Below are 53422 nucleotides of genomic sequence, written 5' to 3'. Positions count from 1 at the left end.
CTGTTCCAGTGCGTGGATGCGGCCGTTCCAGAACTGACCCAGGCTGACTTCGCCGGAGGCGAGCAGTTGCTGCGACTGGGCGCCGCCACCCCACCAGACAATGTCCTTCTTGATGCTGTCGAGCTTCTTGAAGGCGCGGTCGAGGTCGAGCGGGTAGAGCTTGTCGGGCGTTACGCCATCGGCCAGCAAGGCCAGTTCCAGTACGCCGGGGCTCGGCCACTTGTACAGGGCGCGCTTGCCGGGGTAGGTGGCGGTGTCGAACAGCGCTGACCAATCCTGCGGCTGCTTGTCACCCAGGCGATGTGCGTTGTAACCGAGCACGAAGGAGAAGAAGAAGGAGCCGACGCCGTGGTCGGAGACGAAGCGCGGGTCTATGCGGTCGCGCTGGATCACGCTGAAGTCGAGGGGTTCGAGCAGACCTTCGCGTGCGGCGCGCAGGGCGAAGTCGGCCTCGACGTCGACCACGTCCCACTGCACGTTGCCGCTGTCGACCATGGCCTTGAGCTTGCCGTAGTCGGTGGGGCCGTCCTGCAGCACCTTGATCCCGGTTTCCTGGGTGAAGGGTTCGGCCCAGGCGCTCTTCTGCGCGTCTTGAGTGGTACCGCCCCAACTGACGAAGCTGAGGCTATCGCTGGCCGTGGCGGCCGTGGCGGCCAGGCCCATGATCGTGGCGCCGATGACCGTGGTTAACGTCTTCTTGAACACCATCTTGCTTGCCCTCGTTTGTTGTGTTTTTACGCAAGCGGGCGATTGTTCACGCCCGCCTTCAGGGAGCAGTGACCCCATCTCGGGGTGTGTTAAGTCTGGCCGTGGCAGGGGCTTTCTTGGCGTTGTGCGGGTACGTCTGCCAGGTTATCGGCCTATGGAATATCATATTATGGTATTCCAAAAAATATGCAAGCGGCCTTCCGCTTGATCACGCCATGCACCGTGCGCAATAACAGTCCTCGGAAGCCCTTAAGTTATTGGTTTTCAGGCCGATTTATATACGTGAGCATTCGCTCGCGCGTCCTTTCCCGACCTTTCTGCCTAGGAGCTCATAATGAGCTGGCTCGACAACGCCAAACTGGCGACCAAACTGATTTCTGCTTTCGTTCTTTCTGCCTTGATCACGTTGATCATCGGCGCCTTGGGTAGCAATGGCATCGGCCAGCTATCGAACGCACTGCAGCTGGTGTTCTCCAACAATTTGGTATCCGTGGCCAAGGTCAACAACGTCAACTCGTCGCTCGTGGCGCAGCAGCGCGATCTCTATCGCCTGCTCAGTCTGACGGTAGCCCAGGAGCCGCAGTCTGCTCGTGATCAGGTCATCGACAGCCTGCGAGTAAGCGGCCAGGAAGCGGCCAAGGATTTTGCCGACTATCGCGCCACGCTTCTGGCGGATGACGAGCGTGTTGCCGGCGACAAGATGGAGCGCGACTGGCCCACCTACAACGCGACGGTGGCCCGCGTTCTGCAACTGCTGGATCAAGGGCAGACCAACGAAGCCAGCGGGCTCATCAATGGTGATCTGCGTCAGCAGTTCACTGCGCTGAGCGAGAATCTGGCGATCATCATCGACTCCAACAACCGGCAGGCATCGGAAGGGGCACAGGCCGCCAAGGCACTGGAAAGCTCGGCCAACATGATGCTTTACGCTGGTGTGATCATTGCCTTCGTGCTGGCCCTCGGCCTGGGCTTGCTGATCACCCGCAATGTCGCCGCGCCCATCGCCGCTGCGGTGGTCAGCGCGCAGCGTGTGGCCGAGGGTGACCTGACCGTGCAGATCGACAGCGCTCGCCAGGACGAAGCGGGTCAGCTGCTGCGTGCCCTGGGCAGCATGCAGGGCAGCCTGCGTCGTACCCTGCAGGAGATTGCCGGGGCGGCCGACCAGCTGGCCTCGGCTGCCGAGGAACTGAGTGCGGTGACCGATGAGAGCACCCGCGGTCTGGTACGGCAGAACGACGAGATCCAGCAGGCTGCCACAGCGGTCAACGAGATGACAGTGGCCGTTGAAGAGGTGGCGCGCAACGCCGTCTCCACTTCCGAAGCTTCGCGCGGTGCCAATCAGGAGGCCGAGGGTGGGCGTGATCGCGCCCGCGAAGCGGCGCAGGCCGTCAATGGCATGGTGCGTGAGCTGGGTGCTTCCAGCTCGACCGTGCAGACCCTGGCCGAGCAGGTGCGCAACATCGGCAACGTGGTCGACGTGATTCGTGGTATCGCCGAGCAGACCAACCTGCTGGCGCTCAACGCGGCCATCGAGGCCGCGCGTGCAGGTGAGCAGGGCCGTGGCTTCGCCGTGGTAGCCGACGAAGTGCGTGCTCTGGCGGCGCGTACGCAGACGTCCACTGGCGAGATCGAGTCGATCATCGGCACCGTGCAGAGCACGGCCGAGCAGGCCGTTCGTTCCATGGGGCAGAGTCAGGAACTGGCGCAGAATACCCAGAGCCTGGCACAGCAGGCCGGCGAAGCGCTGGAGCGCATCACTCAGGCCGTCGCCGGGATCAACGAGCGCAACCTGGTGATCGCCAGCGCCGCTGAAGAGCAGGCCCAGGTGGCACGGGAGGTGGATCGCAATCTGGTGAACATCCAGGAACTGTCGACCCAGACAGCCGCCGGTGCCAATCAGACCAGTGCCTCCAGTCAGGACCTGTCGCGCCTGGCCGTGTCCTTCAATCAGATGGTGGCACGCTTCAGGCTGTAATCGGCTCGAAGGGGAGGCTTTCCACGACCTCCAGGTCATAGCCGGTCAGGCCCGCGTACTTCAGTGGCGGGCCCAGATGGCGCAGTTTGCCGACGCCCAGATCCTGCAGGATCTGGGCACCGGTACCGACTTCGGAATAGATGCGTGACTGCGAGCGGCTGAACTGCTTGCGTGGTTGCGTCAGCTGCGGCACGCGCTCGAGCAGCGCCTGCGAGGATTCGTTGTTGGCCAGCACCACCACCACGCCGTGGCCGGTTTCGGCGACTTTCTGCAGGGCCGCCCACAGCGTCCAGTTCTGCGGGCCGTTGTACTCGGCACCGACCAGATCGCGCAGCGGGTCGATCACATGGACGCGTACCAGAGTAGACTGATCGCGCTGAATATCGCCCATGACCATGGCCATGTGCACGCCGCCTTCGATGCGATCCTCAAAGGTGACCAGGCGGAAGGTGCCATGCACCGTCGGCAGCTCGCGCTCGCCAATGCGCTCGACCGTGTGTTCGGTGCTCAGCCGGTAATGGATGAGGTCGGCGATGGTGCCGATCTTGATGCCATGCTTGGCCGCAAAGGCTTCCAGCTCCGGCCGACGGGCCATGCTGCCGTCATCGTTCATCACCTCTACGATCACCGAGGCCGGGCTGAAACCGGCCAGGCGTGCCAGATCACAACCCGCCTCGGTGTGCCCGGCGCGGGTCAGCACGCCACCTTCACGGGCGCGCAAGGGGAAGATGTGCCCCGGTTGCACCAGGTCATCGGCTACGGCGCCGGGGGCGACGGCGGTGAGCACCGTATGGCAGCGGTCGGCCGCCGAGATACCGGTGGTCACGCCTTGCGCCGCTTCGATGGAGATGGTGAACGCCGTGCTGTAGGCGCTGCCGTTGGCAGGCACCATCTGTTCGAGGCCGAGGCGCTGGCAGTGTTCTTCCGTCAGGGTCAGGCAGATCAGACCGCGGGCTTCGCGGGCCATGAAATTGATCGCGGCGGGCGTGCACCGTTCGGCGGCCAGCAGCAGGTCGCCTTCGTTCTCGCGATCTTCGTCATCGACCAGCAGCACCATCTTGCCCTGGCGGTAATCTTCGATGATCTCTTCGATGGAATTGAACGGCATGGCAGGCACCTGATGGAGTAGGGTATTGTGTTTATTGGTATACCATAATACGCATTGCTCGCAAATTACGGAGGTGAAGATGAAGGGGTACTGGATCGCGCATGTGGATGTGACGGATGCGCAGCAATACGCTGAATACACCCGCCGCGCGCCGGCTGCGTTCGCCTTGTATGGCGGGCGCTTCCTGGCCCGTGGCGGGCGTTCGCAGGCGCTGGAAGGGCGCGAGACGCCGCAGCGCAGTGTGGTCATCGAGTTCGATTCCTACGAACAGGCGCTGGTCTGCTACCGCTCGGCCGAATACCAGGACGCCTGCGTGCATCGTCAGGGCGTGGCGAACGCAGAGGTGATCATCGTCGAGGGGATCGAGGCGTAGTCCGGAATGCATCCAGGCTGCGTGGTGAGACGGTGCGCATGGCGCACCCTACGGTGAACGGGTGATCAGCCGTAGCCCGGATGCAATCCGGGGTGCGCCGTCCATGAGTATTCCCGGATTTCATCCGGGCTACAGGGCGCGGTCAGCGGATGAAGTGCACCTTGCCGGTGTCGTCGTTGCCCATGTAGATGCCATAGACACCGGCCTGGCGTTCCTCGATGTAGCGTTCGAGAATCTGCCGGATGGCCGGGTAATAGATGGCATCCCAGGGGATTTCCTCGGGGGCGAAGAAACGGTAGTCCAGGGTCTCCGGCCCATGCTGGCCGGTGATCTCCAGCGCGCAGGCGCGGAAGATGATGTACACCTCGCTGATGCGCGGGACGCTGAAGATGGAGTAGGGCGAGAGGATCTCGGCGCGCACGCCGGCTTCTTCCCAGACCTCGCGCAGGGCTGCCTGTTCGGTGGTTTCGCCGTTTTCCATGAAGCCGGCCGGCAGCGTCCAGGTGCCCGGGCGCGGTGGAATGGCGCGTTGGCACAGCAGGTACTTGCCGTCGCGCTCGATGATGCAGCCGGCGATGATCTTGGGGTTCTCGTAGTGGATGTAGCTACAGCCACCACAGATCAGTCGTGCATGCGTGTCCCCGTCGGGTTGCCGGCGGCTCAGATCGGCTGAGCCGCACTGCGGGCAGAAGCGCGGGGCAGGCATGGCATCAGCGTCCGATGCGCGGCTCTTGCAGGGCGATGGGGGTGACGAAGTCGCGCACTTCACCCGGCTCGGCCTGCTTGGAGCGTAGGTAATCCAGCGCGACCTTGGCGGCGGCGCGCACGTGATCAACCGATGCCTGGTGCGCGGCCAGCGGATCGCCGCTCTTGATCGCCTCGACGATGTGCTCCATTTCCTTGTTGCTGCTGCCGCGACGGTTGACCTGAGACACCGAGGTGGCACGCAGGTAGCTGATACGTGCCTGCAACTGGCGCAACTGAGTGGCGGCGATCTGGTTGCCGGAGCCTTCCAGCAGCACGTCGTAGAAACCCTGCACGGAATCGAGTACCTGCTGCAGGTCGCCGCTTTCGAGGGTCTTGCGGTTGTCTTCCAGGGCCTTCTCCAGGGCACGAATGTCCTTGGGTTTGGCGTTGAGGGTGAAGAGCTGGACGATCAGGCCCTCGAGCACGCAGCGCAGTTCGTAGAGATCGCGGGCGTCTTCCAGGGTGATGATGGCCACGCGTGGGCCCTTGCTTCCGGCGAATTCCACCAGGCCTTCGGACTCCAGGTGGCGAAGGGCTTCGCGTACCGAGGTGCGACTGACGCCCAGGCGCTCGCAGAGGTCGCGTTCCACCAGGCGATCACCCGGCAGCAGTTGGAAGTTCATGATGGCGCCACGCAACTTGTCGAGCACGATTTCGCGCAGGGTGATGGGGTTGCGATTGACCTTGAAGCTGTCGTCGAGTGGCAGGCGTTTCATGGGGTCCGCTCTTGTGTGGCTATCCGTAAGAAAACAACGAAGGAGCACTCACGGGTGCTCCTTCGTCAGTTCTGCTGGCCCTGTTCTTGCGCCTCCGCTTCTGCGAAGGCTTCCCGAGCGATGCGGAAGCTGTCCACTGCGGCAGGAACACCGCAATAGATGCCGACCTGCAGCAGGATCTCGCGGATCTGCTCACGGCTCAGGCCGTTACGCAGGGCACCGCGAATGTGCAGTTTCAGCTCGTGCGGGCGATTGAGGGCCGAAATCATTGCCAAGTTTATCATGCTGCGTTCTTTCAGCGATAAACCGTCGCGCCCCCATACATGACCCCAACAGTACTCGGTCACCAGCTCCTGCAGCGGCCGGTTGAAGTCGTCTGCGTTCTGCAGCGATTGGTTGACGTAGGCCTCGCCCAGCACCTGGGTGCGAATGGCCAGGCCTTTCTCGTACTTCTCGTTGCTCATGTTCTCGTCCTCAATGTGGGTCACAGCCCGCCCATCAGGGTGTATTTGATTTCCAGGTAGTCTTCGATGCCGTACTTCGAGCCTTCACGGCCCAGGCCGGAGGACTTTATCCCACCGAACGGCGCCACCTCGGTGGAGATCAGCCCTTCGTTGATGCCGACCATGCCGTACTCCAGCGCCTCGCTCATGCGCCAGGCTCGGCCCAGGTCGCGGGTATAGCAGTAGGCGGCCAGGCCATATTCGGTGTCGTTGGCCAGGTGAACCGCTTCGGCCTCGTCGTGGAAGCGGAACACGGCAGCCAGGGGGCCGAAGGTTTCCTCGCGGGCGACCTTCATCTCGACCGTGGCACCGGCCAGCACCGTCGGTAGGTAGAAGCCGTGGCCCAGTGGGTGGCGCTCGCCGCCGCACACCAGTCGGGCACCTTTGCTCAGGGCATCGTGCACGTGATCCTCGACCTTCTGCACGGCGCGCTCGTTGATCAGCGGGCCAAGCTTGACGCCGCTTTCGAAGCCATCGCCAATCGCGAGTTCGCCGACTCGCTCGGCCAGGTGGGCGACGAAGGCGTCGTGTATGCCGTCCTGTACCAGGAAGCGGTTGACGCAGACGCAGGTCTGGCCGTTGTTGCGGTACTTGGCGATCAGCGCACCCTCGACCGCCTTCTCCAGGTCGGCGTCATCGAAGACGATGAACGGCGCGTTGCCGCCCAGCTCCAGCGAGACCTTTTTCAAGGTGTTGGCCGACTGCGCCATCAGCAGCTTGCCGATGGGCGTCGAGCCGGTGAAGGAGAGCTTGCGCACGTCGGCGCTGGCGGTCAGCTCGCCACCGATGGCCACGGCGTCGCCGGTGACGACATTGAGAAGGCCGGCGGGGATACCGGCCTGTTCGGCGAGGGCCACGAGGGCGAGGGCGGTGAAGGGGGTTTCCGGCGCCGGCTTGACGATGCACGGACAACCGGCGGCCAGCGCCGGGCCGACCTTGCGGGTGATCATCGCCGCCGGGAAGTTCCACGGTGTGATCGCCGCGACCACGCCGATCGGCTCCTTGCTCACGACGATGCGCGCATCGCCCTTGTGGCTGGGAATGGTGTCGCCGTAGATACGCTTGGCTTCCTCGGCGAACCACTCGATGAAGCTGGCGGCATAGAGAATCTCGCCTTTGGCTTCAGCCAATGGCTTGCCCTGTTCCTGGGTGAGAATTTCGGCCAGGGCGTCGCTGTGCTCGATGATCAATCCGTACCAGCGCTTGAGCAGCTCGCTGCGCTGCTTGGCGGTCAATGCGCGCCAGGCCGGCCATGCGCGGTTGGCGGCCGCGATGGCCTGGCGGGTTTCGGCGGCGCCCATGTTCGGCACGGTACCGATCTGCTGACCATTGGCGGGGTTGAATATGGCGCAGGTCGAGCCGTCCCGGGCATCGAGCCACTGGCCGTCGATGAAAGCCTGCTGGCGAAACAATGAGGTCATGGCAGCTCCGTGAAAGTGGCGCATGAACGAAAGGGCTATGGCACGAGTAGGGTGGGCCGTGCGCACCAGAAGTCCACATGGCCATGGCGCGCATGGCGCACCCTGCAGTGCACAAGCCATCGAATAAAAAAGGCCGCTACCGAGGGGGCTGGCGCGGCCAAGGAATCAGGCAATGTGCGGCAAGGCGCCGAGTTTGCCGCGGTGATAGAGCATCGGCGTCACCTCCTGCTCGGGCAGGATCAGGTTCTTCACGGCGCCGACGATGATGGCGTGGTCGCCACCGTCGTACTCGCGCCACAGCTCGCATTCGATGATGGCGGTGGCCTTGGAAAGCAGCGGGTTGCCCAGCTCGCTCAGGTGCCACTCGATGCCTTTGGTCTTGTCCTTGCCCTTCTTGGCGAAGGCATAGGCCTCGGCCTGCTGGTCGGCGCACAGCAGGTGGATGGCGAAACGCTTGCTGTCGCGCAGGATCGGGTAGGTGTCCGAGGCGTAGTTGGGGCAGAACAGCACCAGCGCCGGGTCGATGGACAGGGCGCTGAAGGCGCTGGCGGTGATGCCGACGATGTCGCCTTCGCTGTCCAGGGTGGTCACCACGGTGACACCGGACGGGAAGGAGCCCATCACTTCTTTATAGATACCGGGTTCGATCATGATGCTGGTCTCTCAACGCATGACGAAGGGATCAGGCATGGGCGCCTGCGAGAGGTTGATCCACACCGTTTTCAGCTCGGTATAGGCCAGCACCGAATCGATGCCGCTCTCGCGGCCGTAGCCGCTGTTGTTGAAGCCGCCGATGGGCGCCATGGCCGAGACCGCGCGGTAGGTGTTGACCCAGATGATGCCCGAGCGCACGCCCTTGGCCATGCGATGAGCACGGCCCAGGTCGCGTGTCCAGATGCCGGCGGCCAGACCGAACTGCGAGTCGTTGGCCATGGCCAATGCTTCGGCCTCGTCCTTGAAGCGGATCACCGAGGCCACGGGGCCGAAGACCTCTTCCTGCATGATCTTCATCGAGTGGTCGTTGCACTCGAACAGGGTCGGCTCGTAGTACCAGCCCTTGCCGTCGATTGCCGGGCGCTTGCCACCCAGGCGCAGGCGCGCGCCTTCGGCGATGGCATCGGCCACCAGGCTTTCGACCACGGCCAGTTGCTGCGCGGTGGCCATCGGGCCCATTTCGCTGGCGTCGTCCTGCGGGCTGCCGATGCGGATGCGCTTGGCGCGTTCGATCAGGCGTTCGACGAATTCGTCGTAAATCGCGTCCTGCACCAGCAGGCGCGAGCCGGCCACACAGCTTTGCCCGGAGGCGGCATAGATGCCGGCCACGGCGCCGTTGATGGCGCTGTCCAGGTCGGCGTCGGCGAAGATGATGTTCGGCGACTTGCCGCCCAGTTCCAGGCTCAGCTTGGCGAAGTTCTCGGCACTGGCGCGCACCACGTGGCGCGCGGTGGCGGCGCCGCCGGTGAAGGCGATCTTGCGCACCAGCGGGTGACGGGTGAGCGCGGCGCCGGTACTTGGGCCGTAACCGGTGACCACGTTGACCACGCCGGCCGGGAAGCCCGCTTCGAGGGCCAGACGGGCCAGTTCGAGAATGGTCGCCGAGGCGTGTTCCGAGGGCTTGAGCACGATGGTGTTGCCAGCGGCCAGGGCCGGGGCGAGCTTGATGGCGGTCAGGTACAGCGGGCTGTTCCAGGGAATGATGCCGGCCACCACGCCAATCGGTTCGTGGGTGGTGTAGGCGAACATATCCGGCTTGTCGAGGGGCAGGGTACCGCCTTCGAGTTTGTCGGCCAGGCCGGCTGTGTAGTGGAAGAACTCCGGCAGGTAGCCAACCTGGCCGCGGGTTTCGCGGATCAGCTTGCCGTTGTCGCGGCTTTCCAGCTGTGCCAGGTGTTCCTTGTTCTCGGCGATCAAGTCGCCCAGGCGGCGCAACAGCTTGCCCCGAGCTGTGGCGGTGATGCCGCGCCACACCGGGCTTTCGAAAGCTTTCTGGGCGGCCTGCACGGCACGCTCGACATCGTCTTCGCCGGCGTCGGGCAGCTCTGCCCAGGCCTCGGCCAGCGCCGGATTGAGGCTCTGGAAGGTCTTGCCGGACAGGGCGTCGACCCACTGTCCGTCTATGCACATCTGGAAGCGTGCGAGTGTCATGCGACGATCCCTTTTGTCTGGTTCTTGAAGGCCTGGGCCCGCTGCAGGAAATCCAGCAGCACCTGGTTGACCAGGCGGGGCGATTCCACCGGCATCATGTGCCGTTGTTCATCGAGTATGGCGACCTGGGCGCCCGGAATGTGACTGGCCAGCTGGCGCGCCATCTCCGGCGTCGAGCCGGGATCCAGCTCGCCAGTGGCGACCAGGGTCGGCGCCTGGATGCTGCCCAGATCCTCGACGCGGTACATGTCCTGGGTGGCGAATAGTTCGTAGGTGGTCAGGTAGCCCAGTGGATCATTGCCGGCCAGGGTCTGGCGAATGGCGGCGATCTGCGCCGGGTTGGCCGCCTGGTACTCGCGACTGAACCAGCGCGACAGCGCCGCTTCGGCATTGGCGTCCGGTCCGTGTTCGGCGGCCTGACGGGTGCGCTCGATCACGCCGGCGCGCTGCTCGGCGCTGCGATTGAACACGCTGTTGAGAATTACCAGGCTCTCCAGCAACTGCGGATGGTGCAGGGCGAACGCGCGCGCCACCAGGCCACCCATGGAGAAGCCGATGACGCTCACGCACGGCAATGCGAGGTGTTCGAGCAGTTCGCGCAGTTGTTCGGCATAGCCTTCCAGGCCGGTGCCCGGCGCCGGGCGCGGGCTGTTGCCGTGGCCGAGCATATCGTAGGCGATGACCTGGAAGTGTGGAGCCAGGCCGACGATCTGACCGCCCCACATTTCCTTGTTGAGGCCGACCCCGTGGATCAGCACCACGGGATGGCCCTGACCGGTCTCCAGGTAACTGGTGCCGGCTGGCGTGCGTTCAGCGGTGAGCCGAATCATTGCGTGCTCCTGCCCAAGGTTGGCATTACTGGGCCTTCTCGGCGGCCAGTTCTTCCAGGTCGATATAGCGGTTGCCGATGCGCGGATGCAGGCGACCGCCGTCGGAGGCGCCCAGCACCACGATGATCTCGTCGGCACGCGGTGCATCCTCGATCTGCATTTCCAGGGTGATGTAGTGCGAGCGCAGACCTTCATCGTCCTTGTGCATCATCGGGATCTGGATCGAGGTGCCCGGGCCGCCGCGCTTGTTGGTGAAGGAGAGGTAGCTCTTGGCCTTGACCGCTTCACGGTAGTGATTGCCGAAGCGCAGGGTGTGGATCACGGCGGAAGCATGCTCGATCTCACCTTCGGCACCCACCACGGCAGCTTTGCCGTAGGCCTCGATCTTATCGGCACCGCCGATGGCGGCGGTCAGACGCTCGACCATCAACGCGCCCAGCTCGGAGCAGTTGGCCTTGATCTCGGGCTTGAGATCCTCGACGAAACCGCGCCCTAGCCAGGGGTTTTTGATGACCACGGCCAGGCCCACCATGGTCACCGGCTTGTCGGTGGCCTTGCCACCCTCGATGCGAGTTTCTTCGAGGTAGGTGACGATCTTGCGGATTTCGAAACTCATGTGCGATGCGCTCCTGGGGCGATGGGTCATTGTTCTTGTATCATGGTATACCATAATACCGATTGCGCAAGTCAAGCACTCGCAGAAGCTTTCTGCCGGCTGGTTGAGCGGTGATGACTGGCATCCTGCGAGCGTTGAATCTTAATTATGGTTTATGGTATGCCGTGATATGTTGCGGGGCTGGCCATCCTCCAGAAGCGTCTTCGCGGATTGCCTCGGTGTGTCAGGTGGTTGTGGAGTCGTGCCTGGTTCGGCATCCACGCCTGCCTGCGTCGCCCCCTTGGTTGCACAACAAGAATAAGGAGGCTCCTGTGAGCGTACGCCCTGACTCGCTCCTCGAACGCTGGTTCGCGGGAGCCAGCCCGATCATGGCGATGGCTGCGTTGGCGACCTTGATGATCGCCAGCTGGTTCGTCACCTCGCCGATTCGGCGACCCTGGTGATCTGTCCCCCTCTGTCCATGGGCAACCCGAACTCGTCGCGCAGATGGGGTATCGGTCTGGGGGGGGGCGACGGTGTTGCTGCTGGCCGGTGGGCTCCAGGCTGCCACCATCGCTGCTAGTGCTAGTGCTAGTGCTGATCTGCTATCGCATGGTCAAGGCACTGCATCAGCAAGAGCAGGCCGTGGCGACTTCACGTGAGGCCCTGGCTAATCTGTCTGTGCGTGGTTCGCAGTCAGTAGATTTTCTTGGCCAATAAAAAGCCCGCGCATGGGGCGCGGGCTTTTCGTGTCGCTGCGAACTCAGGCGATGCGGTAATTCAACACGCTGTCCTGTTCCTTGAGCGTCTTGCGCAGGTCGGCCGGAATGTTGCCGGCGCGTACGGCCAGCTCCAGGCGAATCTCTTCCAGGCTCTGGGCAAAGGCATTCTGGTCGGCGATCTGTGGTTTGGCCAGGACGCGGCTGTAGACGGTGCTGTCGCTCTCGTCGAGCAGGGCGAGGATGATGCTGCCATCCGGGCGCGGCGAGCTGAAGCTGGCACGCAGCGGATTGAACAGGTGATCGACGAGCTGTTGGTTGGTGAGTTCCATGTCCTACTCCATCCTGAGGTTGGTCACGTTCGACCTCGGGATGGTCGATTGGTTCAAGCGACGAGCGACTGGCGGGTGCGCTCGATCACCTGTTGCAGCGACTCGTCGTTGTACTGGCCGGGGTAGAGGCGTTGGCTGTACTGGGCGATGCCGGTCTTGTCGACCAGGGTAAAGCTGAAGCTGCCCTTGCGCGTTGCCTGGATACGGCAGTCGAACGGGGCGAAGGCGTGAGTCAGCGTGCTGATGGCTTTCTGAATTTGATGTTGAGCATTCATTTTTCTAGGTATTTCCTTTAAAGCATGTGCGCTTCGTTGCGCGTGGTGTAGCTCCATGTGGTTGGCCGAAAAACGGCCATGGCATGTCAACCGATCGGAGCTTGATTAGCACGATAAAGTTCCATTGTTACGGTTCTTCGGCGTGGTCGGTACGTCGGAGGCAGGCAAAGGAACCGCGCCGATAAACGGCGAGTCGGCCTGATCAGTCAGCAGATGGGATCGGGGAGGGCGGCAGCGCGGGGATGCGCTAGACGTTGAACCTGGAAACCAGCGAGGGGGCGCAAAGGCCTTAATGACTTACAGCGTGGTACGAACGGCGCGGATGATAATCCTTTGTTCAAGAAATAACCAGCGCTATTTCTCAGGCCAGAGCAATGCCGTTTCATACATGTGGGTGGCGGATGCAATTTGCTGGTTGCTCCGCTAGGATTAGCCCACTTTTGCTTTCCTCATATGACGGTTTTCCATGAGTTATCAGGTTCTTGCACGTAAATGGCGTCCACGCTCGTTCCGCGAAATGGTCGGCCAGACGCATGTGCTCAAAGCCCTGATCAATGCCCTGGACAGCCAGCGGCTGCACCACGCCTACCTGTTCACCGGTACGCGCGGGGTGGGCAAGACCACCATTGCGCGGATCATCGCCAAGTGCCTGAACTGCGAAACCGGTATCAGCTCAACCCCCTGTGGCACCTGTTCGGTGTGCCGGGAGATCGATGAGGGGCGCTTCGTCGACCTGATCGAAGTGGACGCTGCCAGCCGCACCAAGGTCGAAGATACCCGTGAACTGCTCGACAACGTGCAGTACTCGCCGAGCCGTGGGCGCTTCAAGGTCTACCTGATCGACGAAGTGCACATGCTCTCCACCAGCTCCTTCAACGCCCTGTTGAAGACGCTGGAAGAGCCGCCGCCCCACGTCAAATTCCTCCTCGCCACCACCGACCCGCAGAAATTGCCGGTCACCGTGCTGTCGCGCTGTTTGCAGTTCTCGCTGAAGAACATGCCGCCAGAGCGCGTGGTCGAGCACTTGACCCACGTGCTGACCGCCGAGAACGTGCCATTCGAGGACGACGCCCTGTGGCTGCTGGGCCGCGCTGCCGATGGTTCTATGCGCGACGCCATGAGCCTGACCGACCAGGCCATCGCTTTCGGCGAAGGCAAGGTGCTGGCGGCCGACGTGCGCGCCATGCTCGGTACGCTCGATCATGGCCAGGTCTATGGCGTACTGCACGCGCTGATAGAAGGTGATGCTCGGGCACTGATCGAGGCGGTGCGTCACCTGGCCGAGCAGGGGCCGGACTGGAATGGCGTGCTGTCGGAAATGCTCAACGTCCTGCACCGCGTGGCCATAGCCCAGGCGCTGCCGGAGGCCGTCGACAACGGCCAGGGCGACCGCGAGCGCGTACTGCAACTGGCCCAGGCGCTGCCGGCCGAAGATGTGCAGTTCTACTATCAGATGGGCTTGATTGGCCGTCGTGATCTACCGCTGGCGCCTGAACCGCGCGGCGGCTTCGAGATGGTGCTGCTGCGCATGTTGGCTTTCCGCCCGGCAGGAGGCGACGATGCGCCCAAGGTCACGCTAAAGCCCTTGGGGATCAGCCAGGCCACTGCTGATTCCCAACAAGGCCCAGTGGCCGGCACCGCTATGCCGGCTCCCGTGGTTTCTGCTCCAGCTCCCGTCGTCGCTGCGGCGGCTGCAATCGCTCCTGTTGCTCCTGCTGCGGTTGAGCCCAGCCCTGTGGTGCCGGCCCCGAGTGTTACACCTGTTGTAAGTGAGCCGGTTCGGCCTGTTGACGTGCCTGTAGCGCCGGCCGCTAACCTGCCCGCCGAGCCCGAGCCCGAGCCCGAGCCCGAGCCCGAGCCCGAGCCCGCTGCTCCAGTGGTGGATGTGCCTTGGGAAACCGCCAGGGCTGCTGAGCCTGTCGCCGAGCCCGTTCAGCCTGTTGCCCCGGCTGAGCCGGAGATCAAAGCCGTAGAGCCTCGCGTCGAGCAGGTTGCACCGGTTGAAATGTCGGTTCCGAGCGAGATCGCACAGCCATTAGCCGATGCGGAGGCGGGTGATGACGAGCCACCGCCCGGTGACTACGACTACGTCGAAATGGACGCCGAAACCCTCGATTACGATTTTGGCCATGCCGAAACTGCGGCGCCCGTAGTCGAAGAACCGCTGCCGGCCGCCAAACCGGCTACCGGTCTGGCGGCAGAGTGGCTGTCACTGTTCCCGCAGCTTGGCCTGGGCGGCATGACCGGCAGCATCGCCGCTAACTGCACCCTGATCGAAGCCAATGGTGACGACTGGCTGCTGCACCTGGATCCGGCGCACAGTGCACTGTTCAACCCGACCCAGCATCGGCGTCTGAATGATGCGCTGAACCAGCAGCAGGGGCGCAGCATCAAATTACGTATCGAGTTGTGCAAGCCCGAGCAGGAAACTCCGGCGCAGGCCGCTGCGCGTCGCCGCGCCGATCGCCAGCGCAGCGCCGAGGCCTCCATTCACGCCGACCCGCTGGTGCAGCAAATGATTCAGCAGTTCGCCGCCAAGGTACGCGACGACAGTATCGAACCTATCGATGCGCCCAGCTAACCGGTCGTTTCAACGATTTGTTTAACCCCGAACACCGAGGATACCGACATGATGAAAGGTGGCATGGCAGGCCTGATGAAGCAGGCTCAGCAAATGCAGGAAAAAATGCAGAAGATGCAGGAAGAGCTGGCCAATGCCGAAGTCACCGGCCAGTCCGGCGCCGGTCTGGTCAGCGTGGTGATGACCGGTCGTCACGACGTCAAGCGCATCACCCTGGATGACAGCCTGATGCAGGAAGACAAGGAAGTGCTGGAAGACCTGATCGCCGCAGCCGTCAACGACGCCGTGCGCAAGGTCGAGCAGAACAGCCAGGAGAAGATGTCCGGTATGACCGCAGGGATGCAGCTCCCCCCCGGCTTCAAAATGCCCTTCTGAGCATGTGACGCCCAGCCGGCACGCATTACTGCGTTGCGAAAGGCCCCGAGCATCCTCATTTACAGATGTAAACTCCGGTGCTCGGGGCCTTTCGCGCCTTGTACTGCGTACCGTCTGATCGCCCCGTGGTAATGGTGTGCGAAGCGCACCCGTTCGTAGGGTGGGCTTTAGCCCACCAGATCATTGCCCGCCAACCTTTGCAGGACTTCCATGAGCTTCAGCCCCCTTATTCGCCAGTTGATCGACTCCCTGCGTATCCTGCCCGGCGTGGGGCAGAAGACTGCGCAACGCATGGCGCTGCAACTGCTCGAGCGTGATCGCAGCGGTGGTCAGCGTCTGGCGCAGGCGTTGAATGCGGCGATGGAGGGCGTGGGGCACTGCAAGCGCTGTCGCAGCCTGAGCGAGGACGAGGTGTGCCAGCTCTGCCTGGACGAACGCCGCGACGACAGTTTGCTGTGCGTGGTGGAAGGCCCGATGGACGTGCATGCCGTGGAGCAGACCGGGTATCGCGGGCGCTATTTCGTGCTCAAGGGGCATCTGTCGCCGCTCGATGGCCTGGGCCCGGAGGCCATTGGTATTCCAGCGTTGCTGGAGCGTATCGAGGCCGGTGCTTTCAGCGAAGTGATCCTGGCGACCAATCCGACGGTAGAGGGCGAGGCCACGGCGCACTACATCGCGCAGATTCTTGCTGGCAAAGGTCTGGTTGCCTCGCGTATTGCCCACGGCATGCCACTTGGTGGTGAGCTGGAGCTGGTCGATGGCGGCACCTTGGCGCATGCACTGGCCGGTCGGCGTCCGATCAGCCTCTGAACCATCAGCCCCTTCTATTCGGAGTGCCTGTGATCAACGACACTCTGCGCCGTATGAGTCTGCTGTTCCTGCTGGTAGCGCCTGTGGCTGCGCAGGCCGCCCAATGCCCCAGCGGCCAGATCCAGGTCTGCCTGGGGGCTTCCTGCCTATGCGTGCCGGATCCAGTGCAGGTGCGCGAAGACGGCCTGAACATGGCTGCAGCCCGTCTCGAAGCCTGGTTGCTGCAATCGCGCCAGGCTGCGCTGCGCGCCGGTACCGAGCCGATTCCCTTGATGATCCGCGCACAGCTGGCGCCGTTCTACGATGATGCGTTGCTCGATGAGGTGCGCTACCGCGTCGGCATCACCGACGAGATGGACGCCGCCACCGTCATGCTGCAGAACCCCGATGTGCAGGCCGTGACGCTGGTCGATGTGGTGGTGTTTCGCGATGCCGAGGCCGCTGCCCAGGATGCGGCACTGTGGGCGCATGAACTCTGGCATGTGCAGCAGTATCGCGAGTGGGGCACCGATGGCTTCGCCCAGCGTTACACCCGCAATTTCCAATCGGTGGAAGGGCCTGCCTACGAGATGGGCGAGCGCGTGAGAAAGGCGCTGCGCGAACAGAAATGAAACGCTCGCTTGAAAACCAAGCAAGCGCTAGGTTAGGGTGGCCGAAACAATAACGGGAGTACCCGCATGGCCGCCCCTCTGTCGTATTTCGATCAATCCCACCAACTGGTTCGTGATTCCGTTCGGCGTTTCGTCGAGCGCGAGATCCTGCCGCATATCGACGAGTGGGAGGAGGCCGAGGAATTCCCTCGCGAGCTGTACCTCAAGGCAGGCGCAGCAGGCGTCCTCGGTATCGGTTACCCGGAGCAGTACGGCGGCAGTCACGAGGGTGACGTGTTCGCCAAGGTGGCGGCCAGCGAGGAGCTGATGCGCAGCGGCTCCGGTGGCCTGGTGGCTGGGCTCGGCTCGCTGGACATCGGCTTGCCGCCCATCGTCAAGTGGGCCAAGCCCGCCGTGCGCGAGCGCGTGGTGCCGCAGGTGCTGGCTGGCGAGAAGATTATGGCGCTGGCGGTGACCGAGCCTTCCGGTGGCTCCGATGTCGCCAACCTCAAGACCCGCGCCGTGCGCGACGGCGATCACTACCGTATCAATGGCAGCAAGACCTTCATCACCAGTGGTGTGCGTGCCGATTACTACACGGTCGCGGTGCGCACCGGCGGCGAAGGTTTCGGCGGCGTCAGCCTGCTGCTGGTAGAGAAGGGTACGCCGGGCTTCACCGTCGGGCGCAAGCTAAAGAAGATGGGCTGGTGGGCTTCGGATACCGCCGAGCTGTTCTTCGACGACTGCCAGGTGCCAGTGGAGAACCTGATCGGTGTGGAGAACGCCGGTTTCGCCTGCATCATGGCCAATTTCCAGAGCGAACGCCTGAGCCTGGCAATCATGGCCAACATGACCGCGCAACTGGCACTGGAAGAATCCATGAAGTGGGCGCGCGAGCGCCAGGCCTTCGGCAAGCCGGTGGGCAAGTTCCAGGTACTCAAACACCGCCTGGCCGAGATGGCCACGCAACTGGAGGTTTCCCGCGAGTTCACCTACCGCCAGGCGGCGCAGAGGGCAGCCGGCAGGAGTGTGATCAAGGAAATTTCCATGGCCAAGAACTTCGCCACCGATATCGCCGACCGCCTGACCTACGACGCCGTGCAGATCATGGGCGGGATGGGTTACATGCGTGAGAGCCTGGTCGAACGCCTGTACCGCGACAACCGTATCCTCTCCATCGGCGGCGGCACGCGGGAAATCATGAACGAGATCATTGCCAAGCAGATGGGGCTGTAGCCGCTGCCGTGGGAGGGGCTTTAGCCGCGAACGGCCTAAACAAGACGAAAAAGCTCGCCGCTAAAGCGCCTCCTACGATCAGGATGCTTGCTGATTCTGTGCTACCTGGCGCAGGCGTGCGATATCGCGCTGCGGCGGTGCGCCGAACAGGCGGCTGTACTCGCGGCTGAACTGCGAGGGGCTTTCGTAGCCGACGCGGTAACTGGCTGCTGCGGCCTCGAGGTTGTCGCACAGCATCAGTCGACGGGCCTCCTGCAAACGCAGCTGCTTCTGGTACTGCAGGGGACTGAACGCGGTGACGGCCTTGAAACGATGGTGCAGGGTCGACGGGCTCAGGTTCACCTCGCGGGCCAGTTCCTCGATACGCAGGGGCTGGTCGAAGTTCTTGCGCAGCCATTCGATGGCGCGGGAGATACGTTGGCTCTGGCTGTCGGCGATCACGATCTCATGCAGGCGATGGCCCTGCGGGCTGAGCAGCATGCGATAGAAAATCTCGCGCAAGGCCAATGGCGCGAGCATGGCGATGTCGCGCGGGGTTTCCAGCAGGCGCAGCAGGCGAATGACTGCGTCCAGCAGGCGAGGGTCGAGGCGATCGAGAAACAGCGCGCGCTGTGAGGCAGCATCCGGTGCCGGAATGGGCGGCATCTCGGTGAGCAGGCTGCTGATCAGTGCAGGATCGATCTCCAGGGCGATGCTCAGGTAAGGCGCGTCCGGGCTGGCTTCGATCACCCGGCCGGTCACCGGTAGTACCACCGATGCCACCAGATAATTCAGCGGATCATAGACATAGAGCTCGTCGCCCAGGCGGATCTCCTTGCGACCCTGGGCGATGATGCACAGGCACGGATCGTAGACTGTCTGCATCGGTAGGCTCGGGGTGGTGGCGCGCGCCAGCTTCAAGCCGGGAACGGCGGTGAGGTGCAGGCCGTCCTCAGGGACGAAACGCTCGACCAGGCGCGCCATTTCGTGGCTCAGTTCGGCAAGGGGAGTGTCGAGGTTGGTGGCGGTGTGAATGGGTGACTGCATGGCGAGCCTCCGAAAAGTCAGCGAAGCCTAGCCAGGTTTTTCAGGCAAGTCATGAGGGGCGGCAGGATTAGGCAAATATTTGCCAGTAATGGGCAAATGGCCAGTGATACAGAGTATTTCAAGAAGTCTGGCTGTCCGCTGCACCCACCTGGTGCGATTTTCTGGTGTGCAGTTTTAGGCAAGAATTTGCCATGAATCGACTAACGTCTTCGTGACCTTCTCCCTAATCTCTGTAGCCATCGCGTCGTACCTCTGTGTTGATGCGAGCAATGCCATCCCGTTGAGCCAGGAGGAGGGAGACCATGTCCAACAAATGGCTGATCGCGCCGCTGACTCTTTTACTGCTAGCCACTGCCTGGCTCGACTCCAAGGTCGGTGCACGCGTGGTTTTCGATGAGCCGAACGCAGCGCCCCATGTCCTGCAGCGAAATGCTGCCGGTATGTACTGAGCGATTCCAGGAGGTTGCCATGAGCATCATTCACCGTATGACCATTCGTGCTCGTCATGACCGTTCGATCCGGTTGGGACAGTGCCTGGCCCGGTTGGACGAAATCGGCCGTGACATTCCCGGTTGTCTGCGTCTGCGGGTTTTCCCACTGCGTGGTGACCCGCTGACCTGGCAGGTGGAAGGGCAGTGGCACTCGGTTGCGGCACGCGAAGCTTTCCTTGGTAGCGAAGGCCTGCGCCTGGTATTGGCGCAAGCGATCAATGAAGGGCTGTTCACCCATCTCGACTGTACGGTGGAGTTGCAACAACAGGTCGCCTGAGCCGCTCAGGCTTGCCTTTGTGAATTTATCTCTATAGATTTTCATGAAATTAATTATTTTAAATTTCATGAGTCGTCTATGTTTCGCCACGCCAGTGAGCACGTCGATAGCTACTACGCCCATAGTTGCGGTGGGCGACTGAAGCACTATCCGACCCTGCAGAGTGACTTGCAGAGTGATGTGCTGGTGGTCGGCGCTGGTTTCAGTGGCTTGCACAGCGCATTGCGTCTGGCCCTGGCGGGTCGGCGGGTGATTCTCCTGGAAGCGAGTCGCGTAGCCTGGGCTGCCTCCGGGCGCAATGGCGGACAGGCGATTCTGGGTTGGTCTTGCGACATGCCACCGCTGGAGAAGGCGCTGGGCATCGAGCGTGCCCGTCGTCTGTGGGGTGGCATGACCTGGGCAGCCCAGGAGCTACGTGAACTGCCACAGCGGCATGGCTTCGACTGCGACTACCGTCGCGGTCACCTGTGGACGGCAGTGTTGCCCCGGCGCGTGGCGTTGCTGCATGAGTGGCAGGAGGAGGCCGCCTACAAATGGGGGCACCGCGCGCTGCAGTTCGTGTCCCGCGAGCAAATGCCTGAGTGGGTCGCCAGCGAGCGTTATCGCGCCGGCCTCTATGACCCTGAGGCCGGGCATCTCAACCCGCTAAAACTGGCGCTCGGTCTGGCTGAGGCCTTCGTTCATGCCGGTGGGCAGATCTTCGAGCAGAGTCGTGCGCTGAGCCAGGACGTGCATGGCGATGGCTACCGTGTGCGCACCGAGCAGGGTAGTGTGCAGGCCGACAACCTGATCCTGGCTTGCAACACCTATGTCGACAGCCTGGAGCCCCGTCTGGCCCGGCGCATTCTGCCGGTCGGCACCTACCAGATCGCCACCGAACCGCTGGGCGCCGAGCGTGCCGAGGCATTGTTGCCGCGCAACGCCTGCGTCACCGACAACCAGTTCGTCCTCGATTACTTCCGACGTACGCCGGATCACCGTCTGCTGTTCGGCGGTGGCTGCACCTATCTTGGCGGCTTGCCAAAGGACATGGCTGCTGCCACGCGGCCTTTCCTCGAGCGCGTCTTTCCGCAACTTGCAGGCGTAGCCATCGACTTCGCCTGGGGCGGGCATATCGACATTACCCGTGCCCGCACGCCGGATATCGGCGGCGAGAATGGTCGTTACTGGCTGCAGGGTTTTTCCGGTCATGGCGTGTTGCCGACCCTGGCAGCGGCGCGGGCGGTCAGCGATGCCATTCTCGGTAATGACGACGAACTGGCGTTGTACCGGCAACTGCACAACCCCGAATTCCCGTTCGGCGAACGCCTGGCGGCGCCGCTCGAGGCCATTGGTAAGGCTTGGTACCGACTGAGAGACAGTTTCTGAAATGGACAGCCCTGATATGGACAAGAATCTGGAAATGGCCGCTCTGGCCGTGCTCATCCACGACCTGCGCAAGCACAAGAAGGTCACCCTCAATGAGCTGGCCGAGCGTATCGGTCGTTCCGTGGGCTTTCTCTCGCAGGTCGAGCGTGGCCTGTCGCGGCCGACGGTGGCGGATCTGACCGCCATCAGCGAGGCACTCGACGTGCCCACCACCTATTTCTACAGCCTGCCCAAACCCAAGGCACTGGACTGGGTCACCCGTCCCGACGAGCGCCGCACCTTGTACCTGGCCGGTGGGATCACCGACATCATGGCTTCGCCGACTTTGCAGGGTGCCTTCATGGTGGTCGACAGCCTGCTCGAACCGGGTGCCAGCAGTGGCGAGCGGCAGATGAGTGACCGCTCGGAGCAGGCCGGTTACGTGCTCGAAGGCCAGCTGACGCTATGGCTGGGCGAGGACGAACAGAGCGCCACCCTCTATCCCGGCGATGTTTTTCAGGTGCCGAGCTATGCGCACCTGCGTTATGCCAACCAAGGCGACACCCCCGCGCGGGTGTTGTGGATCTACACCTGAACCTTCCCGTGAACCCGGAAATAACGACAATGAACGCCACCCGAGTCGAGCTGCTCGACGAAGTCCGCCAATTCCGCCAGGCCCACCCCGAGGTGCGCTTCGTCGACCTGATCTGCCTGGACATTCCTGGGCATTTCTACGGCAAGCGCTACCCCATCGAAATGCTGGAGAAGGTTGCCGCCGGCAGTGCCCTGAAGTTGCCGCAGAACTGCGTGCTGCTCGGCGCCCAGGGCGGCCTCTACGAGATTGGCGACTACTGCTTCCATGACGGTGATCCGGATGCGCCACGGCGGCTGATTCCCGGCACGCTCAAGCGGGTGAACTGGGAGCGCCAGCCGCTGGGGCAGATGCTGATCAGCTCCGATGGCACCGAAGCGCCCATCGAGTTCGAACCGCGCGAGGTGCTGGCGCGTGTGTTGCAGCGCCTGGCGGCGCGTGGTATTCGCCCGGTGGTGGCCTTCGAGCTGGAGTTCTACCTGTTCGACAAGGCGCTCAAGGATGGCCTGCCGCAGTATCCGCGCGATGACCTGAGCGGCGATGCCGACGACCAGCCGAACATGCATATCGAACGGCTCTCGCGCTTTGCCGAGGTGCTCGACGACATCAGCGAGACCGCGCGCCTGCAAGGCATCGACACCACGGTTATCACCGCCGAGATTGGCCCGGGGCAGTTCGAGATCAACTTCAGTCACAACGCTGACCCGATGCAGGCTGCCGACTGGTCGGCGTTGTTCTGTAGGGTGACCCGTGGCGTGGCGCTCAAGCATGGCCATCGCGCCAGCTTCATGGCCAAGCCGTACCTGCAGTATCCGGGTAGCGGCATGCATATCCACGTCAGCCTGTACGACGAGGCTGGCGACAACCTGCTGGCCCGTGACGAGCAGCGTCCGCTGCGGCATGCCGTGGCCGGCTGCCTGGAACTGCTACCGGAGCTGATGCCGATCTACGCGCCAAACCACAACAGCTACCGCCGCTTCGGCGCCCAGGTGAACTCGGCGAGCAAGGCCAGCTGGGGCTTCGAGGATCGCGACGCCTGTGTACGTATCCCCGAGTCGGACGCGCGCAATCTGCGCCTGGAATTTCGCCTGCCGGGCGCCGATGCCAACCCTTACCTGGTGCTGGCGGCGCTGCTGACCAGTATTGAACAGGGCCTCGACGCCCAGGTCGAGCCCATTGCACCCCTGAATGACGACCGCGAAAGCGGCGTCGACTTTCCCAAGGACATGCTCGACGCCGTGCGTCGCATGCAGGCCAGCGAGCGCGTCGCGGCTGGCCTGGGCAGCGAGTTCGTCATGGTTTATTGCGAGAACAAACGCCAGGATCACCTGGCCTTCATGCACGACATCAGCCCGCGCGAATACCGCTGGTACCTGTGATGTCACGGATAGAAGGAGGCGCCATGAATAACGCCCAGAGCAACTCGAAAACCGCCCACTGGCAGGCCCTGAGTCAGGCCCACCACCTGGCACCGTTCAGTGATTACAAGCAGTTGGCCGAGAAGGGCCCGCGCATCATCACCGAGGCGAAAGGTGTGCACCTGTGGGACAGCGAGGGCAACAAGATCCTCGATGGCATGGCCGGCTTGTGGTGCGTGGCCGTTGGCTATGGCCGCGAGGAGCTGGTCGAAGCTGCCAGCGCGCAGATGCGCCAGTTGCCGTTCTACAACACCTTCTTCCAGACCGCTCACCCGCCGGTGCTGGAGCTGGCCCATGCCATTTCCCAACTGGCGCCGACCGGGATGAATCACGTGTTCTTCACCGGTTCGGGCTCGGAAGGCAACGACACCATGCTGCGCCTGGTTCGCCACTACTGGGCGTGCAAGGGCCAGCCGAATAAGAAAATCATCATCGGTCGCGACAACGGTTACCACGGCTCCACCGTGGCCGGCGCCAGCCTCGGCGGCATGAAGTTCATGCACGAGCAGGGCGACCTGCCGATCCCTGGCATCGCGCATATTCCGCAGCCGTACTGGTTCGGTGAAGGTGGCGACATGAGCCCGGAAGCCTTCGGCATCTGGGCGGCCGACCAGCTGGAGAAGAAGATTCTCGAGTTGGGCGAGGAGAATGTCGCGGCCTTCATCGCCGAGCCGATCCAGGGCGCGGGTGGCGTGATCATCCCGCCAGAAACCTACTGGCCGCGCATCAAGGAAATCCTGGCGAAGTACGACATCCTGTTCGTCGCCGACGAGGTGATCTGCGGTTTTGGCCGTACCGGCGAGTGGTTCGGCAGCCAGTACTACGGCCTCAAGCCTGACCTGATGACCATCGCCAAGGGCCTGACCTCGGGTTACGTGCCGATGGGCGGGCTGATCGTCAGCGACAAGGTGTTCGAGGTGATCGAGGCGCATGGTGATTTCAACCACGGCTTCACCTATTCCGGTCATCCGGTGGCAGCGGCTGTGGGCCTGGAAAACCTGCGCATTCTCAAGGAGGAAGGCATCGTCGAGCGGGTGAAGGCAGAAACCGCGCCCTACCTGCAAAAGCGCCTGCGTGAGCTGGCCGATCACCCGTTGGTGGGCGAAGTGCGCGGCGTCGGTATGCTCGGTGCCATCGAGCTGGTGCAGGACAAGGCCACGCGCAAGCGCTTCTCCGGCGATGTGGGCGTGGGCATGGTGTGCCGTGGGCACTGCTTCAATAATGGCCTGATTATGCGCGCCGTGGGCGACACCATGATTATCGCGCCGCCCTTGGTGATCACTCAGGCGGAGGTGGATGAGTTGGTCGAGAAAGCGCGTAAGTGCCTGGATTTGACCTGGGAGCAGGTGCGTAGCCTGGCATAAGCTCACGGGCCAGTGGGAGGGGCTTTAGCCGCGACAGGAACAACCCGCTGCTAAAAGCCGCCCCACAAAAAACGAAACCCCGCGACCATACCGGTGGCGGGGTTTCGTTTTTTCAGCCGCTTACTTGAGGCTGTTCTTCAGCGTCTGCGCGGCCTGATCCAGGGCGGTACGTACCGCCGGGACTTCGGCCACCACGTTGAGTAGGCCGTAGTCGTGGATCATGCCGTTGTAGCGTACGGCGGTCACCGGCACGCCTGCCGCGTTCAGGCGACGGGCGTAGGCTTCGCCTTCATCGCGCAGCACGTCCATCTCGGCGGTCTGCACCAGTGCCGGTGGCAGGCCTTTGAGCTGTTCCAGGCTGGCGCGCAGTGGCGATGCATGGATCTCGTTACGCTGTTTCGGGTCGGTGGTGTAGTTGTCCCAGAACCATTCCATCATGCCGCGGGTCAGGAAATGGCCTTCAGCGAACTGGTTATAGGACGCATTGTTGAAGTTGGCATCGGTCACCGGCCACAGCAGCACCTGGGCGCGCAGTTTTGGCGTACCGGCTTCCTTGGCCTTGATGGCCACCACGGCTGCCATGTTGCCGCCAACGCTGTTGCCGGCTACTGCCAGGCGCGAACCGTCGACACCGATCTGGCTGCCGTTGTCAGCTACCCATTTGGTTACAGCGTATGCCTGGTTGATCGCGGTCGGATACTTGGCCTCAGGCGACGGCGTGTAGTCGACGTAGATCGCTGCAGCACCAGAACCTACCACCAGATCACGGATCAGGCGTTCGTGAGTCGGATAGTCGCCCAGCACCCAGCCGCCGCCGTGAAAGAACATGAATCCCGGCAGAACACCACGTACCCCCTCAGGGCGAACCACCTTGAGGGTGATCGACTGACCTTCGAGCTGGATCACCTTGGTGTCGACAACGATGCCGGACAAATCCACCTTGACACTGGCCTGGGCCCCCACCAACACGGCGCGTGCGTCTTTGGGTGAGAGGGTTTCCAGTGGTTGACCGCCGCCAGCGGCCAGGGCGTCGAGGAACCCTTGGGTGGTGCGCTCGACGCCGGGGCTGCCGGCGGCGAAGCTGCTGTTGATGGCCAGGGCAAGCAGCCCGGCAGTCAGAGTGCGCGAGATTTTCATGGTCAAACTCCTTGTCGGTAGAGGGCTGCAGGAATCAGTTCTGGTTGGTGCAAACGCTGGACAGCTGCTCGTAGGTGAGCACTTCCAGCTGGCCAGCACTGTTGCGATAGGTCATTTTTGCGGTTACCACCTCGCACTGTGGGCTGGCCGGTACATCGATGGAAATCACCTTGGCGATATCCAGCGGGGTGCCGTAGCGGTAGGGGGTGGCGGTGCTTTGGGCAAAGGCCCCGAGGGAGGCACTGAGCGAAACGGCTGCCAGAGCGGCGGTGAACAGGGTACGAGTTTTCATGGTGTGATCTCCTCTTGGGCCCCGCTCACGGCCTTGCCGTGAGCGTTCGCCCGAATCTGTCAGACGATGGTCAAAGTGACGTCGATGTTGCCGCGAGTAGCGTTGGAGTACGGGCAGACGATGTGCGCGCGATCCACCAGGGTTTGTGCTGCTTCAGGGGCCAGGCCGGGCAGGCTGATGCGCAGTTCCACTTCGATGCCGAAGCCGGTGGGGATCGCGCCTATGCCCACGGTGCCTTCGATGAAGGTGTCGGCCGGGATGCTCAGTTTGTCGCGAGCGGCGACGAACTTCAGGGCGCCGAGGAAGCAGGCGGAGTAGCCAGCGGCGAACAGTTGCTCCGGATTGGTGCCGTTACCGCCGGCGCCGCCGAGCTCTTTCGGGGTAGTCAGGGCGATGTCCAGGATGCCGTCGGAGGAAACAGCGCGGCCTTCACGGCCACCAAAGGCTTCAGCGGTTGCACGGTAGAGAACGTTTTCGATAGTCATGGCGGTAATCCTCATTGGGTAGTTAGTGATGGATTGGTTCGCTAATGTTTTGTGCGCTAACCGTTTCCATGAGGCGAACTTTATTGTGCAAATGTTTTGCGCGCAAGTTAATTGAATTGAATATTTAGCTATATGTAGATTTGTTTAGTGGAATAAGCAGGCGGATCGGGGGCTCCAGCGCTATTTCTCAGGAAATCGGCTGGGAAATTTCTGATTTGAGGGTAAGCAGAAGCCTGAAAAGAAGGGGAGACGCATGTGCAGACCCGTCAGGTGCACCGTGCGCAGCGAAGAGCCGGAGGGCTGTTTGCTAATCAGGACAAGGAGAAGTGGCGATGATCGTCATCGCCTGGGATCAGAGGGCGTCTTGCAGATGACTGCGCAGCTCGACCAGATCGTTGCGCAGTTCGCCGAGTTTTTCCAGATTCAGGCCGCTGGCCTTGAGGATGCATGCAGGCAGTGCCTTGGCCTGTTCGTGCAGGGCTCGACCCTTGTCGGTCAGATGCAACTGCACCACGCGCTCGTCCTGGCTGCTGCGCTGACGCTGGAGCAAGCCTTCGCTTTCCAGACGCTTGAGCAACGGGGTGAGCGACCCGGGGTCGGTGAGCATACGTGCACTGATCTCGCTGACGGTGATGCCTTCGTTCTCCCACAGCACCAGCATGGCCAGGTATTGCGGGTAGGTAAGCCCCAGCGCCTGCAGCAACGGTTTGTAGGTCTTGGTCATCATCAGGGAGGTGGAATAGAGGGCGAAGCACAGCTGGTTGTCCAGCAGCAGTTCGGCGCAAGGTTCCACTTTGGAGGTCATGTCGGCAGCTCGTCAGATAGCGGTTTAGGTAAAGGCTAGCGCGCTAATTATCATTGCGCTAGAGGAAGCACGCAAACCTGCGTCGGTAGATCTGCCGTCGCCTCATGCGCAACCATATGGTGCTCCATGAAGCGGCGGCAGGTGCAAATCAGCCGCAGGAAACGCGGGTGATGACGCGCTGATCGTCGACGTTGAGGTTCAGGCGCTGGCCGTTGTATTCCAGGGTTACCACGCTGGACGGGGTGAGTACGCGTGCGGTGGTGGCGCCTGCCTGTTGGCGGGCTTGTTCGAGCAGCTCCGGTGTGGCCACCTTGCCTTGCAGGTGCTCTACGGCCGAGGAAGTGCAGCCCTGGCTGGTGTCGGCAGGCTTGGCCGCCGGTTCGGATTTTTCAGCCGTGCTGCTGCAACCGGCAACGAACAGGGCGGTGGCGAGAATCAGGCTGAAACGAGTCTTGAGGTTCAACGCTGTGGGCTCCTTTTCCATGGGTAAATCTGTTATTGCGCGCCTTCTAGGCGCGCCAGGCGTTCTTCGAGTGCGGCAATGCGCGCTTCCAGTTCGACCAGCCGATCGTCGTTAGGTGCCGACGCCTCGCTGCGTCCGCTCGGACGGCTGGCCAGCAGGCTCTCCAGGTCGGCAGGCTCGCCCAGCAGATGCATGTAGCGATCTTCGCGCTGACCGCTCTGGCGCGGCAGCAGCACGGCCAGGCCACGACCGATCAGGCGTTCCAGCTGGTGCTGGATCTCCTCGACATCGTCGAAGTCGTGCATGCGGTTGCTGCGGGTAAGCAGCTCGTTGAGCGTCTGCGGGCCGCGCAAGAGGAGCAGGCCGAGCAGTACGGTTTGCGGCTTGACCAGTTCCAGTTGCTTGTCGCAGCGCTGTTCCCAGCGGTCGGCACGGCTGCCCATCACCAAGTGCACCAGCTTGCGACCTTCCAGGCTGCGCAGGTATCGCCCGACCTCACCGGTTTCCAGGTTCATCAGCGGCTCACGGCTGGTCTTCTGGTTGCAGGCCAACTGCACGGCGTTGAGCGTCAGTGGGTAGGTTTCTGGTGTGGTCAGTTGTTTCTCGATCAGGCAACCGAGGATGCGGGCCTCGACGGCGTGCAGCGGGGTTTCACCAACCAGCGGGGAAGGGGTGTGCGACATGGGTCGATCCTGGCAGAGAGAACCTGCCTAGGGTAACGGTAACGGCGCTTAGCCGACAGGCTTCAATGTGTGTTCGAGCATGTCCAGGCTGGCGTCCAGTACCTGCTGGCGAGATTCCTGGCTGGCCATCATGCGTGCCAGCAACAGGCTACCCAGGCATTGCGCGAGAATCGTCCAGGCCACTTGCGGGTCACCGATGATCTCGGCCCAGGTGTTCTGCAGTTGCAGTATCTGCTGTTCGGTACGCAGCCTCACGCGTTCGTCGGCGCGGGCGATTTCCGCCCCTAGGGCCGGCAGCACGCAGCCTTTGTCCGATTGCTCGACATGCGCCAGGCTGAGATAGGCTGCCAGGCAGCGTTGCAGCTTGTTGCGCCCGGCGCCACCCGGTTCGCCACCAAGCCGGTTCAGGCTGTTGCGTAGCTCGCGCTCGATCAGTTCGGCAAACAAGTCGTCCTTGCTCGGGAAGTGGCTGTAGAACGCCGCACCGGTCAGGCCGAGGGTCTTCATCAGCGCGTCCACACCGGTCACGGCAAAACCTTGCTGCTTGGCAATAGCGCCGCTGCTGGCGAGCAGGCGCTCGCGGGTTTCGGCCTTGTGTTCGGCGGAATAACGCATGGATGACTCCGTTCTATGCTGGGTTGACCTGCCCGAGAGCATAGCATAACGTTCGTTCAGCTAACGATCGTTAGTCAATGGAGAAGGCCATGAACGAGAACAAGAAGGTCGCTTTGATCATTGGTGCTGGCGATGCCACCGGCGGCGCCATTGCCCGGCGTTTTGCCCGTGAAGGCTATGTCGCTTGCGTGACCCGGCGCAGCCTCGACAAGCTGCAGCCGCTGCTGGACGAGATCCGCCGCGAAGGTGGCGAGGCGCACGGCTTTGCCTCCGATGCACGGCGTGAAGAACAGGTGGCGGAGCTGGTCGAGGGCATCGAGCGCGATATCGGGCCAATCGAAGTGATGGTCTTCAATATCGGCGCCAATGTGCCGTGCAGCATCCTCGACGAGACGGCGCGCAAGTATTTCAAGATCTGGGAAATGGCCTGCTTCGCGGGTTTTCTCACCAGCCAGGCGGTGGCCAAGCGCATGGTTGCACGCGGGCGTGGCACTATCCTGTTCACGGGGGCCACAGCTGGCTTGCGTGGCGCCGCCGGGTTCGCCGCCTTTGCCGGGGCCAAGCATGGCATTCGCGCGCTGGCGCAGAGCATGGCGCGCGAATTGGGGCCGCTCAACGTGCATGTGGCTCATGTGGTGGTGGATGGAGCCATCGACACTGCCTTCATTCGTGACAGCTTTCCCGAGCTGTACGCGAAGAAGTATCAGGACGGCATTCTCGATCCGGAACATATCGCCGACAGTTACTGGTTCCTGCACGCGCAACCTCGCGATGCCTGGACCTTCGAACTTGATCTGCGTCCGTGGATGGAGCGCTGGTAATCTGCACTGAGCTGATAACCACAATAACGAGCGAGTGAAGCTGATGAGCAAGACGGTGGAGTTCTTCTTCGACCTGGGCAGCCCCGCGTCCTACCTGGCCCATACCCAGTTGCCTGGCCTGTGCCGTGAAACCGGAGCAACACTGGTCTATCGGCCGATGCTGCTCGGCGGTGTATTTCAGGCAACCGGCAACGCCTCGCCAGCGATGATTCCGGCCAAGGGGCGCTACATGATTCGTGACCTGGCGCGTTTTGCCGAGCGCTATGGCGTAGCGATGCGCTTCAACCCGCATTTCCCGATCAACACCCTGACGCTGATGCGCCTGCTGGTGGCCGTTCAACTGCACCAGCCCGAGCGCTTCGCCGAGGCCGTGCGGGTGCTTTTCCAGGCGATCTGGGTGGACGGGGTAAATATGGGCGATCAAGCCAAGGTGGCCGGCGTACTGGCGGCAGCCGGGTTCGATGCGGCTGCGTTGCAAACACAGATCGCCGAACTGCAGGTGAAGGATGCGCTCAAGGCAACCACCGAGGAGGCGGTCAAACGCGGCGTTTTCGGCGCGCCGACCTGCTTCGTCGGCGAGGAGATGTTCTTTGGTCAGGATCGTTTGGACTTCGTCCGTGAAGCTCTGGGCTCCTAGGCGCTTTTCGCGCAGGGCCTGATGCCTGGCACAATGGCTGGAATATTTTCCGGCCATTCGAGCAACCCATGAATCCCGAAGCGCTGAAACTCCTGGTGACTCGTCGCATGCCCTATGGCAAGTACAAGGATCGGCTGATCGCCGATCTGCCTGGGCATTATCTGAATTGGTTCGCCCGTGAAGGCTTCCCCAAGGGCGAGTTGGGCCAGTTGTTGGCGCTGATGCAGGAGATCGACCACAACGGCCTCAAACCGCTGCTCGACCCGCTGCGAAAGAATGCGTAAACCGTAGGGTGTGCCATGCGCACCTGCAGGCGCGTGCAGGAATTGCGGTGCGCACAGCGCACCCTACGGTAATGCTGTCATCTCAATGCCAGTTGCGCCCGTGATCCAGCTTTTGATCCACCAGCCATCTACCGTGCGCGATGGACGCGTGCTGGGCTTTGCTCAGGTCATCCATGAAGGCGTAATCCACCGGCAAGGTCTGGCGCTTGCTGGTGTTGCCGTCGGGATCGGTGATCTGGCAACCACCGGCCCAGGGCGTTGGCAGGCCGGGGTGTTCCATGACGCTGGCGCGGATGGTGTGATCACGGTGGGTGCAGGTAAGCGCGCTCATGAGGCCACCTCCTGAATCAAGGCGCCGCCCTCGACGTCGACGCTACACCGAGGTTCCAGCCGGGAGCCGGTAGCGGCGCCGCATGGGTGAGTGGTGCGTCTGTTTCCTTACCTTAGCCCAGGTACCACGGCCGTGGGCGTTGCCCGACAAACGCACAGGGCCGGTATTGGCCGGCCCTGTGTTGATCGTTCAGCCGGTTCTACTCGGTCGCTTCGCTGACCTTGCCGGCGTTGCGTGGTTTTGGCGCGAAGCGTGCGGCCAGGCGCATCGAGACGGTCACCAGGCGCTGGTACAACGCCGGCATGCTGCGCTGCATCCAGTCCAGCACGTGGGCGTCGGCGCCGATGAGGATGCGCCGCCTGTTGGCCAGTACGCCGTTCACGATAACTTTGGCCGCCTGTTCCGGCGTGGTGCGCAGCAACTGATCGTTGAACTGCTGGCGCGCCTGTTCGGCGGCCTGGCCGGTGACCTTGGCCAGGCTGTCGTTCATCCGCGCGGTCTTGGCGATGTTGGTGCGGATGCCACCGGGGTGCACGCAACTGGCAGATACGCCGCAATTGGCCATATCCAGTTCCTGCCGCAGCGATTCGGTGAAACCGCGGACGGCGAACTTGCTGGCGTTGTAGGCGCTCATGCCGGGTTGCGAGAACAGGCCGAAGACGCTGGATACGTTCACCACATGCCCCTGGCCGGCGGCCTTGAGGTACGGCAGGAAGGCCTTGGTGCCGTTGACCACGCCCCAGAAGTTGATGTTCATGATCCACTCGTAGTCGGCGTAGTCGTTGCCTTCCACGGTGCCACCCTGGGCCACGCCGGCGTTGTTGAAGATGGCGTTGACCCGGCCGAACTCGCTGACGATCTGTTCGGCCCAGGCTTCGACGGCGGCACGGTCGGCGACATCGACACGCTGCTCGCTGACGGTGACGCCGATCTTGCGCGCCTGCTCTGCGGTTTCTTTCAGCCCCTCGCTGTTGACGTCCGACAGCGCCAGATGACAGCCCTGGCGAGCCAGGTGATAGGCGAGGGCGCGGCCGATACCGGAGCCGGCGCCAGTGATGGCGGCTACTTTGTTCTCGAAGGATTTCATGCGGTGGCCTCCTGCACATCGAGGGTGATGGCGTTGCTCTGTGCCGGGTGAGCGGCCTGTTTGCGGCTGAAGTGATAGGCATGCGGGTCGAAGTGGCGCGTCAGCATGCGGTAGCGCCAGGTAAAGCCCGGCCACACCGTGCAGTTGCGTCCGCTGACCGGATGCAGGTACCAGCTCATGCAGCCACCGGCGTTCCACACGGTGTTGCCGAGGGTGCCCTGAATCTTTTTGTTGAAGGTGTCCTGCGCCTCGCGCTTGGGTTCCAGGCTCTGCAGGCGGCCCTCCTCGAGCTGACGCAGTGCGCCGAGTACGTAGGTGATCTGCGACTCGATCATGTAGACCATGGAGTTATGCCCCAGCCCGGTATTCGGCCCCATGAGGAAGAACAGGTTGGGGAAGCCGGCGGTCATGGTGCCCTTGTAGGCTTCCGGGCCCATTGGCCAGGTGTCGAGCAGGTCGACGCCGCCGCGGCCGAATACCGTGCCGCGTGGCAGCGGGTCGCTGGGGGTGAAGCCGGTACCGAAGATGATGGCGTCGACTTCGCGTTCCTGGCCGTCGGCAGTACGCACACCGTGCGGCAGGATTTCGGTGACACCCTCGGTGATCACCTCGACATTGGCCTGGGTCAGCGCCGGGTAATAGTCGTTGGAAATCAGTACACGCTTGCAGCCCATGGTGTAGTCCGGGGTGACCTTGGCGCGCAGCACGGGATCCTTGATCTGCTTCTTGATGTACAGCTTGGCGATGCCCTGGGCCATGCGCAGCAGGCGCGGGGCGAAGGCGAAGGCGATCACCCGGCTTTCGAGGATGCCGTACAGGGCGCCTCGCCAGAGTTTCTGCGCCAGCGGGAAGCGTTTGAAGCGGGTGCGTTCGCCATCGCGGATGGCGCGATCTGGCTTGGGCATGATCCACGGCGCGGTGCGCTGATAGAGGTCGAGGCGTTCGACCTGCTTCTGGATCTGCGGGACGAACTGGATGGCCGAGGCACCGGTACCGATCACCGCCACACGCTTGCCGGTCAGCTCAAAGTCGTGATTCCACTGCTGAGAGTGGAAGACCTCACCGGTGAAGTTCTCCAGGCCCTTGAGCTTGGGAATCGATGGCGTGGACAAGGCGCCCATGCCCGAGACCACGAACTGTGCGCTGTAGTGGTTACCGGCGCGATCCTGCAGGTGCCACAGCTCGGCGTGCTCGTCCCAGCGAATCTGCACGACCTCGGTGCCCAGCAAGGTTTTGTCCTGCAGACGATATTTTTCCCAGCAGCCCTCCAGATAGGTCTTGATCTCCGGCTGCTTGGCGAACATCCGCGTCCAGTTCGGGTTCGGCTCGAAGGAGAAGGAGTACAGGTGCGATTGCACGTCGCAGCCGCAGCCCGGATAGTTGTTCACACGCCAGGTGCCACCGACGCCAGCCTCTTTTTCGAACAGCAGGAAGTCCTGCTCGCCCTGTTGCTTGAGGCGGATGGCCATGCCGAGGCCGGAGAAGCCGCTGCCGAGGATGGCGATCTTGCAATGGCGGGCAGCGGTAGGGGGGGACACGGGCGCATTCATGGCCGAACTCCTGCTTGTCGTTCTTGTTGGTGTCTACATCTGTATACCAAGGTAGACAGGTGTATACTTAGCTGCAAGCCATTGGAGCAACAAGCCAACTTTAGGTAGGGGTGAGGATGCAAAGCGACGAAGAGCAGGTGCGCGAGAAGGCCGGCGCAGCCCCCGGAAAGCGTCTATTGATGGAGGCGGCGTTACGTCTCACCTCAACCAGCCGCAGTCTCAGCAGTCTCGGGCTACGTGAGCTGGCGCGCGAGGCGGGGCTGAACCCCAACACCTTCTACCGGCACTTTCGTGATGTCGACGATCTCGGCCTGACGGTGATCGGCGAGATCACCACGCTGCTGCGTCAACCGTTGCGTGACCTGCGTCGTGAAGCTGCGCAGCGAGCGGTCAAGGATGACGGGACGATGCTGCCCAAGCTGCTGGGCATCGATCTCGGACGGGGGCGGCGGGTGTGTCACGAAACGGTGCAACTGTTCTTCGATTTCGTTGCCGAGCACCCCGAGGCGTTCATCATCGGCGTGCGTGAGTTGCATGGTGCTTCGCCAGTGCTACGCGAGGCGCTGTGCCAGGTGATGGACGATTTCGCCGACGACATGGCCGAGGACATCATCGAGTTCAAGCTGTTGCCGGGCATCGTCAGTGCGACAGCGGTGCGCCAGGTATCGGGCCTGATCAGTCGCAGCCTGTTCGAGCAATCGCTGGACTATATCGGTCGACCGCAGCAGCGTGAGGCGATCTGTGCATTGGCTGAAGAGCAGATCGTCATGCTTTTCACCGGCGCCAGCGTGTTGCAGAGCCTGGGGCAGCTTCGCTTGGGCTGACGGGGGCGTAGGCTGTTGCGCATCACGGCCGAGTTCTCGCGGTTAAATGAAAAAGGGCGGCCTAGGCCGCCCGCAGGGACATCAGTTGGTGAAACCGAGGCGTTCGCGCCAGCGGCTCTCCAGCTTTTCGGTATCGTGATCCTTGGGGTGAAAACCCGGGCGGTAGTAATCCAGGTACGGGCCGATCAGCTTGGTGAAGAAACCATTGCGTGGGCCGAACAGCTTCTTCAGACCGAAGCCCCAGCTGCGCCAGTTGAACAGCTGGCCGTCCTTGCGCAGCAGATGGATCTGGAACCAGCCGATCACGCCGAAAAACACCACAGTGGTCAACATCATGATCAGCGTGCGGGTGAAGTAGCCGCCGTAGACCTTCTGGTACACGTCATAGCAAACGGCCTTGTGCTCGTTCTCCTCGATGGCGTGCCACATCCACAGCTGGTACAGCTTGGGGTCGTTCATCTGTGTGGTCAGGTCTTCACGCTTGAGCAGTTGCTCGGCCATGGTCGCCGTGAAGTGCTCCAGGGCGCAGGTCATGGCCAGGCGCTGTTTCTTGGTGCTGAAGCGGGTAACCCATTCCAGCAGCACCTTGATGCGCAGTTCGAGGCGCTCCAGATCGATGTCATGCTGATTGGCGTAGTCGTTGTACGCCGCATGCTCCTTGGAGTGCATGGCTTCCTGGCCGATGAAGGCGCTGATGTCCTTCTTCAGTTGCGGCTCGGTGACCTGGTCGCGCACGGCGCGCACGCTGTCGACGAAGAACTTCTCGCCATAAGGAAATAGCGACGACAGGTTGTTCATGAACTGGCTCATGAAGGGGTCGTCGTAGAACCAGTATTTGGGTGTTTCGGTGAAGCTGAAGTCCATGCGGCGAACCGGGAAGCTGGATTTCGGCTGGGGCAGGGTGGCACTGGCGCTCATCGTTCGAGTCCTCTTCTGGGGAGTTGGTGCTCCCGATTGTTGTGCGGCTCTGGCTGACAGCACTCGGGGTCGCAGGTGGTTAACCTCAACAGACCAACTGTGTCATTGAACGATGTAACTATCGGACGTTGGCGCGCTGTGCGCTGCCAACTTAAGGCGGGTGATGGGGTTTGAGGTGCGGTGACGGGGCGGCGGAGTAACAGGGTTACTCCGCCGTAATGCTGTTTATCTCAGTGGTTTCGCCGCAATTCGGCGATTTCTGTACGCAGTGCCTTGAGTTCGTCGAGTATGGCCTGGTCGCGCTGGATCTTTTCCTGTTCTTCGGCGCTGGGTTCCTGAGCGTCTTGCATGGCGTTGACGATCACCGCGATGAACAGGTTGAGCATCATGAACGTGGCGATCAGCACGTAAGGGATGAAGAACATCCAGGCATGCGGATACACCTCCATGATCGGCCGCACGGTGCCGCTCGACCAACTGTCCAGGGTCATCATCTGGAACAGCGAGTAGAGGCTGGCGGTCAGGCTGCCGAACCATTCCGGAAAGCGTTCGCCGAACAACTGCGTAGCCATCACCGCAGCAACGTAGAAGATCAGGCTCATCAGCATGATGATGCTGCCCATGCCTGGCAGTGAGGCGAGCAGCGCCTGCACCACCTTGCGCATGCTCGGGTTGATCGATACCAGGCGCAACACGCGCAATACGCGCAGGGCACGCAGTACGGCAAAGGGGCCACTGGCCGGCACCAGGGCGATGCCGACGACGATGCAGTCGAACACGGCCCATGGATCACGCAACAAGGCGACGCCACGAGCGGCAAAACGCAGTGCCAGTTCGACGACGAAACAGGCGAGGATGATTGCGTCCAATGGCAGCAGCAGCCAGCCCCACTGGTCGACGGTTTCCTTGGAGGTCAGCAGGCCGAGAATGGCGGCGTTGACCAGAATCAGCACGGTCACCAGGCGTTGCATGGCCCTGCCGTCCATTATCTGGGCCAGGCGCTGGCGCCAGTCGGCATGGGATTGGTTCGAATCGAGTTCAGGCATGGCGGTTTTCAGTGGCGGTCGATGCGATAGCCCGGACGGCGGCCGGGCTAGGGGCTCAGCGGTCGTCTAGCGCGAAGGCAGTGAGGGTGAAAACCGGGATATTGGCATCCTGCAGTTTCTGCGAACCACCCAGCTCCGGCAGGTCGATGATGGCGGCGGCTTCGAAGACCGTGGCGCGCATGCGTCGTACCAGATTGGCGGCGGCGATCAGGGTGCCGCCGGTGGCGATCAGGTCATCGAAGATCAGCACCGAGTCGCCCTCGCAGAGGCTGTCGCTGTGCACTTCGAGAAAGGCTTCGCCGTATTCGGTCTGATAGCCCTCACTGAGTACGTCTGCTGGCAGTTTGCCCTGCTTGCGGAACAGTACCAGCGGTTTGTTCAGTTCATAGGCGATGATCGAGCCGATCAGGAAACCGCGTGCATCCATGGCGCCGATATGCGTGAACTCGGCCTCCACGTAGCGCTGAATGAAACTGTCGGCAACCATGCGCAGGGCACGGGGCGACTGAAATAGCGGGGTGATATCGCGAAAGATCACACCCGGTTTGGGAAAGTCCGGCACCGGGCGGATCAGGGTCTTGATGCTGAATTCGTCGAAAATCATCGTGGGATCCTAAATGCGTTGAACCCGCGATTATACGAATGCAGGAGCGGGCTCAGACGTCTAGATTACCTCCAGCCAAGGCGCATAGCTCGATGGGGTCGAGAATATGCACTTCCTTGCCTTCGGCTTCGAGCAGCTTGTTTTGTTGGAAGCGGGTAAATACGCGAGAGACCGTTTCCACGGCAAGACCCAAATAGTTACCAATTTCGTTGCGCGACATGGCCAGGCGGAACTGGTTGGCCGAGAAACCGCGGGCGCGGAAGCGGGCGGAGAGGTTGACCAGGAAGGTGGCGATGCGTTCGTCGGCGGTTTTCTTCGACAACAGCAGCATCATCTGCTGATCGTCACGAATCTCGCGGCTCATGATGCGCATCAGTTGGCGGCGCAGCTGGGGCAGTTGCAGCGCCAGGTCATCGAGACGCTCGAAGGGAATTTCGCAAACCGAGGTGGTTTCCAGTGCCTGGGCCGAGACTGGGTAGCGCTCGCCGTCGACACCGGAAAGACCAACCAGCTCGCTGGGCAGGTGGAAGCCGGTGATCTGTTCCTCGCCTGAATCGCTCAGGCTGAAGGTCTTCAGTGCACCGGAGCGCACGGCGAACACCGAGCCGAAAGCATCACCCTGGCGGAAGAGGAATTCGCCTTTTTTCAGTGGGCGGCCGCGTTTGACGATTTCGTCCAGCGCGTCCATGTCTTCCAGATTCAGGGAGATAGGCAGGCACAGGGCGGCCAGGCTGCAATCCTTGCAATGGGCTTGGTGCTGCGAACGCAGCTTGATGCTCTCGGACATCGTTAGGCTTCCCGAATAAACACGCAATGACCGTAAGGTTACCCCAGGGGGCGGGTAGGGGCCAGCCATAAGACGTTCTGACCGAATACTCAAGTTTGTCTCACGGGTGCCGATAGCGGCTGTAGAACCATAGTCCAACGCAGGGAGCAGCGCGATGCGCATCCAATCCACCGGGCCTCTGAACAATCTGGTCGAGGGGGTTCAGCGACAATTTAACGCAGTCGAGCAAACTCCGGAGCAGGTGCGCGAGGGGTTGCGTGTGAGCTTGTCCGAGCTGGGCAAGAGTATGTCGGCCAAGCCCGACAAGAATGAAGATATCGACGGCAGTGACCTGCCTCAGGCAATCAAGGATCTGCTCAAGATGATTCGCGAGCTGCGTGCGCAGATCGTCGAGAAGCAGGCTCAGGTCGAGGCGATAATGAGTGACCAGAGTCTCGATCCGGAAACCAAGCGTCAGCAACTGGAAGCGCTGCAGACCGAACTCGCTTCGCTCAACAGCGCGCTGACGGCGGCCAATGCCAACCTGATCAAACTGATGCGCGAGAACGGTCTGTCGAGCGAGCAGATGCAGACCGCTGCCACGCTGGCGATGGGCTGAAGTATCGCCCCGTGATGGACTTAACCGTCATGGGGCGTTTTACGTGTTCTTCAGATCACCCGAGAGAAGCGCTGGCGCACCTGGTCGTTGAGATAGCGATCGAACAGCATGCACAGCGAACGCACTAGCAGACGGCCGGCAGGGCGTACTTCGATACCCTGCTCGTCGAGCGCGATCAGGCCGTCGCGAGCGAGTTGTTCCAGCTCGGGCCATAGCGCGGCGAAGTAATCACGGAACACCACCCCATGCGCTTGCTCGATATCGGCGAAGCGCAACTCGAAATGACAGATCAACTGCTGGATCACGGCGCGGCGCAGGCGGTCGTCTGCATTGCAGTGCAGGCCGCGGCGCGTTGCCAACTGGCCGTTGCCCAGACTTTGCTGGTAGTTGGCGATGTCGCTGTCGTTCTGACTGTAGAGATCGCCGATCTGGCTGATGGCGGAAACACCCAGGCCGATCAGGTCGCAATGGCCATGTGTGGTGTAGCCCTGGAAGTTGCGCTGCAGCGTGCCTTCTTCCTGAGCAATGGCCAGCTCGTCGTCGGGCAGGGCGAAGTGATCCATGCCGATGTAGCGGTAGCCGGCACGGGTCAGTTGCTCGATGCTGCTCTGCAGCATGGCCAGCTTATCCGCCGGGTTGGGCAGGTCGTCGGCGCTGATGCGGCGTTGCGGCATGAAGCGCTCGGGCAGATGGGCGTAGTTGAACAGGGACAGCCGATCCGGTTGCAGGGCGATCACTTCGGCCACGGTACGGGCGAAGCGCTCCGGCGTCTGCTTGGGCAGGCCGTAGATCAGGTCGATGTTCACCGAGCGAAATTGCAGTGTGCGTGCCGCTTCGATGATGGCGCGGGTTTCCTCGAGGGTCTGCAGGCGATTGACTGCGCGCTGAACCTCCGGATCGAGATCCTGTACGCCGAGGCTGACACGGTTGAAACCCAGCTCGCGCAGCAGGCCCATGGTCGACCAATCGGCTTCACGTGGGTCGATCTCGATGCTGTAGTCGCCGCTGTCATCGTCCAGCAGATTGAAGTGCTGGCGCAGGTGCTGCATCAGGCGGCGCAGTTCGTCGTGATTGAGGAAGGTGGGCGTTCCACCGCCGAAATGCAGCTGTTCGATGGGCTGGGACTTGTCCACGTAACGGCTGACGATCTCGATTTCGCGCTCGAGTTTTTCCAGATAGGGCAGAGCGCGGCCGCGATCCTTGGTGATCACCTTGTTGCAGGCGCAGTAGTAGCAAATGTGTGCGCAGAACGGGATGTGCACGTACAGCGACAGCGGGCGTTGCGCCTTGCGGCTGTCGCGCAGGGCGTGCAGCAGGTCGAATGGGCCGATGTCGTCATGAAACTGCACGGCAGTCGGGTAGGAGGTGTAACGCGGGCCGGCGAGATCGTAGCGGCGGATCAGGGCGGCGTCCCACTGGATGGTGTCGAGCATGGGAAAGAATCCTGGACAGGCTGTGCGGCCAGTCTAGAGAGCTGGCCTGCCTTGAGCCTTGACCTGTATCAACGGCCGTGGACGGTGCGCGTTGCGTCGGCGCCGATGCTCTGTGCCATCTCGAGCTACAGTCGCCGGTCTTTTTCGAGCAGTATGTCGAAGGCGTCCAGGCTCAGCAGGAACGAGGACTTGGCATTGCCCTGGGTGTCATCGCGGCGGTGAATGTAGTGATGCTCTGGCGCTCCGCTTTCGATCAATCCAGCAAGGGTGACGAAAGGCAGGCTGTAGATGCCGGCCAGGTAGTCGACGCGGCCGTACTTCGACTCCGTTTGCGTCCAGTCCACCCAGAAGTAGATATCGATATCGGGGTAGAGCTCGCTGTAGCGTTCGTAGTCCTTGCGGTTGAAGGTGACCGTACGGCGCGGATCCATGTCGTAACGACGCGAGACGAAGAAGGGGGTGTTCTGCACCTTCAGATCGGCCACGCGGCCAGCGACGATCAGATCCGGTGCGTAGGGGTTGTCACGTTTCTCCGGGTTTTCCCAGGCGGACAGGTTCAGGTGGGTGTTGCACAGCGCAACGAAGCTGCGTTCCAGTTCGAGTCCGTGATGGCACCACCAGCCCTTGTCTTCCGTGTCGTGAATAATTCCATCGTTACGATTGTTCATGTCGCCTCCTTGCGGCTTGTCAGCTCCCAGGCTGAATCCTGGGTATATTCCTTGCGCCTGCTCAGTGCCCCATCAGCCAGTGCTGGTGTGGGCCTGGCAGTGTCCAGATACCAAACAGAATGACCAGCAGTCCACCAGCCACACGAACGCCCCGTTTGCGTAACAGGGCTGTGATGCGCTCGGCTGCGAGGCCAGTTGCCAGCAATACCGGCCAGGTGCCCAGACCGAAGGCCAGCATCAATAGCGCACTGTTGATCGCGTTGCCCTGGCTGGAAGCCCACAGCAGCGTACTGTAGACCAAGCCGCAGGGCAGCCAACCCCACAGGCCACCGAGCACCATGGCTCGAGGCAGGCTGGTGACCGGCATGAAACGCCGGGTCAGCGGTTGGATATGACGCCAGAGGCCGCGACCCAGTGCTTCGATACGGGTTAGGCCGCTCCACCAGCCGGCCAGGTACAAGCCCATGGCAATCAGCAGTAGAGCGGCCAGCGAGCGCATGACCACTTCGGCAGCACTACCGGCCACAGCCCAGCCCGCCAGGCCTATGAGCAGGCCGGCAGTGGCGTAGCTGAGAATGCGCCCCAGGTTGTAGGCCAGCAGCAGTTGCAGGCGGCGACTGCGCTGTTCAGGAGGAATGGCCAGGGTGAGTGCGCCCATCAGGCCGCCGCACATGCCCAGGCAATGTCCGCCGCCGAGCAGGCCGAGAATCAGCGCCGACAGCAGCAGAGGCAGCAGTTCAGTCACGCGGTCGATCCTGTTCCACATCGTCGCCTTTGGCCTGCTCGATGCCGGCCTTGTGCAGCGGGTCTTCGTCGTCGAACAGAATGCTGTGCGCCGGGCCATCGAGGTCGTCGTACTGGCCGCTGTCCACCGCCCAGAAGAACAGCCAGATGGCGAAACCGACCAGGCCGATGGCTACGGGAATCAGGATGTAGAGGGCGGACATGTGGTCTCCGGGAATTGGGGCTGGGGAGCTACTGCTCGGCTACGTAGGGCGTACCGGGCGGCGATCTGCTTACGAAGCGCTAAGCCTCACACTATCGAGATCGAACGCCGTGAGGTGTGCTCGCGAAACAGTACGCCTGACGATGGGCTGTCTAGGCAAGCGGCGGATTGTTCGCTTCGCTCCTGAATCCGCCCCGCATCAATGCTGCTTACCGACTCAGGCGCAGGGCGTTGAGCACCACCAGCAGCGAGCTCAGCGACATGCCCACGGCAGCCCATATCGGCGTAATCCAGCCCATGGCGGCAAAAGGCAGTACCAGGCCATTGTACAGACTGGCCCAGGCCAGGTTCTCGATGATGATACGACGGGTGCGTTTGGCCGTGCTCAGGCCTTGTACCAGGCTGCTCAGGCGGTTGGACAGCAGGACGGCGTCGGCGCTGGTCTTGGCCAGATCCGAGGCCGAACCCATGGCCACGCTGATATCGGCTGCCGCCAGCACCGGCACGTCGTTGACGCCATCGCCGAGCATCAGCACGCGACGGCCTTCGCCGTGCAGTTGCTTGAGCACGGCCAGCTTGTCATCCGGCGTCAGACCACCGCGGGCATCGTCGATACCCAGTTGCCGCGCCACTTCGCCGACCATCGGCGAGCTGTCGCCTGAGAGCAGTTGGATGTGCCAGCCGCGCGCGCGCGCTGCCTCGATCAATTGCGGCGCATCCTCGCGCAGGCGATCGTCGAGGACGAACCAGGCCAGAGGCCCGCGTTCATCGCCGAGCAGCAGCCATTGCCCGTGTTCGCTGGCAATCGACGGCACTGCCTGGCCACTCAGGGCGCAGACGAAACGGGCTTCGCCGATGCGCAGCAGGCGTCCGTCGACGACGCCCTGCAGGCCCTGGCCTGGATGGCTGTCGACGGATTCCGCAGCACGTGGCGCCTGGCTGAAGGCGCGGGCAATGGGGTGTTCCGAGCGATTCTCCAGCGCGGCAGCCAGAGCCAGGCAGTCACCTTCGTTGAGATCGCGCAGCGGGTGGATGGCCTTGAGCGTCAGACGGCCCTCGGTCAGCGTACCGGTCTTGTCCAATACCAGCGTGTCGATCTGGTTGAGGCCTTCGAGCACATGCCCGCGTGTGAGCAGCATGCCCAGCTTGTGCAGGCTGCCGGTGGCAGTAGTCAGCGCCGTCGGGGTGGCCAGCGCCAGTGCGCAGGGGCAGGTGGCCACCAGCAGTGAAAGGACGATCCAGAAAGCCCGTGCGCTGTCGATCTGCCACCAGACCAGGCCAACGCAAGCGGCGGCGATCAGGATGAACAACAGGAACCACTGCGATACGCGATCGGCGATTTCCGCCAGGCGTGGTTTCTCGCTTTGCGCGCGCTCCAGCAGGCGGACGATGGCCGACAGGCGCGTGGCGTCGCCCAGTGCCTGGACTTCGATTGTCAGCGGCCCCTCGACATTGAGGGTGCCGGCCGTGACGCTATCGCCCACGCCACGTGGTTGCGGCAGGTATTCGCCGGTCAGCAGCGACTCGTCGATGCTGGATTGGCCGGCGCTCACCTGGCCGTCGGCAGGAATCAGCGAACCTGGCTGCACCAGCACCCGTTCACCGATGCGCAGCTCGCTCAGCAGGATGCGCTGGCTCTGGCCATCGTCTTCCAGGCGCAGGCAGGACGCTGGCAGCAGTTGCACCAGCTGCGCGGTGGCGGCGGCGGTGCGCTCGCGTGCGCGGCGTTCGAGATAGCGTCCGGCGAGCAGGAACAGGGCAAACATGCCCACCGCATCGAAGTACAGCTCGCCGTGACCGGTGATGGTGGACCAGATGCCGGCGACATAGGCGCCACCGATCGCCAGCGATACCGAGACGTCCATGGTCAGATGGCGCGTGCGCAGGTCGCGCAGGGCGCCACGGAAGAACTGTCCGCAGCAATAGAAGACGATCGGCGTGGTAAGGAACAGGCTGGTCCAGCGCAGGATCTTGTCCAGTTCTGGCGACAGGTCGATGTTGAATTCCGGCCAGGTGGCCATGGTCGCCATCATCACCTGCATCCACAGCAACCCGGCCACGCCCAGTTCGCGCATGCGCCGGCGGTTTTCCGCCGCCAGGCGCGCGGCCGCTTCGTCGGCTCGCCAGGGGTGGGCCGCGTAACCGATGCGGCGTAGTTCGGCGAGCAGTTTGCTCAGCGGAATTTGGCTGTCCTGCCAGCGCACCTGCAGGCGGTGGTTGGACAGGTTCAGATGTGCTTCGGCCACGCCCGGTATGCCGCGCAGGTGTTTTTCGATCAGCCAGCCGCAGGCGGCGCAACTGATGCCTTCGATCAACAGCTGGGTTTCGCTCAGTTCGCCCTCATGCTGTACGAAGGGCTGCTGCACGTCGCTACGGTCGTATAGCGCCAGTTCGTCAGGCAGTGCCTGGGGCAGTGCCTGGGGGTTGGCGGCGTTTTCACTGCGATGGCTGTAGTAGTGCTCCAGGCCACCGGCAACGATGGCTTCGGCCACGGCCTGGCAGCCGGGACAGCACATCTCGCGAGTCTGGCCGAGGACGTCGGCACGAAAGGCGCTGCCGGCAGGCACCGGCAGGCCACAGTGGTAGCAAGGAGTAGGGGCGGGCATCGGCTGGGTCAGTAGGAGGGATTGTCACCGATCATGATGGTCTGGCCATCGGTGATGTTCTCTTCCTCGAAGAGGCGCCAGTTCTGGCTGCCTTCCTGGCCGAGCAGTTCGACGAAGCGACGACCGCTGACCTCATCGACCATCTGCCCGCGGTACTGGCCGTCGGCAGCGGGTTGCAGGATGACACGGCGATCACGCTCCGGCTGGGTTGGCGAGATCAGGTTGAGCACGATCTGCTGCGGCCGGCTGTTGCCTTCCAGTGTCAGGGTGGCGACACCGGTGGTGTTGTCGAGCGCCAGTTGGCCATGCAACTGCAGGCGCTCAGCGAGTTTTTCGCGCTCCAGTGACTGGTTGATGCCTTTGCCGACGTCGTAGTAATCGTCGGAGATCAACCCTGGTGGGTTACGCGTGGCAACGGTGAGCAGGGTCAGCCCCTGCACCACGGAGTAGCCCAGCAGGAAGATGATGAACCAGGGCCAGAACTGCTTGTACCAGGGTTTGACTGGCGATGTGGTTTGCTCGGTCATGCGTTTTCCGTTGTCAGCGGACGCTTGGGCCGATGAAGCGGCTGTCGGCGTCGTTCTTGATACTGGGGTCATCCGCGGATTGTACGTGGAAGACGATGTTGTTGGCGCTCGATGGCAGCTTCTCCGGGGCGATGGACAGCTCGACCGGGAAGGAATACACCTCGCCCGCAAGGGCTCGCACTTCGCGCTTGCCCTCGTACACCAGGCCGTCGAGGCCGTCGGCGGTGATCACGTAGGTCATGTCGCGTTGCGCCTTGTTCATGATCTTCAGGGTGTAGACGTTCTCGATGTGGCCACGCTCATTCTCGCGGAACAGCACGCGATCCTTGAGCACGTCCAGCTCGACCAGCGGCCGGTTGGCCACGGCCCAGGCGAACAGGCCGATCATGGCGACCAGCGCGACAGCGTACCCGATCAGGCGTGGGCGCAGCAGGTGCGTCTTGCGTCCGGACAGGTTGTGTTCAGTGGTGTAGCTGATCAGCCCCTTGGGATAGTTCATCTTCTCCATGATGTCGTCGCAGGCATCGATACACGCTGCGCAGCCGATGCATTCGATCTGCAGGCCATCGCGGATGTCGATGCCGGTAGGGCAGACCTGCACGCACATCTTGCAATCGATGCAATCGCCGAGACCCTGAGCCTTGTAGTCGGCGTCCTTCTTGCGCGGGCCACGCGATTCGCCGCGACGCGGGTCGTAGGAGACGATCAGGGTGTCCTGATCGAACATCACGCTCTGGAAGCGGGCATAGGGGCACATGTAGATGCACACCTGTTCGCGCAGCCAGCCGGCGTTGCCGTAGGTGGCGAGGGTGAAGAAACCGATCCAGAAGTAGGCCCAGCCGCTGGCATCAAAGGTGAAGATCTCGATGACCAGATCACGAATCGGCGTGAAGTAGCCAACGAAGGTAATGGCGGTCAACAGCGATACGCCGATCCAGATGCTGTGCTTGGCCAGCTTGCGTGCCAGCTTCTTGCCGCTCATGGGCTGCTTGTCCAGCTTCATGCGCTGGTTGCGGTCACCCTCGGTGACCTTCTCGGCCCACATGAATACCCAGGTGAACACGCTCTGCGGGCAGGTATAGCCGCACCAGACGCGGCCGGCGAACACGGTGATGAAGAACAGGCCGAAGGCGCAGATGATCAGCAGCCAGGACAGCAGCATGAAGTCCTGCGGCCAGTAGGTTGCGCTGAAAATGTGGAATTTGCGTTCCGGCAGGTTCCACCAGACGGCCTGATGGCCATTCCAGTTGATCCATACGGTGCCGAAGAACAGCAGGAAGAGGAGGGCGCCACCAGCGAGTCGCAGATTGCGGAACAGCCCGGTGAATGCGCGCGTGTAGATCTTCTCTTGGCTGGCGTAGAGGTCGACGCTGGCGTTCTTGGCAGAAGGAGGGGTGACGTCCTGAACGGGAATCTGTTTGCTCATCAATGCATACCACGGCGGTTGATTGGCAGCCCGGACCGTACGTGCGGTCAGAGTCGTTTCACGATTGCCCTATGGTACGCCTGATGAAGCACCATCTGGGTGCGACCGGCGGTCGCGTCCCAGACGGCTTGGCCCTTGCAGGCAAGGGCCGTGAGGCTTACTGCTCTTGTGCCTTGTGCGACAGGCTGTACACGTAGGCGGCCAGCAGGTGCACCTTGTCGTTGCCGAGGAATTCTTCCTGGGCAGGCATGTTGCCGTGACGACCGTAACGGATGGTCTGCTGCAGTTGAGCATAGCTGCTGCCGTAAATGAACGCTGCCGGGTTGGTCAGGTTCGGTGCGCCCATGGCAGGAGTACCCTTGCCGTCAGCGCCGTGGCAGGCGAAGCAGGTACCGGCGAAGACCTTCTGGCCTGCTTCGATATCGGCTTCAACGCCTTCCGGCAGTTGGCGACCAGCCAGTTGGGTCAGTACGTAGGCAGCGACGTTGCGTACGCCGTCTTCGCCGATGGCCGGGCCTTGGGCCGGCATCGCGCCCTGGCGACCATGCAGGATGGTGGTCTTGATGGTTTCCGGCTCGCCGCCCCAGCGCCATTCGTTGTCGGTCAGGTTGGGGAAGCCGTAGCTGCCCTTGGCATCGGAGCCGTGGCAAACGGAGCAGTTGGAGGCGAACAGGCGGCCACCCATTTTCAGGGCTTGCTCGTCCTTGGCCACTTCCTCGATCGGCATGGCGGCGTATTTGGCGAACAGCGGACCGTACTGCTCGTCGGCGCGCGCCATTTCCTTCTCCCACTGGTGCACACCGGTCCAGCCGGAGTGACGCATGGAGCCGTCAGCGATCTGGACGCCGGCAGCGAAGGGGGTTTCCTTCTCGTTATCGAGGTAGTTGTAACCCGGCAGCACGCCTTTCCAGTTGCCCAGGCCCGGGTACAGGGCGAGGTAGCCCAGAGCGAAGATGATGGTGGCGACGAACAGCATGAACCACCACTTCGGCAGCGGGTTGTCATACTCCTCGATGCCGTCGAAGCTGTGGCCGACGGTTTCATCGGTGGTCTCTTGGCGCTGGCCCTTACGGGTGCCGAAGATCAGCCAGGTCAGGGCGAAGATGGTGCCCAGAGACAGAATGGTTACGTACCAACTCCAGAACGTGGTCATTGGTTATTGCTCCTGGAAGAGTCCTGATCGCGCTTGGACTCGGGCTTGGGATCGTCGGCGAAGGGCAGGTTGGCAGCTTCGTCGAAGCTGGACTTGCGCTTGCTGCTGTAAGCCCAGAGCACCACGCCGATGAAGGCGATGAAAACCACCGCCGTGCCGATGCCGCGAATCATCCCGATGTCCATAGCGTCTTACCGTTTGTTCTTGATGGAAGTGCCGAGAACCTGCAGGTACGCGATCAGCGCGTCCATTTCGGTCTTGCCTTTCACTGCGTCGCGGGCACCGGCGATATCTTCTTCGGTGTACGGGATGCCGAAGCCACGCATGACTTCCATCTTCTTGGCGGTGTCGCGACCGTCGAGCTTGTTCTCCACCAGCCATGGGTAGGCAGGCATCTTCGACTCAGGCACGACGTTGCGCGGGTTGTACAGGTGGGCGCGATGCCATTCATCCGAGTAACGGCCGCCGACGCGGGCCAGATCCGGGCCAGTACGCTTGGAACCCCACAGGAAGGGGTGATCCCAGACGCTTTCGCCAGCGACGGAGTAGTGGCCGTAGCGCTCGGTTTCGGCGCGGAACGGACGGATCATCTGCGAGTGGCAGCCGACGCAGCCTTCACGGATGTAGATATCGCGACCTTCCAGTTGCATGGCGGTGTAGGGCTTGAGGCCTTCCACCGGCTCGTTGGTAACGTCCTGGAAGAACAGCGGGACGATCTGAGTCAGGCCACCGATGCTGACGGCAATCACCATCAGCAACGCCATCAGGCCGATATTCTTCTCGATGATTTCGTGTTTCATCAGTGAGCTACTCCGGCGGGAATCTGCGCAGCCGCTTCGTATTCAGCCGGCTTGGCGGCACGCACGGTGCGGAAGGTGTTGTAAGCCATCAGCAGCATGCCGGTCACGAAGAAGGCACCGCCGATCATGCGTACGACATAGCCTGCATGGCTGGCTTCCAGGGCTTCGACGAAGGAGTAGGTGAGGGTGCCGTCTTCGTTGACTGCACGCCACATCAGGCCTTGGGTGATGCCGTTGACCCACATCGAGGCGATGTACAGCACGGTGCCGATGGTCGCCAGCCAGAAGTGTGCGTTGATCAGGCCGATGCTGTGCATCTGCTCACGACCGAACACTTTCGGGATCAGGTGGTACAGCGAGCCGATGGAGATCATCGCTACCCAGCCGAGGGCGCCAGCGTGCACGTGGCCGATGGTCCAGTCGGTGTAGTGGGACAGGGCGTTGACGGTCTTGATGGCCATCATCGGGCCTTCGAAGGTGGACATGCCGTAGAAGGCCAGGGATACCACCAGGAAGCGCAGGATTGGGTCGGTGCGCAGCTTATGCCAGGCGCCGGACAGGCTCATCATGCCGTTGATCATGCCGCCCCAGCTCGGAGCCAGCAGGATGACCGACATGGCCATGCCCAGGGACTGCGCCCAGTCCGGCAGCGCGGTGTAGTGCAGGTGGTGCGGGCCGGCCCAGATGTACAGGGTGATCAGCGCCCAGAAGTGGACGATGGACAGACGGTAGGAGTAGATCGGACGCTCGGCCTGCTTGGGTACGAAGTAGTACATCATGCCCAGGAAGCCGGTGGTCAGGAAGAAGCCTACGGCGTTGTGGCCGTACCACCACTGGATCATCGCGTCGGTAGCACCGGCATAGGCCGAGTACGACTTGAACAGGCTCACCGGCATGGCGGCGCTGTTGACGATGTGCAGCATGGCGGTAACCAGGATGAAGGCACCGAAGAACCAGTTGCCCACATAGATGTGCTTGGTCTTGCGCTTGACGATGGTACCGAAGAACACCAGCAGGTAGGTGATCCAGACGATGCCCAGGAGCACGTCGATCGGCCACTCCAGCTCAGCGTATTCCTTGGAGCTGGTGTAACCCATCGGCAGAGTGATCACCGCGAGCACGATGACTGCTTGCCAGCCCCAGAAGGTGAAGGCAGCCAGACCGTCGGAAATCAGGCGCGTTTGGCAGGTGCGCTGGACCACGTAGTACGAGGTCGCGAACAGTGCGCATCCGCCGAAGGCGAAGATCACCGCGTTGGTGTGAAGCGGGCGCAGACGGCCGAAGCTAGTCCACGGCAGGCCCAGGTTGAGTTCCGGCCACACGAGTTGTGCGGCGATGAACACGCCTAGACCCATCCCAATGACCCCCCAGATCACCGTCATAATGGCGAACTGGCGGACCACCTTATAGTTATAAGCAGTCTGACTGATTGCTGTGCTCATGCTAGGGGTTCCACGGTTAATGGATTTTTATGGGGCAAAAATCGGCGGCAAGTATGGAGAAAGCAGGTAGCCATTGCAACGTAACGTGCCGACACGAATAGGGTTTCAGAGCCTTTCTGAGGCCATATCGGGCGGTCAGAAAATTACTCTGGCAGCTTTTGGCGCAACCAGTTTGCGCGGCGCTAAGGAAGGATCGCCTTGGAGTTATGACAAATGGCGACTGAAAGGCAGCTTAGCCCAGGTCAAGGAATTTGCAGGGCAGCTGGTCGGCAGGTGCGACACTGGGTCGCACATATATAAGGAGGGGCCGGCGACCTTATGACGGTCGCCGGTACAGCAGGGTTAACAGCAGAGTTACTTGGCGTTTTCCTGGCTCAGCTTGTAGACGTAGGCGGCCAGCAGGTGGGCCTTGTCGTTGCCGAGGAAGTCGCCCTGGGCGGGCATGTTGCCGCTACGGCCGTAGCGGATGGTTTGCTGCAACTGGGCGAAGCTGCTGCCGTAGATGAAGGCGCTCGGCTGAGTCAGGTTCGGTGCCCCCATTGCTGGCGTGCCGGTGCCGGCCGGGGTGTGGCAGGCGGAGCAGAGGGTGGCGAAGATCTGCTTGCCGGCGGCTACATCCGCGTTCGCATCCTGCGGCAGCTCGCGGCCACCCAGTTCGCTGAGCACGTAAGCTGCGACGTTACGTACGCCATCTTCGCCGATCATCGGGCCTTGTGCCGGCATTACACCGATACGACCATGCATGATGGTGGTCTTGATGGTTTCCGGCTCGCCGCCCCAGCGCCAGCTGTTGTCGGCCAGGTTGGGGAAGCCGTAGCTGCCCTTGGCGTCCGAACCGTGGCACACGGCGCAGTTGGAGGCGAACAGGCGACCGCCCATTTTCAGCGCGCGTTCGTCCTTGGCCACGTCCTCGATCGGCATTGCGGCGTACTTGGCGAAGATCGGGCCATACAGCTCATCGGCACGATCCATCTCGCGCTGCCACTGGTTGACCTGAGTCCAGCCGTCCTTGTAGCCAGGCAGCAGGCCTTTGAAGTTGCCCAGGCCCGGATACAGCAGCAGGTAGCCGACGGAGAACACCAGGGTGCCGAGGAACAGCATGAACCACCACTTGGGCAGTGGGTTGTCGTACTCCTCGATACCATCGAAGGCGTGGCCCATGGTCTGCTCGGTCGGGTTCTTGTGCACTTCGCTCTTGCGGGTGGCGAAGATCAGCCAGAACAGCGCGACCAGCGAACCGACGGTCAGCAGGGTGATGTACCAACTCCAGAAGGTGGTCATGCTTGGATCCTCGTAACGGCGGGCTTGGGCTCGTCGGCGAAGGGCAGGTTGGCCGCATCGGCGAAGGCGTCGCGGCGTTTGCCGCTATAGGCCCAGAGGGTGACGGCGGTGAAGGCGATCAGAACCAGCGCAGTGCCTAGGCCGCGCAGGGTGCCGATATCGATAAGCTCGAACATGGCACTCACCTCTTGTTCTTCACGGCGGTGCCAAGCACCTGCAGGTAAGCGACCAGAGCATCCATCTCGCTCTTACCCTTGACCGCGTCGCTGGCGCCGGTGATGTCCTCTTCGCTGTATGGCACGCCGAGGGTGCGCAGGGCGCTCATCTTCTTGGCGGTGTCCTTGCCGTCGAGGGTGTGCTCCACCAACCAGGGGTAGGCGGGCATGATCGACTCAGGTACGACGTTGCGCGGGTTGTACAGGTGGGCGCGATGCCACTCGTCAGAGTACCGCGCGCCGACGCGAGCCAGATCCGGGCCGGTGCGCTTGGAGCCCCACAGGAAGGGGTGATCCCAGACGCTTTCACCCGCGACGGAGTAGTGGCCGTAACGCTCGGTCTCGGCGCGGAACGGACGGATCATCTGCGAGTGGCAGCCGACGCAGCCTTCACGGATGTAGATGTCGCGACCTTCCAGTTGCAGCGCGTTGTAGGGCTTGAGGCCTTCCACCGGCTCGTTGGTGATGTCCTGGAAGAACAGCGGGACGATCTGGGTCAGGCCGCCGATGCTGACGGCAATCACCATCAGCAGCGCCATCAGGCCGATGTTCTTCTCGAGAATCTCGTGTTTCATCAGTGGGCTCCTTCTACCGAGAACTGCGCAGCCGCTTCCATCTCGGTCGATTTGGCGCTACGCACGGTCAGCCAGACGTTCCAGGCCATCAGCAGCATGCCGCTGAAGAAGATGGCGCCGCCGATCACCCGCACCACGAAGCCGACATGGCTGGCTTCCAGCGCCTCGACGAAGGAGTAGGTGAGGGTGCCGTCTTCGTTGACTGCACGCCACATCAGGCCCTGAGTGATGCCGTTGACCCACATCGAGGCGATGTAGAGCACGGTGCCGATGGTGGCCAGCCAGAAGTGGCCGTTGATCAGGCCGATGCTGTGCATCTGTTCGCGACCGAACACCTTCGGGATCAGGTGATACAACGCACCGATCGACACCATGGCCACCCAGCCCAATGCGCCAGCGTGCACGTGGCCGATGGTCCAGTCGGTGTAGTGGGACAGGGCGTTGACGGTCTTGATGGCCATCATCGGGCCTTCGAAGGTGGACATGCCGTAGAAGGCCAGGGATACCACCAGGAAGCGCAGGATCGGGTCGGTACGCAGTTTGTGCCAGGCACCCGAGAGGGTCATCATGCCGTTGATCATGCCGCCCCAGCTCGGTGCCAGCAGAACCAGCGACATCACCATACCGAGCGACTGGGCCCAGTCTGGCAGAGCCGTGTAGTGCAGGTGGTGTGGACCAGCCCAGATGTACAGGGTGATCAGCGCCCAGAAGTGGACGATGGAGAGGCGGTAGGAATAGACCGGCCGGCCTGCCTGCTTGGGCACGAAGTAGTACATCATCCCCAGGAATCCGGCGGTCAGGAAGAAGCCCACGGCATTGTGGCCGTACCACCACTGCACCATGGCATCGGTGGCGCCCGCGTAGAGCGAGTAGGACTTGGTCAGAGTGACCGGGATTTCCAGGTTGTTGATCACGTGCAGGATGGCCACGGTGAGGATGAAACTACCGAAGAACCAGTTACCCACGTAGATGTGGCTGACCTTGCGCTGCATCACTGTGCCGAAAAACACGATGGCATAGGACACCCACACGATGGTGATCAGGATATCGATCGGCCACTCCAGTTCGGCATATTCCTTGGAGCTGGTCCAGCCCAGCGGCAGGCTGACGGCAGCCAGTACGATCACCAGTTGCCAACCCCAGAAGGTGAAGGCAGCCAGTTTGGGTGCGAACAGCGTGGTCTGGCAGGTACGTTGTACCGAGTAGTAGCTGGTGGCGAACAAGGCGCAGCCACCGAATGCGAAGATCACCGCATTGGTGTGCAGGGGGCGGAGCCGGCCGAAGCTGGTCCAGGGTAGGTTGAAGTTGAGGTCGGGCCAAGCCAGTTGGGCGGCGATGAAAACGCCGAGTCCCATACCAACGATGCCCCAAACCACCGTCATAATGGCGAACTGGCGAACCACCCTGTAGTTGTAGGCGGAACGGGTTGTTGTGTTCATGTCTGGGCTTCCATACACGGTTATGGCAGAGCGTCCGATAACCGTGGCGGCCGCAGGCATGAGCAAGCCACGGACACCACGGATATCGACGCGAGGCAAGCATGAGCAAAGGGCCATCTGGGTTTATTGACGCGGGTCAATGTGAGGGGAGGCAGCCCTGGCTGTGGGACGAAGCGCCGCAGGGAGCAGACGTGACCCTGATCCTGGCGCATGGCGCAGGCGCACCGATGGACAGCCCGTTCATGCAACACATGGCGCAGAGCCTTGCGGCGCGTGGTGTGCGGGTAGTGCGCTTCGAGTTCGCTTACATGGCGCAACGACGTGTGGATGGGCGCAGGCGCCCCCCCAATCCGCAGGCGCAACTGCTGCAGCAATGGCGTGAGGTGTATG

62 protein-coding genes (2 of these 62 cut by a window edge) are annotated in these 53422 nt (G+C 62.3%); 20 read left to right on the top strand and 42 right to left on the bottom strand.

Features of this window, described 5'->3' with window-relative positions:
* A protein-coding gene (locus C7A17_RS24975) for an ABC transporter substrate-binding protein (protein ID WP_106741866.1) crosses the window boundary here: on the bottom strand, window positions 1-708 show its 5' portion. 318 nt of this gene lie to the left of the window's left edge; only the first 708 of its 1026 coding nucleotides appear in the window; its start codon is at window positions 706-708; its stop codon lies off the left edge, out of view.
* Window positions 709-1042: 334 nt separating this feature from the next.
* Between C7A17_RS24975 and C7A17_RS24970 the strand changes: the two genes are divergently transcribed.
* Complete coding sequence (locus tag C7A17_RS24970) at window positions 1043-2683, top strand: methyl-accepting chemotaxis protein (protein ID WP_106741863.1); 1641 nt, start codon at window positions 1043-1045, stop codon at window positions 2681-2683.
* Here C7A17_RS24970 and ribBA read toward each other — a convergent pair.
* Entirely contained in the window at window positions 2673-3791 is a 1119-nt protein-coding gene (ribBA, locus tag C7A17_RS24965) for a bifunctional 3,4-dihydroxy-2-butanone-4-phosphate synthase/GTP cyclohydrolase II (protein ID WP_106741860.1), read from the bottom strand. The two genes, C7A17_RS24970 and ribBA, sit on opposite strands and share 11 nt — an antisense overlap.
* 79 nt (window positions 3792-3870) lie before the next feature.
* Here ribBA and C7A17_RS24960 point away from each other — a divergent pair, with 79 nt between their 5' ends.
* Window positions 3871-4164 (top strand): DUF1330 domain-containing protein, encoded by a 294-nt coding sequence (locus C7A17_RS24960; RefSeq protein ID WP_106741857.1) that lies wholly within the window; start codon window positions 3871-3873, stop codon window positions 4162-4164.
* A 142-nt stretch (window positions 4165-4306) separates the two neighbouring features.
* Here C7A17_RS24960 and C7A17_RS24955 read toward each other — a convergent pair whose 3' ends face one another.
* From C7A17_RS24955 to C7A17_RS24920, 8 genes are all read right to left on the bottom strand, one after another.
* Entirely contained in the window at window positions 4307-4870 is a 564-nt protein-coding gene (locus tag C7A17_RS24955; protein WP_106741855.1) for an NUDIX hydrolase, read from the bottom strand.
* Between the two features lie 4 nt (window positions 4871-4874).
* Entirely contained in the window at window positions 4875-5627 is a 753-nt protein-coding gene (locus C7A17_RS24950; protein ID WP_106741852.1) for a GntR family transcriptional regulator, read from the bottom strand.
* A 65-nt stretch (window positions 5628-5692) separates the two neighbouring features.
* A complete protein-coding gene (locus C7A17_RS24945) occupies window positions 5693-6091 on the bottom strand; it encodes a carboxymuconolactone decarboxylase family protein (RefSeq protein WP_106741849.1) in 399 nt (132 codons plus the stop codon).
* A gap of 20 nt (window positions 6092-6111) precedes the next feature.
* On the bottom strand, window positions 6112-7551 hold the full coding sequence (locus C7A17_RS24940) for an NAD-dependent succinate-semialdehyde dehydrogenase (RefSeq protein ID WP_106741846.1): 1440 nt from the start codon (window positions 7549-7551) through the stop codon (window positions 6112-6114).
* Window positions 7552-7716: 165 nt separating this feature from the next.
* Window positions 7717-8202, bottom strand: a complete 486-nt coding sequence (locus C7A17_RS24935; protein ID WP_106741844.1) for a flavin reductase family protein — start codon at window positions 8200-8202, stop codon at window positions 7717-7719.
* A gap of 12 nt (window positions 8203-8214) precedes the next feature.
* On the bottom strand, window positions 8215-9696 hold the full coding sequence (locus tag C7A17_RS24930; protein ID WP_106741842.1) for an aldehyde dehydrogenase: 1482 nt from the start codon (window positions 9694-9696) through the stop codon (window positions 8215-8217).
* Complete coding sequence (locus C7A17_RS24925) at window positions 9693-10526, bottom strand: alpha/beta fold hydrolase (protein ID WP_106741839.1); 834 nt, start codon at window positions 10524-10526, stop codon at window positions 9693-9695. The genes C7A17_RS24930 and C7A17_RS24925 overlap by 4 nt, the downstream gene beginning before the upstream one ends.
* A 25-nt stretch (window positions 10527-10551) precedes the next feature.
* Complete coding sequence (locus C7A17_RS24920) at window positions 10552-11142, bottom strand: amino acid synthesis family protein (protein WP_106741836.1); 591 nt, start codon at window positions 11140-11142, stop codon at window positions 10552-10554.
* Between the two features lie 311 nt (window positions 11143-11453).
* Here C7A17_RS24920 and C7A17_RS27225 point away from each other — a divergent pair, with 311 nt between their 5' ends.
* Entirely contained in the window at window positions 11454-11585 is a 132-nt protein-coding gene (locus C7A17_RS27225; RefSeq protein ID WP_267895733.1) for a hypothetical protein, read from the top strand.
* Between the two features lie 299 nt (window positions 11586-11884).
* Here the strand turns inward: C7A17_RS27225 and C7A17_RS24915 are convergent, their stop codons facing one another.
* A complete protein-coding gene (locus C7A17_RS24915; protein ID WP_074940379.1) occupies window positions 11885-12172 on the bottom strand; it encodes a DUF3509 domain-containing protein in 288 nt (95 codons plus the stop codon).
* A 53-nt stretch (window positions 12173-12225) separates the two neighbouring features.
* Window positions 12226-12447: a hypothetical protein gene (locus C7A17_RS24910; protein WP_106741834.1), complete on the bottom strand. Its 222-nt coding sequence runs from the start codon at window positions 12445-12447 to the stop codon at window positions 12226-12228.
* Window positions 12448-12913: 466 nt separating this feature from the next.
* Between C7A17_RS24910 and dnaX the strand changes: the two genes are divergently transcribed.
* The 5 genes from dnaX (at window position 12914) to C7A17_RS24885 (ending at window position 18039) form a co-directional block, all read left to right on the top strand.
* On the top strand, window positions 12914-15028 hold the full coding sequence (gene dnaX / locus C7A17_RS24905) for a DNA polymerase III subunit gamma/tau (RefSeq protein ID WP_106741831.1): 2115 nt from the start codon (window positions 12914-12916) through the stop codon (window positions 15026-15028).
* A 48-nt stretch (window positions 15029-15076) separates the two neighbouring features.
* The gene (locus C7A17_RS24900) at window positions 15077-15403 is read left to right on the top strand and encodes a YbaB/EbfC family nucleoid-associated protein (RefSeq protein ID WP_003460931.1); all 327 of its coding nucleotides are present in this window, start codon (window positions 15077-15079) and stop codon (window positions 15401-15403) included.
* 210 nt (window positions 15404-15613) lie between these two features.
* Window positions 15614-16213, top strand: a complete 600-nt coding sequence (gene recR, locus C7A17_RS24895) for a recombination mediator RecR (protein WP_106741828.1) — start codon at window positions 15614-15616, stop codon at window positions 16211-16213.
* A 29-nt stretch (window positions 16214-16242) separates the two neighbouring features.
* Entirely contained in the window at window positions 16243-16824 is a 582-nt protein-coding gene (locus C7A17_RS24890; RefSeq protein WP_106741825.1) for an eCIS core domain-containing protein, read from the top strand.
* A gap of 66 nt (window positions 16825-16890) precedes the next feature.
* The gene (locus C7A17_RS24885; RefSeq protein ID WP_106741823.1) at window positions 16891-18039 is read left to right on the top strand and encodes an acyl-CoA dehydrogenase family protein; all 1149 of its coding nucleotides are present in this window, start codon (window positions 16891-16893) and stop codon (window positions 18037-18039) included.
* 78 nt (window positions 18040-18117) lie between these two features.
* Here the strand turns inward: C7A17_RS24885 and C7A17_RS24880 are convergent, their stop codons facing one another.
* Window positions 18118-19065 (bottom strand): AraC family transcriptional regulator, encoded by a 948-nt coding sequence (locus C7A17_RS24880; RefSeq protein WP_106741820.1) that lies wholly within the window; start codon window positions 19063-19065, stop codon window positions 18118-18120.
* 302 nt (window positions 19066-19367) lie between these two features.
* Between C7A17_RS24880 and C7A17_RS26990 the strand changes: the two genes are divergently transcribed.
* From C7A17_RS26990 to C7A17_RS24855, 6 genes are all read left to right on the top strand, one after another.
* Window positions 19368-19514: a hypothetical protein gene (locus tag C7A17_RS26990; RefSeq protein WP_199796372.1), complete on the top strand. Its 147-nt coding sequence runs from the start codon at window positions 19368-19370 to the stop codon at window positions 19512-19514.
* 19 nt (window positions 19515-19533) lie between these two features.
* Entirely contained in the window at window positions 19534-19833 is a 300-nt protein-coding gene (locus C7A17_RS24875; protein ID WP_106741817.1) for an antibiotic biosynthesis monooxygenase, read from the top strand.
* 78 nt (window positions 19834-19911) lie between these two features.
* Window positions 19912-21201, top strand: a complete 1290-nt coding sequence (locus C7A17_RS24870; RefSeq protein WP_106741814.1) for an NAD(P)/FAD-dependent oxidoreductase — start codon at window positions 19912-19914, stop codon at window positions 21199-21201.
* 16 nt (window positions 21202-21217) lie between these two features.
* Window positions 21218-21775 carry a helix-turn-helix domain-containing protein gene (locus C7A17_RS24865; RefSeq protein WP_106743167.1) on the top strand — a complete coding sequence of 186 codons (558 nt, stop codon included), beginning with the start codon at window positions 21218-21220 and terminating at the stop codon, window positions 21773-21775.
* 29 nt (window positions 21776-21804) lie between these two features.
* Window positions 21805-23151 (top strand): glutamine synthetase family protein, encoded by a 1347-nt coding sequence (locus tag C7A17_RS24860; RefSeq protein WP_106741812.1) that lies wholly within the window; start codon window positions 21805-21807, stop codon window positions 23149-23151.
* 23 nt (window positions 23152-23174) lie between these two features.
* Window positions 23175-24554, top strand: a complete 1380-nt coding sequence (locus C7A17_RS24855; RefSeq protein ID WP_106741809.1) for an aspartate aminotransferase family protein — start codon at window positions 23175-23177, stop codon at window positions 24552-24554.
* A 120-nt stretch (window positions 24555-24674) separates the two neighbouring features.
* Here C7A17_RS24855 and C7A17_RS24850 read toward each other — a convergent pair whose 3' ends face one another.
* From C7A17_RS24850 to C7A17_RS24820, 7 genes are all read right to left on the bottom strand, one after another.
* Window positions 24675-25691: an alpha/beta hydrolase gene (locus C7A17_RS24850; RefSeq protein ID WP_106741807.1), complete on the bottom strand. Its 1017-nt coding sequence runs from the start codon at window positions 25689-25691 to the stop codon at window positions 24675-24677.
* Window positions 25692-25725: 34 nt separating this feature from the next.
* Window positions 25726-25983, bottom strand: coding sequence for a DUF2790 domain-containing protein (locus C7A17_RS24845; RefSeq protein ID WP_106741804.1), 258 nt, complete (start codon window positions 25981-25983; stop codon window positions 25726-25728).
* Between the two features lie 59 nt (window positions 25984-26042).
* Window positions 26043-26468 carry an organic hydroperoxide resistance protein gene (locus C7A17_RS24840; protein ID WP_036994554.1) on the bottom strand — a complete coding sequence of 142 codons (426 nt, stop codon included), beginning with the start codon at window positions 26466-26468 and terminating at the stop codon, window positions 26043-26045.
* A 352-nt stretch (window positions 26469-26820) separates the two neighbouring features.
* Window positions 26821-27273 (bottom strand): MarR family winged helix-turn-helix transcriptional regulator, encoded by a 453-nt coding sequence (locus C7A17_RS24835; RefSeq protein WP_106741801.1) that lies wholly within the window; start codon window positions 27271-27273, stop codon window positions 26821-26823.
* A 148-nt stretch (window positions 27274-27421) separates the two neighbouring features.
* Window positions 27422-27736 carry an I78 family peptidase inhibitor gene (locus C7A17_RS24830; protein WP_106741799.1) on the bottom strand — a complete coding sequence of 105 codons (315 nt, stop codon included), beginning with the start codon at window positions 27734-27736 and terminating at the stop codon, window positions 27422-27424.
* Between the two features lie 32 nt (window positions 27737-27768).
* Complete coding sequence (locus C7A17_RS24825) at window positions 27769-28419, bottom strand: YceH family protein (RefSeq protein WP_106741797.1); 651 nt, start codon at window positions 28417-28419, stop codon at window positions 27769-27771.
* A gap of 48 nt (window positions 28420-28467) precedes the next feature.
* Window positions 28468-29034 (bottom strand): TetR/AcrR family transcriptional regulator, encoded by a 567-nt coding sequence (locus C7A17_RS24820; protein ID WP_106741794.1) that lies wholly within the window; start codon window positions 29032-29034, stop codon window positions 28468-28470.
* Window positions 29035-29123: 89 nt separating this feature from the next.
* Between C7A17_RS24820 and C7A17_RS24815 the strand changes: the two genes are divergently transcribed.
* From C7A17_RS24815 to C7A17_RS24805, 3 genes are all read left to right on the top strand, one after another.
* A complete protein-coding gene (locus tag C7A17_RS24815) occupies window positions 29124-29855 on the top strand; it encodes an SDR family oxidoreductase (RefSeq protein ID WP_106741792.1) in 732 nt (243 codons plus the stop codon).
* Window positions 29856-29898: 43 nt separating this feature from the next.
* Window positions 29899-30492, top strand: coding sequence for a 2-hydroxychromene-2-carboxylate isomerase (locus C7A17_RS24810; RefSeq protein ID WP_106741790.1), 594 nt, complete (start codon window positions 29899-29901; stop codon window positions 30490-30492).
* A gap of 68 nt (window positions 30493-30560) precedes the next feature.
* On the top strand, window positions 30561-30776 hold the full coding sequence (locus C7A17_RS24805) for a DUF3820 family protein (RefSeq protein WP_036999904.1): 216 nt from the start codon (window positions 30561-30563) through the stop codon (window positions 30774-30776).
* A gap of 82 nt (window positions 30777-30858) precedes the next feature.
* On the opposite strand, the gene C7A17_RS24800 is transcribed toward C7A17_RS24805, so the two are convergent.
* The 3 genes from C7A17_RS24800 to C7A17_RS24790 form a co-directional block, all read right to left on the bottom strand.
* Complete coding sequence (locus tag C7A17_RS24800; protein WP_106741787.1) at window positions 30859-31107, bottom strand: hypothetical protein; 249 nt, start codon at window positions 31105-31107, stop codon at window positions 30859-30861.
* A gap of 199 nt (window positions 31108-31306) precedes the next feature.
* Window positions 31307-32194, bottom strand: coding sequence for an SDR family NAD(P)-dependent oxidoreductase (locus C7A17_RS24795; protein ID WP_106741785.1), 888 nt, complete (start codon window positions 32192-32194; stop codon window positions 31307-31309).
* Window positions 32191-33744 (bottom strand): flavin-containing monooxygenase, encoded by a 1554-nt coding sequence (locus C7A17_RS24790; RefSeq protein ID WP_106741782.1) that lies wholly within the window; start codon window positions 33742-33744, stop codon window positions 32191-32193. The genes C7A17_RS24795 and C7A17_RS24790 overlap by 4 nt, the downstream gene beginning before the upstream one ends.
* 116 nt (window positions 33745-33860) lie before the next feature.
* Between C7A17_RS24790 and C7A17_RS24785 the strand changes: the two genes are divergently transcribed.
* Window positions 33861-34568: a TetR family transcriptional regulator gene (locus tag C7A17_RS24785; RefSeq protein WP_106741779.1), complete on the top strand. Its 708-nt coding sequence runs from the start codon at window positions 33861-33863 to the stop codon at window positions 34566-34568.
* Window positions 34569-34649: 81 nt separating this feature from the next.
* Here C7A17_RS24785 and C7A17_RS24780 read toward each other — a convergent pair whose 3' ends face one another.
* The 4 genes from C7A17_RS24780 to fnr form a co-directional block, all read right to left on the bottom strand.
* A complete protein-coding gene (locus tag C7A17_RS24780; RefSeq protein WP_106741777.1) occupies window positions 34650-35486 on the bottom strand; it encodes a metal-dependent hydrolase in 837 nt (278 codons plus the stop codon).
* A 230-nt stretch (window positions 35487-35716) separates the two neighbouring features.
* Window positions 35717-36532, bottom strand: coding sequence for an ion transporter (locus C7A17_RS24775; protein ID WP_106741775.1), 816 nt, complete (start codon window positions 36530-36532; stop codon window positions 35717-35719).
* 55 nt (window positions 36533-36587) lie between these two features.
* A complete protein-coding gene (locus C7A17_RS24770; RefSeq protein ID WP_106741772.1) occupies window positions 36588-37136 on the bottom strand; it encodes an adenine phosphoribosyltransferase in 549 nt (182 codons plus the stop codon).
* Window positions 37137-37188: 52 nt separating this feature from the next.
* Window positions 37189-37923 (bottom strand): fumarate/nitrate reduction transcriptional regulator Fnr, encoded by a 735-nt coding sequence (gene fnr / locus C7A17_RS24765; RefSeq protein ID WP_106741770.1) that lies wholly within the window; start codon window positions 37921-37923, stop codon window positions 37189-37191.
* Between the two features lie 154 nt (window positions 37924-38077).
* Here fnr and C7A17_RS24760 point away from each other — a divergent pair, with 154 nt between their 5' ends.
* On the top strand, window positions 38078-38521 hold the full coding sequence (locus C7A17_RS24760; RefSeq protein WP_106741767.1) for a hypothetical protein: 444 nt from the start codon (window positions 38078-38080) through the stop codon (window positions 38519-38521).
* 50 nt (window positions 38522-38571) lie between these two features.
* Here the strand turns inward: C7A17_RS24760 and hemN are convergent, their stop codons facing one another.
* From hemN to ccoN (C7A17_RS24685), 15 genes are all read right to left on the bottom strand, one after another.
* On the bottom strand, window positions 38572-39954 hold the full coding sequence (gene hemN, locus C7A17_RS24755; protein WP_106741764.1) for an oxygen-independent coproporphyrinogen III oxidase: 1383 nt from the start codon (window positions 39952-39954) through the stop codon (window positions 38572-38574).
* A 125-nt stretch (window positions 39955-40079) separates the two neighbouring features.
* Window positions 40080-40622: a hypothetical protein gene (locus C7A17_RS24750; protein ID WP_106741762.1), complete on the bottom strand. Its 543-nt coding sequence runs from the start codon at window positions 40620-40622 to the stop codon at window positions 40080-40082.
* Between the two features lie 61 nt (window positions 40623-40683).
* Complete coding sequence (locus C7A17_RS24745) at window positions 40684-41367, bottom strand: sulfite exporter TauE/SafE family protein (RefSeq protein WP_106741760.1); 684 nt, start codon at window positions 41365-41367, stop codon at window positions 40684-40686.
* Window positions 41360-41569, bottom strand: a complete 210-nt coding sequence (ccoS, locus tag C7A17_RS24740) for a cbb3-type cytochrome oxidase assembly protein CcoS (RefSeq protein ID WP_106741757.1) — start codon at window positions 41567-41569, stop codon at window positions 41360-41362. Before ccoS ends, C7A17_RS24745 begins: the two co-directional genes overlap by 8 nt.
* A gap of 208 nt (window positions 41570-41777) precedes the next feature.
* A complete protein-coding gene (locus tag C7A17_RS24735; protein WP_106741754.1) occupies window positions 41778-44174 on the bottom strand; it encodes a heavy metal translocating P-type ATPase in 2397 nt (798 codons plus the stop codon).
* 8 nt (window positions 44175-44182) lie between these two features.
* On the bottom strand, window positions 44183-44701 hold the full coding sequence (locus tag C7A17_RS24730) for a FixH family protein (protein WP_106741751.1): 519 nt from the start codon (window positions 44699-44701) through the stop codon (window positions 44183-44185).
* Between the two features lie 13 nt (window positions 44702-44714).
* Entirely contained in the window at window positions 44715-46127 is a 1413-nt protein-coding gene (ccoG, locus tag C7A17_RS24725) for a cytochrome c oxidase accessory protein CcoG (RefSeq protein ID WP_106741748.1), read from the bottom strand.
* Between the two features lie 157 nt (window positions 46128-46284).
* The gene (gene ccoP / locus C7A17_RS24720) at window positions 46285-47280 is read right to left on the bottom strand and encodes a cytochrome-c oxidase, cbb3-type subunit III (RefSeq protein ID WP_106741745.1); all 996 of its coding nucleotides are present in this window, start codon (window positions 47278-47280) and stop codon (window positions 46285-46287) included.
* On the bottom strand, window positions 47277-47465 hold the full coding sequence (locus tag C7A17_RS24715) for a CcoQ/FixQ family Cbb3-type cytochrome c oxidase assembly chaperone (protein ID WP_017677205.1): 189 nt from the start codon (window positions 47463-47465) through the stop codon (window positions 47277-47279). The genes ccoP (C7A17_RS24720) and C7A17_RS24715 overlap by 4 nt, the downstream gene beginning before the upstream one ends.
* Window positions 47466-47471: 6 nt before the next feature.
* On the bottom strand, window positions 47472-48080 hold the full coding sequence (gene ccoO / locus C7A17_RS24710; RefSeq protein WP_106741742.1) for a cytochrome-c oxidase, cbb3-type subunit II: 609 nt from the start codon (window positions 48078-48080) through the stop codon (window positions 47472-47474).
* Window positions 48080-49522, bottom strand: a complete 1443-nt coding sequence (ccoN, locus tag C7A17_RS24705; protein ID WP_106741739.1) for a cytochrome-c oxidase, cbb3-type subunit I — start codon at window positions 49520-49522, stop codon at window positions 48080-48082. Before ccoN (C7A17_RS24705) ends, ccoO (C7A17_RS24710) begins: the two co-directional genes overlap by 1 nt.
* 354 nt (window positions 49523-49876) lie before the next feature.
* Window positions 49877-50803, bottom strand: a complete 927-nt coding sequence (gene ccoP, locus C7A17_RS24700) for a cytochrome-c oxidase, cbb3-type subunit III (protein ID WP_106741736.1) — start codon at window positions 50801-50803, stop codon at window positions 49877-49879.
* Window positions 50800-50979 carry a cbb3-type cytochrome oxidase subunit 3 gene (locus tag C7A17_RS24695; protein ID WP_106741734.1) on the bottom strand — a complete coding sequence of 60 codons (180 nt, stop codon included), beginning with the start codon at window positions 50977-50979 and terminating at the stop codon, window positions 50800-50802. Before C7A17_RS24695 ends, ccoP (C7A17_RS24700) begins: the two co-directional genes overlap by 4 nt.
* Window positions 50980-50984: 5 nt before the next feature.
* Entirely contained in the window at window positions 50985-51593 is a 609-nt protein-coding gene (ccoO, locus tag C7A17_RS24690; protein WP_106741732.1) for a cytochrome-c oxidase, cbb3-type subunit II, read from the bottom strand.
* Entirely contained in the window at window positions 51593-53032 is a 1440-nt protein-coding gene (gene ccoN / locus C7A17_RS24685; protein WP_106741729.1) for a cytochrome-c oxidase, cbb3-type subunit I, read from the bottom strand. Before ccoN (C7A17_RS24685) ends, ccoO (C7A17_RS24690) begins: the two co-directional genes overlap by 1 nt.
* Before the next feature lie 101 nt (window positions 53033-53133).
* Here ccoN (C7A17_RS24685) and C7A17_RS24680 point away from each other — a divergent pair, with 101 nt between their 5' ends.
* On the top strand, window positions 53134-53422 hold the beginning of the coding sequence (locus C7A17_RS24680) for an alpha/beta fold hydrolase (protein ID WP_199796371.1). Its footprint extends 386 nt past the window's final position; the window shows 289 of its 675 coding nt (coding positions 1-289); its start codon is at window positions 53134-53136; its stop codon lies beyond the right edge, outside the window.

This window comes from Pseudomonas mendocina (assembly GCF_003008615.1).
GTDB lineage: Bacteria > Pseudomonadota > Gammaproteobacteria > Pseudomonadales > Pseudomonadaceae > Aquipseudomonas > Aquipseudomonas mendocina_C.
Note: the sequence above shows the minus strand (reverse complement) of the source record. Positions and strands in the feature narration are given on the sequence as shown.

Excerpts from the sequence above, each read along its gene's own strand:
- C7A17_RS24940 (WP_106741846.1), bottom strand. The coding sequence starts at position 7,551 with ATGACCTCATTGTTTCGCCAGCAGGCTTTCATCGACGGCCAGTGGCTC.
- dnaX (WP_106741831.1), top strand. The coding sequence starts at position 12,914 with ATGAGTTATCAGGTTCTTGCACGTAAATGGCGTCCACGCTCGTTCCGC.
- C7A17_RS24925 (WP_106741839.1), bottom strand. The coding sequence starts at position 10,526 with ATGATTCGGCTCACCGCTGAACGCACGCCAGCCGGCACCAGTTACCTG.
- C7A17_RS24760 (WP_106741767.1), top strand. The coding sequence starts at position 38,078 with ATGCGCATCCAATCCACCGGGCCTCTGAACAATCTGGTCGAGGGGGTT.
- C7A17_RS24840 (WP_036994554.1), bottom strand. The coding sequence starts at position 26,468 with ATGACTATCGAAAACGTTCTCTACCGTGCAACCGCTGAAGCCTTTGGT.
- C7A17_RS24970 (WP_106741863.1), top strand. The coding sequence starts at position 1,043 with ATGAGCTGGCTCGACAACGCCAAACTGGCGACCAAACTGATTTCTGCT.
- C7A17_RS24915 (WP_074940379.1), bottom strand. The coding sequence starts at position 12,172 with ATGGAACTCACCAACCAACAGCTCGTCGATCACCTGTTCAATCCGCTG.
- C7A17_RS24730 (WP_106741751.1), bottom strand. The coding sequence starts at position 44,701 with ATGACCGAGCAAACCACATCGCCAGTCAAACCCTGGTACAAGCAGTTC.
- C7A17_RS24845 (WP_106741804.1), bottom strand. The coding sequence starts at position 25,983 with ATGAAAACTCGTACCCTGTTCACCGCCGCTCTGGCAGCCGTTTCGCTC.
- C7A17_RS24770 (WP_106741772.1), bottom strand. The coding sequence starts at position 37,136 with ATGATTTTCGACGAATTCAGCATCAAGACCCTGATCCGCCCGGTGCCG.
- C7A17_RS24695 (WP_106741734.1), bottom strand. The coding sequence starts at position 50,979 with ATGTTCGAGCTTATCGATATCGGCACCCTGCGCGGCCTAGGCACTGCG.
- C7A17_RS24855 (WP_106741809.1), top strand. The coding sequence starts at position 23,175 with ATGAATAACGCCCAGAGCAACTCGAAAACCGCCCACTGGCAGGCCCTG.
- C7A17_RS24815 (WP_106741792.1), top strand. The coding sequence starts at position 29,124 with ATGAACGAGAACAAGAAGGTCGCTTTGATCATTGGTGCTGGCGATGCC.
- C7A17_RS24780 (WP_106741777.1), bottom strand. The coding sequence starts at position 35,486 with ATGAGCGCCAGTGCCACCCTGCCCCAGCCGAAATCCAGCTTCCCGGTT.
- C7A17_RS24900 (WP_003460931.1), top strand. The coding sequence starts at position 15,077 with ATGATGAAAGGTGGCATGGCAGGCCTGATGAAGCAGGCTCAGCAAATG.
- C7A17_RS24775 (WP_106741775.1), bottom strand. The coding sequence starts at position 36,532 with ATGCCTGAACTCGATTCGAACCAATCCCATGCCGACTGGCGCCAGCGC.
- C7A17_RS24820 (WP_106741794.1), bottom strand. The coding sequence starts at position 29,034 with ATGCGTTATTCCGCCGAACACAAGGCCGAAACCCGCGAGCGCCTGCTC.
- C7A17_RS24885 (WP_106741823.1), top strand. The coding sequence starts at position 16,891 with ATGGCCGCCCCTCTGTCGTATTTCGATCAATCCCACCAACTGGTTCGT.
- C7A17_RS24920 (WP_106741836.1), bottom strand. The coding sequence starts at position 11,142 with ATGAGTTTCGAAATCCGCAAGATCGTCACCTACCTCGAAGAAACTCGC.
- C7A17_RS24735 (WP_106741754.1), bottom strand. The coding sequence starts at position 44,174 with ATGCCCGCCCCTACTCCTTGCTACCACTGTGGCCTGCCGGTGCCTGCC.
- C7A17_RS24805 (WP_036999904.1), top strand. The coding sequence starts at position 30,561 with ATGAATCCCGAAGCGCTGAAACTCCTGGTGACTCGTCGCATGCCCTAT.
- C7A17_RS24860 (WP_106741812.1), top strand. The coding sequence starts at position 21,805 with ATGAACGCCACCCGAGTCGAGCTGCTCGACGAAGTCCGCCAATTCCGC.
- ccoP (WP_106741736.1), bottom strand. The coding sequence starts at position 50,803 with ATGACCACCTTCTGGAGTTGGTACATCACCCTGCTGACCGTCGGTTCG.
- C7A17_RS24810 (WP_106741790.1), top strand. The coding sequence starts at position 29,899 with ATGAGCAAGACGGTGGAGTTCTTCTTCGACCTGGGCAGCCCCGCGTCC.
- C7A17_RS24875 (WP_106741817.1), top strand. The coding sequence starts at position 19,534 with ATGAGCATCATTCACCGTATGACCATTCGTGCTCGTCATGACCGTTCG.
- ribBA (WP_106741860.1), bottom strand. The coding sequence starts at position 3,791 with ATGCCGTTCAATTCCATCGAAGAGATCATCGAAGATTACCGCCAGGGC.
- C7A17_RS24935 (WP_106741844.1), bottom strand. The coding sequence starts at position 8,202 with ATGATCGAACCCGGTATCTATAAAGAAGTGATGGGCTCCTTCCCGTCC.
- C7A17_RS24825 (WP_106741797.1), bottom strand. The coding sequence starts at position 28,419 with ATGTCGCACACCCCTTCCCCGCTGGTTGGTGAAACCCCGCTGCACGCC.
- C7A17_RS24785 (WP_106741779.1), top strand. The coding sequence starts at position 33,861 with ATGCAAAGCGACGAAGAGCAGGTGCGCGAGAAGGCCGGCGCAGCCCCC.
- C7A17_RS24870 (WP_106741814.1), top strand. The coding sequence starts at position 19,912 with ATGTTTCGCCACGCCAGTGAGCACGTCGATAGCTACTACGCCCATAGT.
- C7A17_RS24715 (WP_017677205.1), bottom strand. The coding sequence starts at position 47,465 with ATGGACATCGGGATGATTCGCGGCATCGGCACGGCGGTGGTTTTCATC.
- C7A17_RS24865 (WP_106743167.1), top strand. The coding sequence starts at position 21,218 with ATGGACAAGAATCTGGAAATGGCCGCTCTGGCCGTGCTCATCCACGAC.
- C7A17_RS24800 (WP_106741787.1), bottom strand. The coding sequence starts at position 31,107 with ATGAGCGCGCTTACCTGCACCCACCGTGATCACACCATCCGCGCCAGC.
- C7A17_RS24880 (WP_106741820.1), bottom strand. The coding sequence starts at position 19,065 with ATGCAGTCACCCATTCACACCGCCACCAACCTCGACACTCCCCTTGCC.
- hemN (WP_106741764.1), bottom strand. The coding sequence starts at position 39,954 with ATGCTCGACACCATCCAGTGGGACGCCGCCCTGATCCGCCGCTACGAT.
- C7A17_RS24960 (WP_106741857.1), top strand. The coding sequence starts at position 3,871 with ATGAAGGGGTACTGGATCGCGCATGTGGATGTGACGGATGCGCAGCAA.
- ccoS (WP_106741757.1), bottom strand. The coding sequence starts at position 41,569 with ATGTCCGCCCTCTACATCCTGATTCCCGTAGCCATCGGCCTGGTCGGT.
- C7A17_RS24790 (WP_106741782.1), bottom strand. The coding sequence starts at position 33,744 with ATGAATGCGCCCGTGTCCCCCCCTACCGCTGCCCGCCATTGCAAGATC.
- fnr (WP_106741770.1), bottom strand. The coding sequence starts at position 37,923 with ATGTCCGAGAGCATCAAGCTGCGTTCGCAGCACCAAGCCCATTGCAAG.
- recR (WP_106741828.1), top strand. The coding sequence starts at position 15,614 with ATGAGCTTCAGCCCCCTTATTCGCCAGTTGATCGACTCCCTGCGTATC.
- C7A17_RS24850 (WP_106741807.1), bottom strand. The coding sequence starts at position 25,691 with ATGAAAATCTCGCGCACTCTGACTGCCGGGCTGCTTGCCCTGGCCATC.
- ccoN (WP_106741729.1), bottom strand. The coding sequence starts at position 53,032 with ATGAACACAACAACCCGTTCCGCCTACAACTACAGGGTGGTTCGCCAG.
- C7A17_RS24750 (WP_106741762.1), bottom strand. The coding sequence starts at position 40,622 with ATGAACAATCGTAACGATGGAATTATTCACGACACGGAAGACAAGGGC.
- ccoO (WP_106741742.1), bottom strand. The coding sequence starts at position 48,080 with ATGAAACACGAAATCATCGAGAAGAATATCGGCCTGATGGCGTTGCTG.
- C7A17_RS26990 (WP_199796372.1), top strand. The coding sequence starts at position 19,368 with ATGTCCAACAAATGGCTGATCGCGCCGCTGACTCTTTTACTGCTAGCC.
- ccoP (WP_106741745.1), bottom strand. The coding sequence starts at position 47,280 with ATGACCACGTTCTGGAGTTGGTACGTAACCATTCTGTCTCTGGGCACC.
- C7A17_RS24945 (WP_106741849.1), bottom strand. The coding sequence starts at position 6,091 with ATGAGCAACGAGAAGTACGAGAAAGGCCTGGCCATTCGCACCCAGGTG.
- ccoO (WP_106741732.1), bottom strand. The coding sequence starts at position 51,593 with ATGAAACACGAGATTCTCGAGAAGAACATCGGCCTGATGGCGCTGCTG.
- C7A17_RS24795 (WP_106741785.1), bottom strand. The coding sequence starts at position 32,194 with ATGAAATCCTTCGAGAACAAAGTAGCCGCCATCACTGGCGCCGGCTCC.
- C7A17_RS24835 (WP_106741801.1), bottom strand. The coding sequence starts at position 27,273 with ATGACCTCCAAAGTGGAACCTTGCGCCGAACTGCTGCTGGACAACCAG.
- C7A17_RS24950 (WP_106741852.1), bottom strand. The coding sequence starts at position 5,627 with ATGAAACGCCTGCCACTCGACGACAGCTTCAAGGTCAATCGCAACCCC.
- C7A17_RS24955 (WP_106741855.1), bottom strand. The coding sequence starts at position 4,870 with ATGCCTGCCCCGCGCTTCTGCCCGCAGTGCGGCTCAGCCGATCTGAGC.
- C7A17_RS24910 (WP_106741834.1), bottom strand. The coding sequence starts at position 12,447 with ATGAATGCTCAACATCAAATTCAGAAAGCCATCAGCACGCTGACTCAC.
- ccoN (WP_106741739.1), bottom strand. The coding sequence starts at position 49,522 with ATGAGCACAGCAATCAGTCAGACTGCTTATAACTATAAGGTGGTCCGC.
- C7A17_RS24930 (WP_106741842.1), bottom strand. The coding sequence starts at position 9,696 with ATGACACTCGCACGCTTCCAGATGTGCATAGACGGACAGTGGGTCGAC.
- ccoG (WP_106741748.1), bottom strand. The coding sequence starts at position 46,127 with ATGAGCAAACAGATTCCCGTTCAGGACGTCACCCCTCCTTCTGCCAAG.